The sequence below is a fragment of the Tepidanaerobacter sp. GT38 genome (assembly GCF_021991635.1).
In the GTDB taxonomy this organism is placed as follows: Bacteria; Bacillota; Thermosediminibacteria; order Thermosediminibacterales; family Tepidanaerobacteraceae; genus DTU063.
Genome location: NZ_JAFFJA010000015.1, coordinates 1 through 57671, shown reverse-complemented (window position 1 = coordinate 57671; position 57671 = coordinate 1). Strand labels below are relative to the sequence as shown.

56 protein-coding genes and 2 pseudogenes (1 of these 58 running past the window's edge) are annotated in these 57671 nt (G+C 40.3%); 45 read left to right on the top strand and 13 right to left on the bottom strand.

Going from position 1 to position 57671, the window contains the following annotated elements; all coding sequences use genetic code 11:
* Nucleotides 1-641, top strand: the 3' portion of a protein-coding gene (locus JT739_RS03475) for a sirohydrochlorin cobaltochelatase (protein ID WP_237659703.1). The gene continues 310 nt to the left of window position 1, outside the view; the window shows 641 of its 951 coding nt (coding positions 311-951); the start codon falls outside the window, past its left edge; it ends in the stop codon at nucleotides 639-641.
* Between the two features lie 73 nt (nucleotides 642-714).
* On the opposite strand, the gene JT739_RS03470 is transcribed toward JT739_RS03475, so the two are convergent.
* Nucleotides 715-1122: a hemerythrin domain-containing protein gene (locus JT739_RS03470; protein ID WP_237659702.1), complete on the bottom strand. Its 408-nt coding sequence runs from the start codon at nucleotides 1120-1122 to the stop codon at nucleotides 715-717.
* Nucleotides 1123-1254: 132 nt separating this feature from the next.
* On the opposite strand from JT739_RS03470, the gene JT739_RS03465 reads away from it, so the two are divergent.
* Nucleotides 1255-2130, top strand: a complete 876-nt coding sequence (locus JT739_RS03465; protein ID WP_237659701.1) for a polysaccharide deacetylase family protein — start codon at nucleotides 1255-1257, stop codon at nucleotides 2128-2130.
* A 65-nt stretch (nucleotides 2131-2195) separates the two neighbouring features.
* Here the strand turns inward: JT739_RS03465 and JT739_RS03460 are convergent, their stop codons facing one another.
* Nucleotides 2196-4313: a Tex family protein gene (locus JT739_RS03460; RefSeq protein ID WP_237659700.1), complete on the bottom strand. Its 2118-nt coding sequence runs from the start codon at nucleotides 4311-4313 to the stop codon at nucleotides 2196-2198.
* A gap of 257 nt (nucleotides 4314-4570) precedes the next feature.
* Between JT739_RS03460 and JT739_RS03455 the strand changes: the two genes are divergently transcribed.
* From JT739_RS03455 to JT739_RS03425, 8 genes and pseudogenes are all read left to right on the top strand, one after another.
* Nucleotides 4571-5257, top strand: a complete 687-nt coding sequence (locus tag JT739_RS03455) for a LysM peptidoglycan-binding domain-containing C40 family peptidase (RefSeq protein ID WP_237659699.1) — start codon at nucleotides 4571-4573, stop codon at nucleotides 5255-5257.
* Between the two features lie 138 nt (nucleotides 5258-5395).
* Nucleotides 5396-6721, top strand: coding sequence for a DUF4829 domain-containing protein (locus JT739_RS03450; protein ID WP_237659698.1), 1326 nt, complete (start codon nucleotides 5396-5398; stop codon nucleotides 6719-6721).
* 67 nt (nucleotides 6722-6788) lie between these two features.
* A complete protein-coding gene (locus JT739_RS03445; RefSeq protein WP_237659697.1) occupies nucleotides 6789-7445 on the top strand; it encodes an SOS response-associated peptidase in 657 nt (218 codons plus the stop codon).
* Nucleotides 7446-7690: 245 nt separating this feature from the next.
* Complete coding sequence (locus JT739_RS03440; protein ID WP_237659696.1) at nucleotides 7691-8731, top strand: sodium ion-translocating decarboxylase subunit beta; 1041 nt, start codon at nucleotides 7691-7693, stop codon at nucleotides 8729-8731.
* 94 nt (nucleotides 8732-8825) lie between these two features.
* Nucleotides 8826-9347, top strand: coding sequence for a VanZ family protein (locus JT739_RS03435; protein ID WP_237659695.1), 522 nt, complete (start codon nucleotides 8826-8828; stop codon nucleotides 9345-9347).
* 156 nt (nucleotides 9348-9503) lie between these two features.
* A pseudogene (locus tag JT739_RS12875) lies at nucleotides 9504-9708 on the top strand (DUF1989 domain-containing protein); the annotation flags it as partial.
* 84 nt (nucleotides 9709-9792) lie between these two features.
* The gene (locus JT739_RS03430) at nucleotides 9793-10917 is read left to right on the top strand and encodes a ComEC/Rec2 family competence protein (RefSeq protein WP_237659694.1); all 1125 of its coding nucleotides are present in this window, start codon (nucleotides 9793-9795) and stop codon (nucleotides 10915-10917) included.
* A gap of 12 nt (nucleotides 10918-10929) precedes the next feature.
* Nucleotides 10930-11127, top strand: a complete 198-nt coding sequence (locus JT739_RS03425) for a DUF3006 domain-containing protein (RefSeq protein ID WP_237659693.1) — start codon at nucleotides 10930-10932, stop codon at nucleotides 11125-11127.
* Between the two features lie 151 nt (nucleotides 11128-11278).
* On the opposite strand, the gene JT739_RS03420 is transcribed toward JT739_RS03425, so the two are convergent.
* The 4 genes from JT739_RS03420 to JT739_RS03405 form a co-directional block, all read right to left on the bottom strand.
* Nucleotides 11279-11671: a bacteriohemerythrin gene (locus JT739_RS03420; RefSeq protein ID WP_237659692.1), complete on the bottom strand. Its 393-nt coding sequence runs from the start codon at nucleotides 11669-11671 to the stop codon at nucleotides 11279-11281.
* Nucleotides 11672-11768: 97 nt separating this feature from the next.
* Nucleotides 11769-12419 (bottom strand): hypothetical protein, encoded by a 651-nt coding sequence (locus JT739_RS03415; protein WP_237659691.1) that lies wholly within the window; start codon nucleotides 12417-12419, stop codon nucleotides 11769-11771.
* On the bottom strand, nucleotides 12412-13254 hold the full coding sequence (locus tag JT739_RS03410) for a site-specific DNA-methyltransferase (protein WP_237659690.1): 843 nt from the start codon (nucleotides 13252-13254) through the stop codon (nucleotides 12412-12414). The genes JT739_RS03415 and JT739_RS03410 overlap by 8 nt, the downstream gene beginning before the upstream one ends.
* 234 nt (nucleotides 13255-13488) lie before the next feature.
* Nucleotides 13489-14139, bottom strand: a complete 651-nt coding sequence (locus JT739_RS03405; RefSeq protein ID WP_237659689.1) for an SGNH/GDSL hydrolase family protein — start codon at nucleotides 14137-14139, stop codon at nucleotides 13489-13491.
* Nucleotides 14140-14198: 59 nt separating this feature from the next.
* On the opposite strand from JT739_RS03405, the gene JT739_RS03400 reads away from it, so the two are divergent.
* A complete protein-coding gene (locus JT739_RS03400) occupies nucleotides 14199-15053 on the top strand; it encodes a metallophosphoesterase (protein ID WP_237659688.1) in 855 nt (284 codons plus the stop codon).
* A 17-nt stretch (nucleotides 15054-15070) separates the two neighbouring features.
* On the opposite strand, the gene JT739_RS03395 is transcribed toward JT739_RS03400, so the two are convergent.
* Nucleotides 15071-15805: an HAD-IB family hydrolase gene (locus JT739_RS03395; protein ID WP_237659687.1), complete on the bottom strand. Its 735-nt coding sequence runs from the start codon at nucleotides 15803-15805 to the stop codon at nucleotides 15071-15073.
* Nucleotides 15806-16067: 262 nt separating this feature from the next.
* Between JT739_RS03395 and JT739_RS03390 the strand changes: the two genes are divergently transcribed.
* From JT739_RS03390 to JT739_RS03340, 11 genes are all read left to right on the top strand, one after another.
* Complete coding sequence (locus JT739_RS03390) at nucleotides 16068-16547, top strand: DUF2975 domain-containing protein (RefSeq protein WP_237659686.1); 480 nt, start codon at nucleotides 16068-16070, stop codon at nucleotides 16545-16547.
* Nucleotides 16548-16557: 10 nt separating this feature from the next.
* Nucleotides 16558-16767: a helix-turn-helix transcriptional regulator gene (locus JT739_RS03385; protein WP_237659685.1), complete on the top strand. Its 210-nt coding sequence runs from the start codon at nucleotides 16558-16560 to the stop codon at nucleotides 16765-16767.
* Nucleotides 16768-16786: 19 nt separating this feature from the next.
* Entirely contained in the window at nucleotides 16787-17296 is a 510-nt protein-coding gene (locus JT739_RS03380; RefSeq protein ID WP_237659684.1) for a hypothetical protein, read from the top strand.
* Nucleotides 17297-17467: 171 nt separating this feature from the next.
* Nucleotides 17468-18043 carry a sigma-70 family RNA polymerase sigma factor gene (locus tag JT739_RS03375; protein ID WP_237659683.1) on the top strand — a complete coding sequence of 192 codons (576 nt, stop codon included), beginning with the start codon at nucleotides 17468-17470 and terminating at the stop codon, nucleotides 18041-18043.
* On the top strand, nucleotides 18033-19586 hold the full coding sequence (locus JT739_RS03370; RefSeq protein WP_237659682.1) for a sigma-E factor regulatory protein RseB domain-containing protein: 1554 nt from the start codon (nucleotides 18033-18035) through the stop codon (nucleotides 19584-19586). Before JT739_RS03375 ends, JT739_RS03370 begins: the two co-directional genes overlap by 11 nt.
* A gap of 98 nt (nucleotides 19587-19684) precedes the next feature.
* Nucleotides 19685-20185 (top strand): hypothetical protein, encoded by a 501-nt coding sequence (locus tag JT739_RS03365; RefSeq protein ID WP_237659681.1) that lies wholly within the window; start codon nucleotides 19685-19687, stop codon nucleotides 20183-20185.
* A 190-nt stretch (nucleotides 20186-20375) separates the two neighbouring features.
* The gene (locus JT739_RS03360) at nucleotides 20376-21272 is read left to right on the top strand and encodes an acetamidase/formamidase family protein (protein WP_237659680.1); all 897 of its coding nucleotides are present in this window, start codon (nucleotides 20376-20378) and stop codon (nucleotides 21270-21272) included.
* A gap of 88 nt (nucleotides 21273-21360) precedes the next feature.
* Nucleotides 21361-22062, top strand: coding sequence for a hypothetical protein (locus JT739_RS03355; protein ID WP_237659679.1), 702 nt, complete (start codon nucleotides 21361-21363; stop codon nucleotides 22060-22062).
* 25 nt (nucleotides 22063-22087) lie between these two features.
* Entirely contained in the window at nucleotides 22088-22309 is a 222-nt protein-coding gene (locus JT739_RS03350; RefSeq protein WP_237659678.1) for a hypothetical protein, read from the top strand.
* A 174-nt stretch (nucleotides 22310-22483) separates the two neighbouring features.
* A complete protein-coding gene (locus tag JT739_RS03345) occupies nucleotides 22484-23773 on the top strand; it encodes an SEC-C domain-containing protein (RefSeq protein WP_237659677.1) in 1290 nt (429 codons plus the stop codon).
* Nucleotides 23774-23991: 218 nt separating this feature from the next.
* Nucleotides 23992-24246 carry a hypothetical protein gene (locus tag JT739_RS03340; protein WP_237659676.1) on the top strand — a complete coding sequence of 85 codons (255 nt, stop codon included), beginning with the start codon at nucleotides 23992-23994 and terminating at the stop codon, nucleotides 24244-24246.
* A gap of 717 nt (nucleotides 24247-24963) precedes the next feature.
* Here JT739_RS03340 and JT739_RS03335 read toward each other — a convergent pair.
* Nucleotides 24964-25155 (bottom strand): annotated as a pseudogene (locus JT739_RS03335) (methyl-accepting chemotaxis protein); the annotation flags it as partial.
* Nucleotides 25156-25293: 138 nt separating this feature from the next.
* On the opposite strand from JT739_RS03335, the gene nifV reads away from it, so the two are divergent.
* From nifV to JT739_RS03315, 4 genes are all read left to right on the top strand, one after another.
* Entirely contained in the window at nucleotides 25294-26445 is a 1152-nt protein-coding gene (gene nifV, locus JT739_RS03330) for a homocitrate synthase (protein WP_237659675.1), read from the top strand.
* An 11-nt stretch (nucleotides 26446-26456) separates the two neighbouring features.
* Complete coding sequence (locus tag JT739_RS03325; protein ID WP_237659674.1) at nucleotides 26457-28394, top strand: aconitate hydratase; 1938 nt, start codon at nucleotides 26457-26459, stop codon at nucleotides 28392-28394.
* Nucleotides 28387-29385 carry an isocitrate/isopropylmalate dehydrogenase family protein gene (locus tag JT739_RS03320; protein ID WP_237659673.1) on the top strand — a complete coding sequence of 333 codons (999 nt, stop codon included), beginning with the start codon at nucleotides 28387-28389 and terminating at the stop codon, nucleotides 29383-29385. The genes JT739_RS03325 and JT739_RS03320 overlap by 8 nt, the downstream gene beginning before the upstream one ends.
* 291 nt (nucleotides 29386-29676) lie before the next feature.
* The gene (locus JT739_RS03315) at nucleotides 29677-30975 is read left to right on the top strand and encodes a DUF362 domain-containing protein (RefSeq protein ID WP_237659672.1); all 1299 of its coding nucleotides are present in this window, start codon (nucleotides 29677-29679) and stop codon (nucleotides 30973-30975) included.
* A 42-nt stretch (nucleotides 30976-31017) separates the two neighbouring features.
* On the opposite strand, the gene namA is transcribed toward JT739_RS03315, so the two are convergent.
* Nucleotides 31018-32040, bottom strand: coding sequence for an NADPH dehydrogenase NamA (gene namA, locus JT739_RS03310; RefSeq protein ID WP_237659671.1), 1023 nt, complete (start codon nucleotides 32038-32040; stop codon nucleotides 31018-31020).
* A gap of 189 nt (nucleotides 32041-32229) precedes the next feature.
* Here namA and JT739_RS03305 point away from each other — a divergent pair, with 189 nt between their 5' ends.
* Both JT739_RS03305 and JT739_RS03300 read left to right on the top strand, forming a co-directional pair.
* Nucleotides 32230-32994, top strand: a complete 765-nt coding sequence (locus tag JT739_RS03305; RefSeq protein WP_237659670.1) for an RNA-binding protein — start codon at nucleotides 32230-32232, stop codon at nucleotides 32992-32994.
* A gap of 57 nt (nucleotides 32995-33051) precedes the next feature.
* Nucleotides 33052-33558: a Gmad2 immunoglobulin-like domain-containing protein gene (locus tag JT739_RS03300; RefSeq protein ID WP_237659669.1), complete on the top strand. Its 507-nt coding sequence runs from the start codon at nucleotides 33052-33054 to the stop codon at nucleotides 33556-33558.
* A 126-nt stretch (nucleotides 33559-33684) separates the two neighbouring features.
* Here JT739_RS03300 and JT739_RS03295 read toward each other — a convergent pair whose 3' ends face one another.
* A complete protein-coding gene (locus tag JT739_RS03295; RefSeq protein WP_237659668.1) occupies nucleotides 33685-35304 on the bottom strand; it encodes a putative manganese-dependent inorganic diphosphatase in 1620 nt (539 codons plus the stop codon).
* Between the two features lie 312 nt (nucleotides 35305-35616).
* Between JT739_RS03295 and JT739_RS03290 the strand changes: the two genes are divergently transcribed.
* From JT739_RS03290 to JT739_RS03275, 4 genes are all read left to right on the top strand, one after another.
* Nucleotides 35617-36927 (top strand): amidohydrolase, encoded by a 1311-nt coding sequence (locus JT739_RS03290; RefSeq protein WP_237659667.1) that lies wholly within the window; start codon nucleotides 35617-35619, stop codon nucleotides 36925-36927.
* A gap of 23 nt (nucleotides 36928-36950) precedes the next feature.
* Nucleotides 36951-37748 (top strand): DUF3100 domain-containing protein, encoded by a 798-nt coding sequence (locus JT739_RS03285; RefSeq protein ID WP_237659666.1) that lies wholly within the window; start codon nucleotides 36951-36953, stop codon nucleotides 37746-37748.
* A 2-nt stretch (nucleotides 37749-37750) separates the two neighbouring features.
* Nucleotides 37751-38197 (top strand): DUF340 domain-containing protein, encoded by a 447-nt coding sequence (locus JT739_RS03280; protein ID WP_370642565.1) that lies wholly within the window; start codon nucleotides 37751-37753, stop codon nucleotides 38195-38197.
* Nucleotides 38198-38309: 112 nt separating this feature from the next.
* Complete coding sequence (locus JT739_RS03275) at nucleotides 38310-39137, top strand: Cof-type HAD-IIB family hydrolase (protein WP_237659664.1); 828 nt, start codon at nucleotides 38310-38312, stop codon at nucleotides 39135-39137.
* A 7-nt stretch (nucleotides 39138-39144) separates the two neighbouring features.
* Here JT739_RS03275 and JT739_RS03270 read toward each other — a convergent pair whose 3' ends face one another.
* Nucleotides 39145-39414 carry a DUF1294 domain-containing protein gene (locus tag JT739_RS03270; RefSeq protein ID WP_237659663.1) on the bottom strand — a complete coding sequence of 90 codons (270 nt, stop codon included), beginning with the start codon at nucleotides 39412-39414 and terminating at the stop codon, nucleotides 39145-39147.
* A 208-nt stretch (nucleotides 39415-39622) separates the two neighbouring features.
* Between JT739_RS03270 and JT739_RS03265 the strand changes: the two genes are divergently transcribed.
* Nucleotides 39623-40171 carry a hypothetical protein gene (locus JT739_RS03265; RefSeq protein WP_237659662.1) on the top strand — a complete coding sequence of 183 codons (549 nt, stop codon included), beginning with the start codon at nucleotides 39623-39625 and terminating at the stop codon, nucleotides 40169-40171.
* On the opposite strand, the gene dnaE is transcribed toward JT739_RS03265, so the two are convergent.
* Nucleotides 40079-43321: a DNA polymerase III subunit alpha gene (gene dnaE / locus JT739_RS03260; RefSeq protein WP_255688292.1), complete on the bottom strand. Its 3243-nt coding sequence runs from the start codon at nucleotides 43319-43321 to the stop codon at nucleotides 40079-40081. The genes JT739_RS03265 and dnaE overlap by 93 nt on opposite strands.
* Before the next feature lie 301 nt (nucleotides 43322-43622).
* On the opposite strand from dnaE, the gene JT739_RS03255 reads away from it, so the two are divergent.
* From JT739_RS03255 to spoVT, 4 genes are all read left to right on the top strand, one after another.
* Entirely contained in the window at nucleotides 43623-43928 is a 306-nt protein-coding gene (locus JT739_RS03255; RefSeq protein WP_237659660.1) for a hypothetical protein, read from the top strand.
* A gap of 131 nt (nucleotides 43929-44059) precedes the next feature.
* Nucleotides 44060-47593, top strand: a complete 3534-nt coding sequence (gene mfd, locus JT739_RS03250) for a transcription-repair coupling factor (protein WP_237659659.1) — start codon at nucleotides 44060-44062, stop codon at nucleotides 47591-47593.
* A gap of 47 nt (nucleotides 47594-47640) precedes the next feature.
* On the top strand, nucleotides 47641-48597 hold the full coding sequence (locus JT739_RS12870; protein ID WP_237659658.1) for a peptidylprolyl isomerase: 957 nt from the start codon (nucleotides 47641-47643) through the stop codon (nucleotides 48595-48597).
* A 91-nt stretch (nucleotides 48598-48688) separates the two neighbouring features.
* Nucleotides 48689-49249: a stage V sporulation protein T gene (gene spoVT / locus JT739_RS03240; RefSeq protein WP_237659657.1), complete on the top strand. Its 561-nt coding sequence runs from the start codon at nucleotides 48689-48691 to the stop codon at nucleotides 49247-49249.
* Between the two features lie 60 nt (nucleotides 49250-49309).
* On the opposite strand, the gene pckA is transcribed toward spoVT, so the two are convergent.
* Nucleotides 49310-50884, bottom strand: coding sequence for a phosphoenolpyruvate carboxykinase (ATP) (pckA, locus tag JT739_RS03235; RefSeq protein ID WP_237659656.1), 1575 nt, complete (start codon nucleotides 50882-50884; stop codon nucleotides 49310-49312).
* Nucleotides 50885-51140: 256 nt separating this feature from the next.
* Between pckA and JT739_RS03230 the strand changes: the two genes are divergently transcribed.
* The 8 genes from JT739_RS03230 to JT739_RS03195 all read left to right on the top strand — a co-directional run bounded on the left by JT739_RS03230 (nucleotide 51141) and on the right by JT739_RS03195 (nucleotide 57590).
* Complete coding sequence (locus tag JT739_RS03230) at nucleotides 51141-52745, top strand: polysaccharide biosynthesis protein (protein WP_237659655.1); 1605 nt, start codon at nucleotides 51141-51143, stop codon at nucleotides 52743-52745.
* Nucleotides 52746-52749: 4 nt separating this feature from the next.
* Complete coding sequence (mazG, locus tag JT739_RS03225; protein WP_237659654.1) at nucleotides 52750-53538, top strand: nucleoside triphosphate pyrophosphohydrolase; 789 nt, start codon at nucleotides 52750-52752, stop codon at nucleotides 53536-53538.
* An 82-nt stretch (nucleotides 53539-53620) separates the two neighbouring features.
* On the top strand, nucleotides 53621-53896 hold the full coding sequence (locus tag JT739_RS03220; RefSeq protein ID WP_370642564.1) for an HU family DNA-binding protein: 276 nt from the start codon (nucleotides 53621-53623) through the stop codon (nucleotides 53894-53896).
* A gap of 164 nt (nucleotides 53897-54060) precedes the next feature.
* The gene (locus JT739_RS03215; RefSeq protein ID WP_237659652.1) at nucleotides 54061-55032 is read left to right on the top strand and encodes a SpoIID/LytB domain-containing protein; all 972 of its coding nucleotides are present in this window, start codon (nucleotides 54061-54063) and stop codon (nucleotides 55030-55032) included.
* Nucleotides 55033-55092: 60 nt separating this feature from the next.
* Nucleotides 55093-55368 carry a sporulation protein YabP gene (yabP, locus tag JT739_RS03210; protein WP_237659651.1) on the top strand — a complete coding sequence of 92 codons (276 nt, stop codon included), beginning with the start codon at nucleotides 55093-55095 and terminating at the stop codon, nucleotides 55366-55368.
* 21 nt (nucleotides 55369-55389) lie between these two features.
* Nucleotides 55390-55824, top strand: coding sequence for a spore cortex biosynthesis protein YabQ (gene yabQ / locus JT739_RS03205; protein WP_237659650.1), 435 nt, complete (start codon nucleotides 55390-55392; stop codon nucleotides 55822-55824).
* Between the two features lie 65 nt (nucleotides 55825-55889).
* A complete protein-coding gene (locus JT739_RS03200; protein WP_237659649.1) occupies nucleotides 55890-56174 on the top strand; it encodes a septum formation initiator family protein in 285 nt (94 codons plus the stop codon).
* Nucleotides 56175-56687: 513 nt separating this feature from the next.
* Nucleotides 56688-57590, top strand: a complete 903-nt coding sequence (locus tag JT739_RS03195; RefSeq protein WP_237659648.1) for a PfkB family carbohydrate kinase — start codon at nucleotides 56688-56690, stop codon at nucleotides 57588-57590.
* Nucleotides 57591-57671 lie beyond the last annotated feature (81 nt).

Sequence of the window (57671 nt, the reverse complement as noted above, 5' to 3'; positions counted from 1 at the left end):
GAGACAATATTATAATTGACACACCTGAAGAAGCTTTAAGCAAAATGAAAGAAGAAGGATTTACTAAAGTCATCGTACAGCCTTTACATATTATTCCCGGTTACGAATATGAAGAAGTGCTGGCTGTTGTAAATAATTTCAAGGATTCTTTCGAACAATTGACTGTAGGTCGGCCTGTACTTTACGGCATAGAAGACTACAAACAAGCTGTAGAAGCCTTAAAGCAACAACTGCCAGCATTAGATAAAGACCATGCGGTAGTTTTAATGGGCCACGGCACGACTCACCCGGCTAATGCCTGTTATTCTTGCTTGCAAAGCATGTTAGATGATGAGGGATTAAAGGTCTTTGTAGGGGTCGTTGAAGGATATCCGGGAATCGATAATGTAATAGCCAAACTAAAACGAAACAATATTAAAGAAGTAACACTAATGCCTTATATGCTTGTGGCCGGGGACCATGCAGTTAATGATATGGCCGGTGATGAGGAAGATTCTTGGAAGAGCATACTTGAAAGAGAAGGCTTTGTGGTCAATATTTATTTACATGGTTTAGGCGAAAACATCGGTTACCAGGAAATATACGTGCAAAGGGTTCAGGACTGTATTGATGGCAATCCGTTAGGTATTAAAGAAGAATAATTGTCAATGGCAAGAGCTTATAGTTAAGGTCTGTAAGTAAGGGTTGTGGTCTAAAAATAGTACACAACCCCTATTATTTTCCTAGCAGCGGATAAAGCTCCATCTCTTCTCTTTGGATTCGATTTTTTAGCAGAGTAGCAATATCGCTTAAATCTTGCCTAAACTTTTCCGGGTTTGTCTTTATATTTTTGGGCTGCATGTATTTTGCTTTGAAAGCCGAAAACTTCTCGCCTAAATTCCCCATTTCATCTGTAAAAGCCTTGGCTGTGCTTCGAATGTGGCTGTTTTCGTGTTCCATCAAATTAGGATATAAAAACTTATCTTCAGATTGCAAGTGGAATAAAAGCACACCTGCAAGCTGCCCTATTTTCATAGAAATATCAAAGGCTTTTTCCTCTAACTTTTCTTGTGGAACATGCAGAAGTTCCTGTATGATTTCATGAATCTGCTCATGCTGTTTTTGAAGTAAAGCGATGGTCATCTATAACCCACCTTTCTTGTTTTTTTATATTACTAAAGATTTTCAAATATTGATATGATAAATATCACAAATATGACAATTACTGTATAAATCAGAGCGATAATGAGGAAATTATTGTTGAGGTGATATTTTTTGAAAATAAGGTATAGCCTTTTTGCCGTAATGATATTAGCTGTATTTTTCGCATTATTAACCGTTAAGGAAGACATATATCGCAAGCCTCAACAAAAATCTAAAATAAGTATTCCTCATAACATGTCTGAAAACTTAGATTTGGCCGGTGGTCCTGAAAGAGAGGTCAGAGGTTTTCCAAAAAGAGAAATAGTTGATTTAATAACCATGTATCCGGACCTTTTTATAGCCAGCGGTGACAGCAGCGAGAAAAAAGTTGCTTTAACTTTTGACGATGGCCCTGATGATGTATTCACACCTCAAATTCTCGATATTTTAAAAGATAAAAATGTGAAAGCTACATTTTTTGTCATAGGCAAAAGAGCAGATAGCTTTTCTGAAGTTATGCAGAGGATTGTAGATGAAGGCCACTTAGCTGGCAATCATACGTGGAGTCATCCTAATATAATGAAAATCTCTTTAGAAGACGCCAAAGAGGAAGTATTGAAAACTGAAAAACTGCTGAATTCCTATTATAAAGATTCGAAAGATAGAGTTAAAATTTTTAGGTCCCCTTATGGTTCAATAGACCCAAAAAGAGTAGAGTTTTTTGGTGATATAGGCTATAAGATAATATCATGGAATGTGGATTCACTGGATTGGAAAGGCCTTTCTGCAGAAGAAGTCAAAACCAATGTTTTAGAAAATGTGGTAAACGGCTCCATAATTTTGCAGCACTCCGCAGGGGGAGAGGGAGAGGATTTGAGCGGTTCAGTAGAGGCGCTGTCGGAAATCATAGAGGTTTTAAAAGCTGAAGGGTTTGAATTTGTGACAGTTGATGAAATACTAAAGGATAAGCAAGAAAAGGACAGGCAAGACAATGATAAACTGAAATAGGCGATTTGCTCATAAGATCAGCTCCCCTATGTAGGGGAGCTGATTAGATTTCTGATATATATACTTTATACTCCTTTCATGGAAAGGCTTATCCTGTTTCTTTCGGTATCTACCGAGAGCACTTTTACCTTTACAGTGTCACCTACACTTAACACATCAAAAGGTGAACGGACAAAGCTCTCGGAGAGCTCAGAAATGTGACAGAGACCATCCTGATGGACGCCTATGTCTATGAATGCCCCGAAGTCGGTCAAGTTGCGGACGGTGCCCATTAAAACCATGCCCGGTTTCAAATGGGAAATTTCCAGCACGTCAGTGCGGAAAATAGGCGGCGGCAGCTCTTCTCTGGGGTCGCGCCCGGGTTTTTTAAGTTCTGTCAAAATGTCCTTTAAGGTAGGTATACCTATGTCTAAAGATAAGGCCATTTCCCTTATTTCATTTTCAGTAAAGTTTTTAGTTTTAAGCTCTTCAAGAGTATAAAGTTTCATTACCTGTTCGGCTATTTCATAGCTTTCCGGGTGTACTGCAGTGTTATCGAGGATATTATCACTTTCCGGTACCCTTAGAAATCCGGCGCATTGTTCAAAAGTCTTTGGACCCAACTTGGGAACTTTTAAAAATTCTTGTCTTGATTTAAACAATCCCTTTTCTTCCCGGTATTTTACAATGTTATTAGCTATAGTGGGAGTAATGCCGCTGACATAGCTGAGCAGGGAAGGCGATGCCGTATTTACGTCTACGCCGACGCTGTTGACACAGTCTTCCACTACTCCCGAGAGTTTCTCGGAAAGCTTCTTTTGATTTACGTCATGCTGATATTGCCCTACACCTAAGGCTTTTGGGTCTATTTTTACCAGCTCTGCCAATGGGTCCTGGAGACGCCGGGCAATGGAAACGGCACCTCTATAGGAAACGTCAAGGTCTGGAAATTCTTGCGTGCCTAGCTTTGACGCAGAGTAGACGGAAGCTCCAGCTTCACTTACCACTACGTATGACACGGGTCTTTTAGCCTCTTTTAAAATCTCCCCCAGGAATTTTTCGCTCTCTCTGGAAGCTGTGCCGTTTCCCAGAGAAATGACATCCACATTGTACTTTTCTATCAGTGAGAGAATTATCTTTTTGGACTCCTCAAAGTTGTTCTGTGGAGGAGTTGGATAACAGACGGCAAAGTCCAGCAGCTTGCCCGAACTATCTATAACCGCCAGTTTGCACCCGGTCCGGTAAGCCGGGTCAAAGCCCATTATAACTTTGTCTTTTACCGGAGGCTGCAGGAGCAAGTGCTTTAGATTCTTTGAGAATGTCACCAGGGCTTGTTCCTCTGCTCTCTCTGTTAGCATATTTCGGATTTCCCTTTCGATAGACGGCCATATAAGGCGTTTGTATGCATCGTCTACTGCCTGTTCGAGAAGCTGGGCGGTAGGTGACGAGTCGTTTATATACTTGTCTTTGATAATAGCTAAGATATTTTCTGTAGGCACCTGAATTTTTACCTGCAGAAATTTTTCCCGTTCTCCTCTATTTATGGCAAGAATTCGGTGTGAGACAATTTTCGACACAGGTTCTTTAAAATCATAGTACATAGAGTAAGTTGACGTTTCTTCGGTAAGACCTGTTGATTGGACAATACCTGTCTTATAAGCCATATCCCGGATGACCTTTCGTATTTCGGCGTCATCGGAGATAATCTCGGCAATGATGTCAAGAGCACCGGCTAAAGCATCTTCCGGTGTATTGACGCCTTTTTCAGTATCCACAAAGGCTGCTGCATCTTCGAGGCCAATTGAAACTTCCTGGGCCAGAATTTTTTGAGCCAAGGGCTCAAGGCCTTGTTCCTTAGCAATAGTAGCTCTGGTCCTTCGCTTTGGCCTAAAGGGCCTATAAATATCTTCTACCTCCTGAAGGGTCGATGCTGCATCTAAGCTTTTCTTGATCTCAGGTGTCAGCTTCTCCATTTCTTCCAGGAGTTTTATCACTTCCGCTTTTCTGTCTTCCAGATTTCTAAGGTAGGCCAGCCTTTCGGAAAGAGTCCGGAGCTGTTCATCCGAAAGCCCACCGGTAACCTCTTTCCGGTAGCGAGCTATGAACGGAACGGTATTTCCTTCGTCAAGCAAGGTAATTGTGGCAGCAACCTGCTTTTTGTCTATATTTAATTCCTGAGCAAGTTTTGCTATGATTTTATCCATTTTTTCCTCCCGAGTGATAAACATTATGTTTAACCTTTTTACATATTTTATATTTGCTCCAGATTTTCCTGCCAAAGAAGTAATTTCTTTTGCATGTTTAGTTTTAAAAGTTAAAGTTTTCAAGAAAAAATGCGCAGATGTACATTTTTATGTGCCAAGCTCACGAGGCGGCTGCTGAGGGAATTTGACGGGGCTGTTGACAGCCTATATACTTTTATATAAGATGGCCAGTATACACAAAAGTGAAGTGGGATACTATGGTTTATAGAACTAAGCTGCTTTTGGCGTCTATAACAGTGACAATTTTATTTTGCATATTGCCCGGTATTTCCTATGCAGCTACCTATCACGTGGTGCAGCAAAAAGAAACGCTGTGGGGAATATCTCGAATTTATGGCTTGACGGTGGACGAGCTGTACCAGCTAAACGGTTTAAACAGCGACCTGATTTACCCGGGCCAAACCCTCATAGTCAGCAAAGATGACGCGGAAGAAGAGGTCGTAGAAAAGGATGCAGCAGGCGAAAGCTCTCTAACTGACAGTGAAGTTGACCAAGAGACAGCGGATGAAGCAACAAGTCTTGCCAGTCAAATCATAGATTTTGCCAGAACCTTTATAGGCACCCCTTATAGAAGTGCCGGTTCTTCACCGGGTGGATTTGATTGTTCAGGTTTTACCAGTTATGTGTACAAGCAGTTTAACATAGATTTGCCCAGAGTGGCCCAAGACCAGTACTATTTTGGTAAAATCGTAAGTTCAAGTGAAGCCAAACCCGGAGATTTGGTGGTCTTTGCCTATAAAAATGGCTACATACATCATGTGGGAATATACATGGGCAACGGAGAGTTTATACATAGCAGTTCCACAGAAGGTGTGGTCATTACAAAAACAAGTGATGCATATTGGGGACCGCGATTGCTTGGATTTAGCAGGGTTCTAGATTAAACCCATTTAAGTGCAGCAGTTTAGTTTACATATCGATACGGATACAACACCTCTCATTATGCAGAGGTGTTTATTTTTTCTGATATATTGTATCGACTTTGTTTACAAAAACATAGCCCATAGTGGGGCGGCAAGGAGATGATCAGGCTGAAAACAGGTTTTAGGAAAAACATGTGGAAATGGTGTGCCCTGGCGGTTATATTGATATTGGCGGGAGCTTTTGTGCTTTCTAAACAAAGCTTGCCTAAAAGGCAAAAGGCAATAGATGAAGATTCACAAAAGGAAGATAAAGGTGAGATAGTTGCCCTTCCAAAGATTGAGATTGTCTTTGATGAAAATGGACATTACTGGAATAATGGAAAACCTATAATAGTTGCCGATGATAAAATGATAGATGACATATTGCAAATGATAGACGAAAGCAAGCCTTTGACAGATGAATCCAAGGTAAGCAATATGAGCGGAATGGCAAGCAACAACAATAAGCTAATCGCCATCGCAGGTGACGGCAGCAAACGGGAATTTACTTTTGCATTTGATACTCTTTATGAAATAGGGTACATAGAGCAAGGCGGTAAAAAATTTGAGCCTGATTACAGCTTTTTTAGATACATTGCGGATTTAACCGAGTATCAAAATCCCGATACAAATGTTGAATCCCAGGTAGTGGAGTTGTTTGCTACGTACGACTGGACCGTTGACTATAAAATAAATACTTTAAAGGAAAAGCTGCCTGACAATCTGAAACACAAGGCAGGAGAGTATCCGGACAAGATATACTGGGCATATAATAACGAACTGTCCAGACAGGTGGGCCTTGACTTTACCGCTTATCTGGGAGAGGATGTAGTAGTGGAGATTTACAGGCTGAGGGAAACTCTTCCTGAATTTTTGGAACCCAGAAGAGATGCAAGAGGGATCCTGCTTAAACATGACGGTGAAATTGTCGGAGCATATATTGATGCCGGCAGGCATGATTCCTTTGCATGTTCCCTTGACAGAAAGAGTTTACAGGACATTACAGGTAAAGACTGGGATCAGTGGATCGCAGATTACATCGATTATGAAGATGAACTGGAAATGAAGCTGTCTCAAATGGAACCGGAGGAGATCATAAGAGAGTATTTCAAGGCCTTGGATAAGCATGATATAAAAACTGTGTGGGCATGCATGACCAGGAAGAATCTATCACGGCTTTTGTCTGCCAATATGGACAACAACGATCTCTTCAATAAGAACTCGGGTGAAATTGACTACAACGTAAAAAGGGCAAAGCTTTTGGATATAAAAGAATTAGAAGGATTAAATGATGAGCCGGGAGTGTTGGAATACCGGGTTGATGTTTATTTTGATTTTAAGAAAGCCATAACTTCAGGCGACGGCGTCTGGCCTAGATTTGTCATATTAAAGAAAGAAGCAGAAAAAAGCGGCTGGAGAATCGATGGCATCGGCACCGGTCCCTGAATATTTGGGGACGGGTCCAAATTATTCATTTTTTTGTTTATGTTAACGCAGACTAGGAGGTATTGTAATGTGTGGAAGCTTCCTGCTTATGGCTTTATACAGCGATTTATTGAAATACTATTCCATTGACGCAGATGACGTAGGAGCATATGAACCTGGTGATTTTTTCCCTAACAAAAGGGCTCCTATTATAATTGAAGCCGGCAAAAGAACGCTGGAATATGCAAAATGGGGTTTTCTGCACAGCCATAAAGGCAAATTGATTATCAACGCACGAGCCGAATCTGTCATGAGCAAGCCCATGTTTAAAGACTCCTTTTTATACAGAAGATGTGTTATTCCTGCAAATTTCTTCTATGAATGGAAGCAAGAAGAAGGAAGAAAAGTAAAACATAAGATAGGCCTGAGAAATGAACAACTTATCTCCCTAGGGGGGATATATAAAATGACGCTTGATGAAAATTCAAGAAAACAGGCGACCTTTGTAATCATAACTACTGAAGCAAATGAGCAATTAAAGACAATACACCACCGCATGCCTTTAATTATTAGAAATGATCAATTGGAATTGTGGTTAAATAACAGGACGCCGCAAAGGCAGATTATGAATATCCTTGCAAATGATGCTTATGAAGATAGCTTTTTTTCTGAAGAGATTACCGATTCTAAAAGGGATTCTAAAGACGACAAAGACGATAAATTAGGCCAAATGAGCCTATTTTAAGTTCAGCGGTTGATGACCTAATGTTAAAAAGAGCGAAAAGATATTAGTATAATTTAAACCATAGTAGAGAGCTTTAAAAAATGGGTGTGTCCCTATATAAATTACAAAAGGCAGCACCCGTTTTATTTTGCATACGAGCCAATTAAGTATCTTGGGGAATTCTTAGCGTCGCAGAACCTAAGCTATCTTTGCCTTGGATAAGATTAAAGGAATATGGGGGAAGGCACTTTTAAAGGAGGAGGCCAATGAGAGTATATTATAGTAACAGTATATGGACAAAAGGATGGAGCCTTTGGGGATGGCCTCAGAGGACAAACTGGCAGTTTGAGCATGCCGGGATAAAACGCTATATCCCTTACATATATCGCTTTTCAAAAGGCATAGTCTTTGATGTCATTACGATTTTAGATGAGGCAAAGCTCAAGGAATTTTTTGAGAAATATGAGACAGCCGATGAAGGAGAACTTACACCTTTACAAAGGTGTATCGCAGAGCATGAATATCCTTATCAGGATGTGGCAATAAGCAAGATATGGATAAACGGCAAACGAATAGATGAATACTCATCAAGCTGCGGCATAAGCATACCGTGGCTGGAAGAAGACAAAGACTTAAAGCCCATGCGAAGGGCATATTCCTTTGTAATAAAAAAAGGGGTCTCTTTTGCCTGTGAACGCTATTGCGTGCCGTATCCTGAAGCAGATACCAAACTGCAAAAGCTGCTTCGCTTTTTGCGCTTGGAAAGGGTAAATCAATTAAAGCTGGCTACCTTTCCGCTGCAGCAATTTCACCCTCTGGATATTCATTTTAAAATGTCTTTAGGTGAAATGGAAAAAGAGATTTGCTTTACAAACCCCGTTACCGGTGAAAAACACACGCTTTATTTTCAAAATGCCCAATCTATAAAAATCCCCTTTGGACCAGGCTTCAATCGGCAGCTTCATATAATGCAGTCAATGTATGAAATCGAGCCTGCCTTGCCGCAGGGGCATTCGCTGCAGTTTGACAGCAGCATGCAGTACAAAGAAGAGCCTGAAGTATCAGATGATAAGTATAAATTCAGCCCTGCTGCTACTTCTTCTATCGGAATTATTGGAGGAGCAGACGGTCCCACTTCAGTTTTTATTTCATCAAAGGGTAGTGGCAACTTAACCTGTGGCGCGCATGGATTGCCCCTTTACACCTGCTTTTCCGTGCCAAGTTTTCAAGAGGAAGACACATTTCACTTTCACCTTGAGGGCATTAATGAGGTGATTTGCGACAGTAAAGAGATTGTGTTGCAATAGCGTATTTTGCTTTTAATTATTTTGAATGGAGGCAATTCCTGCTTTAAGCTTTAATGACTATAAATGTTTAAGAAACTTATGGAGGACAAATTAAATGCCATATTTGATTGACTATGCTATTTTAGCTTTCATATACTTTTCATTCTTTTATAAAAAGTGGTATAAGGCACCTAAAAAGGTGTTCATAATCAATACACTCATGTATATATACATTGCCATGGTTTTAGGCGTAACATTGATGCCATTTCCAGTGCCCTTTTTAAGTGGGACTAACAATTTGTTTCTAAAAACCGTCAATCTCATTCCTTTCAGGGATTTAAGGTTAAACTATCATGGAAGTGTCAGAGAAGTAATCTTAAATATTATAATGATGATGCCTTTTGGATTTATGTATCCGTTCATAAAGAAATCAGGAATTTTAAAAACAGTTGCTGTAAGTTTTCTTTTTAGTCTTGCAATTGAAAGTGCTCAATTATTAAGTGCATATTGTGGAGTGTTGTCATCAAGAACTTTTGATGTTACTGACTTGATTACTAATACCTTTGGAGGATTTTTAGGATATTTATTTTTTATGTTTTTAGAGCCGACTATCCTTAGAATCTTGAACGAAGAATAACATAAATTCGTTATACAAAAGTTTGCTGATGTGACTTACAAAAGTAGAGATAACCTGTGAGAAGAGAATATTTTATAGAAGCATGCAGCGGCCAAGTAATCGAAGTAAAGAAAAGTGGGAAAATTACAGTTGTAGATGCTTAAATAGGCAATGCCGATCATTCATCCTGTTAATTTATTCATGCATACAAAAATAAATTACGATGGAAGCATTTCTGTTGAAGAGCCACTTTCTAAACCTGGTGATAAGGTGGTTTTAATAGCAGAAATTGATGTCTGCCTTGGAATTGCTGCTTGTAGTTTATCTGAAAGTAAGTGTAATGGTGGCAAATTCGCCCATAAAAGTTATAATTGAAGAATGATATAAATTTGGTATTACAGCATAAAATGCTGCGCAAAGAGCAAAAACAACAATAGTCTCTAGACTAAGGAAAGGTTGAAGCAACATGCACGCAAAAAAACTGTTAGCTTATTTGCTGATAATATTAACCGTATTTCTCACAGCCTGTGGCGGGCCCGCAACAGATTCCTGGCCTGAAACAGGCTCCGGTGAACATGCTATAGAAAGCGGAAGCTCTGCTGAGCAAAGCTCACAGATGCCTTCGGATGTGCAGAAATCTGGAGGCACACTAAAAGTCCACTTTATTGACGTGGGTCAGGCTGATTGTATCCTGATTCAGGCTCCCACAGGTGAAAATATGCTCATTGATGCAGGAAACAATGATGACAAGGACACCATAGTTTCATACCTCAACGCTCAAGGTGTGAAAAAGATTGATGTCTTAGTAGGCACCCATCCCCATGAGGACCATATAGGAAGTCTGGATACTGTCATTGACACCTTCGATATAGGCAAAATATACATGCCGAAAGCGACTACTACGACAAGGACTTTTGAAGACGTATTGACGGCCGTTGGAAACAAAGGTTTAAAAATAACAGCAGCAGTAGGCGGAACAAGCATTAACTTTTCACCAGATACAAAAGTGGAAGTTTTGGCTCCGAATAGTAATGAATACAAGGACCTTAACAACTATTCAGCGGTAATCAAGCTCATATACGGCAATGTGGCTTTTCTCTTCACGGGTGATGCAGAACATATTTCCGAAACTGAAATGCTGGCCCAAAATTATAACCTGAAAGCTGATATTTTAAAAGTAGGCCACCACGGTTCAAACTCATCTACCACCGAATCATTCCTTGCAGCCGTAAAGCCCTCTTATGCGGTAATAAGTGTCGGCAAGGGAAATGACTACGGCCATCCTCATAAAGAGGTTTTAAGCAGGCTTTTTGAGGCTGACATAGAAGTATATCGCACCGACGAATCGGGGACTGTAGTTTTTACAACTGATGGAGAAAAAATTGAAGTCAAAACAGATAAAGATAAAGTTGAAATGGGAGGAAATACACAACCAACTAAAGATGATATAACCGTATACATTTCAAAGACCGGCAAGAAGTATCATGTGGAGGAATGTAATTTGCTGGGCAAGAACAAGATGCCGGTAAAACTTTCCGAGGCCAAAGAAAAAGGTTATGAGCCTTGCAAAAACTGCAAGCCACCCCAGTAAGGAGGAAGTCTTATGAACCTTATAATTGATCGCTTTGAAGGTGAATATGCAGTAGTAGAACTTCCCGATAAGACTTTGGCGAATATACCCAAAAAAGCCCTTCCTGAAGAAGCTGCAGAAGGGGATATAATCACAATTACCGTCAACAAAAGGGAAACGGAAAAACAAAAAGAGAAAATAAGAAAGATGGCTGATGATTTATGGGAATAAAGCCATGAGAGGTGAGGCCAAATAGTATGTTTTGTATGCTTAAAGGAGTTTGGAATATAGGTAGAAAAAAAACATAAGGGGCAAGTTTTGCTTGCCCTACAATATTGTTTTATATAAAAATTTGGGGAGACCTGTAGTCTCCCATGCAAAATTATTGAGCAGGTATTTGCTTATCGCTTACTAAGATGTGTTTACTTATCCAATCAACCACGAAGTCCAGGATTTCCAGGATATATTGATCCTGGTTTTCATCAATATCATTTAAATCATAAGAATTAATTTTTTCTACAAAGTTATCATGTGCAACCTTTTGGGAGAAATATCCTTTGTATTTTATACTCAGCATGTAATCCTCTTCATACGAGAAGTGGAATTTTGCATAATTTTTGAGTTCCTCTAACAGTTCAATGATTCTATCATACTTGTCATAGCTAAACTCATCTTTTAAAAGTTCATATGCTTCATTGGCAATATCGAATATTTTTTTATGCTGTTCATCAATTTCAGCTATACCTATTTTATATTCGTCCTTCCACTTAATCATAATAACACCTCCAAAACTTTTCTCAAATTATCATACTTGAAGCATGTAGTCAATATATTGCGAATTTTATACTTTCAAATGATATCAAATAGGCTCTTTACGGATATAACCGCTCTACATGAGTGTCATAGTAATCATTAATGAAAGTTCGCATATTAAGTCCCGGTTTTCTGGGAGTAAATATGCGCTCATCGCCTTTTAAAATGTAAATCCCGTGAATCTCATTGTGCTCTGGAAATCCATTGTAAACTATAAAATAAGTAGAATCCAAGCCTACGTGGGATTGATTTATTGTCAGGCCAAAGCTTTTTGTCCTGCTGCCTTTTATTTCCCAGCGTGAACCATCCCGGACTCGCTTTAAATCGTTTGAACCGTCGCCATCGATAAAGTACCTGCCGTTTTTCAGGTATGCTTCCACACAGACGGAAGCGATATTTGATATGGTATGGCCTCTTAATTTGTTTTTCTGCATTTCAGCCAGCCAGGCACTGTTAAACTTCTTTTCAAATTCCTCATTGTTAAGAACTTCATATAAATCATCGGCACAACCGATATGGCTGAAATAATCCGGTAAAGTTTCTTTAAAGATGTAACTTATAACTTTTGAAGGGGGATTTGCTTTTAGATTAATTTGCAGCATGAAAGTATCTAAAAACCTTCCGATGAACTCTACATCTTTAAAGGCTCTCTTTATGCCATCGACAATTTCTAACTTTTCTTCTGATGTAAGCAGGTTTAAATCAGGCATAGTCTTCCTCCTCTAAAATTCTGACGGCTTCGTCAAAGTAAACTTTATCTATTTCAAATCCCACAAAATTTTTATCCAGTTCCTTGCATGCTATAGCAGTATTTCCTATGCCTAGAAAGGGATCCATCACCAGCTCTGTCTTTTCTATTCCGTGTAATTGTATACACATTTTGGCAAGTTCTGCGGGATAACTGGCAGGGTGAGGCCTGTCCTTTAGGCGGCTTTGAATGGTCTTATATGGTATATACCATGAATTCCCCCTGCATCTAAGCCCATATTTTCCACTGCTCCAACGAGCGATATTGGATTGATCTTTGTATGGAACTCCTATGGATAAGCGGTCAAGCTCTACGTTGCCGTGTTTTGTCAGATGAAAGACGTATTCGTGTGTATCGTTTATGTATCTTTTACTGTTTATGGGTTTGTAATGTCCCACATTTAGCTCTACCTTTTCCCCATAACTTTCGTGCTCAATATAAATTGACTTTATCCAGTGAATTACATTTTGGAGCACGAAGTGTTTTCTCATTTCAAGGGCAACTTCAAAGGGAACCCACGGGTCTGAAGGCTTTGAACCGATATTGAGGAAAATAGACCCGTCATCTTTAAGAACTTCCTTTGCGATCTTAGCCCAGTGGCCAAGCCAATTTAAGTATTGGTCCCTTGGTATTTTATCATCGTATTCATTGTAATTAACTCCGATATTATACGGAGGTGATGTGACTATAACATCAACCGAGTTTTTCTCAAGATATTTTTCCATTCCTACAAAACAATCTCCCAAAAAAAGCTTAATTGTAGAAGAACCTTTAGTTTTTATTTCCTTAGAATACATACTAAGCTCAATCCTTTCAAGTAGTTGCCGCAACAAAATATATGATTTAATTTCAATGAAATCAAAAAAAATCCTCTCTAGCTCACCCTATAATAATAAGGCGGAGGCTAGTTGTTTTATTTATCGTCTTGGATGGAAGATTTAATACTATGTCTAATAACTGCTAAAATTTTGATGCAATAAAATCATTACGAAGATTAGTTTAATTAAATTATAGTCATCTAGTGCTCTAAATTAAATATTATAAATATTTTTTAAAATATATTTTGCCAGCTCTTTTCCCAATATGGCGTGGCTTTCTGGAACTAAATGCATACCATCTATTTCACTGGTTTTTATATACTTTGATGAATCAAACAGATGGCATTGGCCATTTAACACACTTTTAAAAGCCTTGGGAAATTGTTTGCTTTTTTCTACTGCTTTTTCATATTCTGGAATCAAGTAATCCATATGCATTACTTCTTCAGGAATCAGTATGGGCGGGGGAATTATGACAAGCACTTCCGGTGAAGTCATATCAGGCCCTGTTTCGCTTTTCTTTATGATATTCACCAGACTTTCTACGCTCTCTGCGATTTCAATAGATGTCACATTATACCGGGGTTTTAAATCATTGCTGCCTAAAAATAATATTACTAAGTCAAGGGGCTTGTGAGTGTGCAGACAGGTCAATAAATATTTTTTTCCGTTTCTATACTCGCCTTTGACCGGGTCGTCCCAAACAGTAGTCCTGCCGTTTAGGCCTTCGGGAATCACATCAAAATTTTCCCCAAGTTCCTTTTGAAGTACGCTTGTCCAGCGTATGTGTTTTGGGTATCGCCCCGAACCGTCAGGGTTGTAGCCCCAAGTGTTAGAATCCCCGTAGCAAAGTATTGTTCTCATTTTAAGCACCTCACTCGTTTTATGTGATATGATTAAATTAAAAAAGGGTGTGGGAAATCATGGTAAAGAACAATATTGTCAAAAGACTATTTGTTTTACTTGGAATAATTTTTGCCATCTCTATATTTTGCATATGGCAGAATAATGCCATAACTACCACGCAAATTGATTACGTCAGTGCCAAAATACCTGAAGAATTTAACGGATATAGGATTGTTCACATTTCTGATTTGCATAACAAACAATTTGGCAGAAATCAGGAGCGTTTACTAAAGAAAATTTCTGCGGTGTCACCAGACATAATTGTCATTACTGGAGATTTGATTGACAGGAGAAAGTATGATTTAGAAACTGCCATGGTTTTTATAGATGGCGCTATGAAAATCGCTCCAGTCTACTATGTTTCCGGAAATCACGAAGCATGGTCCGGTGATTATGAAAATATCAGCGAAAACTTGAGAATCTCAGGTGTGCAAATCCTTGATGATACAAAAGCCACGTTGATTAAAGGCAATGGGAAAATAGAAATACTGGGTTTATCTGATCCGGATTTTTTGACAACCAGTTATTTAGAGGGGACCAATTCATCAAAACTGAGAGGGCATCTTGAACGTTTATCGGACGATTCTGCTTTTCAAATTCTGCTATGCCATAGGCCGGAACTTTTTGATATATATGTGAATCAGAATATCGACCTGATCTTTTCCGGCCATGCCCATGGAGGACAGGTCAGAATACCTTTTGTAGGGGGCCTTGTGGCGCCGGATCAAGGGTTGTTTCCAAAATATACTAGTGGAGCCTATACGCAAAATCAATCCACCATGATTGTAAGCAGAGGCCTTGGCAACAGCGTAATCCCCATTAGAATATTTAACAGGCCGGAAATAGTTGTGGTAACTTTGCGAAGTGAATAATTCGCACCTTTTTTAAATCATTCAAGCTGTATTAAATTTACTGCAGGGCTTAGCTCATATATCAAATCCTTTCGCTCTACGATTATAGTTGTTTTTTCATAAAGCTCCTTATCCTGTTTTATAGCCATCAAAAGTTTTCTGATGGGATTTACGGCTACAGGATTTCCCACTTTTTTTAACATGGAAAGATCGCCTGTGGTATCTCCGTAGGAGAAACTCGCTTTCAAATCAACTTTGTACTGATTTACCAATTGCTCTACGGCCTTTTGTTTGTTTTCTGAATCCCACATGCTGACAACTTCGCCGGTAAAGTTGTTATTTTCATCTACAATATACCGAGTTGCTTTGAATGCCGTAACTTGGTATTTTTCAGCCATTTTTTCTACTAGAAAGTCGGGTGCACCTGATATAAAAAATATCATATGGCCTTGTTCTTTGTGCCATTTGATTCTAGCTCTGGTATATCTATAGACTTTATCCCAATTCATGTTTATTACCTGACTTGCAATAAATTCTATATAAGATTTATTTATTCCTTTAAGCTCTTTAACGTAGATGGCCACAAGCTCATCCATGTAATCTTCAAAATCACCATATCGCTTTTCCCATTCCGAATAGGAATCCTTAAGACGACCGTACCACAGTGTAGGGTCTATTACTTCATATCTAATCATCTTTTTAAAGTGTTCGATCATTAGGGAGTTTCTAAAGAGAGTGCCGTCAATATCAAAAAAAGCGGCAATATTTTTCACAACTTTCACCTCCTGAAAATTTTATTAATTAAAGTAACAGAAGGCATTATTGTATATTATATCATTTTGAGCAAAAAAGATATCAATGAATAATTAAGGATGGGTACAAAAAATTCATCCCGATGAACTTTTTGTACCCGTCCCTAATTATTCATTTAAGCATCCATATTGAAAAACGATAAAAATTAATTAATTTATAATAAAAATATATTGCATTTCGGATAAAAAGCATTATAATGTTGATTAAGGAGGTATGATGAATATGGAACGAGAAGAATTAACCAAATGGCTTAAAATTGTTATTGTTTTTACTGGTCTAATAGGTCTGTTCTTATGCTTTATTGTTGCTCCCCTTTTAGGCCTAGAGATGAAGTCTATGTATCCAGAATATGGTTATATGTTTTGGCCTTGTCTGATTTTTATTTGGGCTACTGGAGTTCCTTTTTACATTGCCCTTTACAAGGGCTGGCTCATATGCGGGGAAATTGCAAATGACAATTCATTTTGTGAAGAAAATGTCCAGAGGTTAAAGGAGATAAGCAAGTTGGCTTTGCTGGAATGTATACTTTACTTGGCGGCCATGATAATTCTCCTGCTTTTAAACTTACTGCATCCTAGCATATTACTTATGATATTATTCATAATTTTCGTTGGAATTTCTATTGCCGTTGTGGCTGCAACCCTTTCACATCTGGTGGAAAAAGCAAGGGAACTAAAAGAAGAAAACGATTTGACAATATGAGGGTGATGTGATGCCTATAATAGTAAATTTAGACGTTATGTTAGCTAAACGGAAAATGAGTGTTACTGAGCTATCTGAGAAGGTGGGGATAACAATGTCAAATATATCTATATTGAAGAATGGAAAAGCAAAGGCCATACGATTTTCAACTCTAGAAAAAATATGTGAAGTATTAGATTGCCAGCCTGGTGATATCTTAGAATACTCCCCTCAGACCTAAAATGATTGGAGTGCGACCGATGAAAAAACAGCTAAAATACATATTTTTGCTTATGATTTTTATCTGTTTATTAACAGGTTGTTATTCACAAGCTTTATACAAAAAAATCTCAGCTACTTTGGGAATTAAAATACCTGCAAATGTAAAAATAGAATATGAAGACACTCATGGAGGATTTCACGGTGACGGAGAAACCTTTGCAAAAATCCAATTTGATGCATTTCAGGCTGAAGAAATTTTAAGGCAAATAACAAGTCTTGAAAGTTGGCATAAGCTACCCCTGAGCGAAAATCTTCATCTTATCATGTATGGCGGAGAAAGGGATAATGTGGAGTATGCATATAATTTTGCCAAAAGCTTTGGAATTTCTCATGTTAAAAACGGGTATTGGTTTTTTGTTGACCGACATGATAAGAGCACTTCCCCAGAAAAAGATGAAGATATTTTTGAGCGAAGTTCCTTTAACTTTACCCTTGCCATATACGATATTGATACAAATACACTATATTTTTTTGAACTTGATACATAATGATGCCGAATGAATAATTGGGGACAGGTACAAATAATTCGCAAGTGAATTTCTTTGTGCCTGTCCCCAATTATTCATTAATTTCCAAAAAGTGTATGTAACATTTTTGGTATCAGTATCGTTTTTATTTATGAAACACAAACAACCGGCCGGAAAGAAGGTGTAGAACTTGTGATAACTGCAGATGTGTATAAAAAGGCTGCAGAAGGTGATTTTGATGCAATAGAAAAGATATGCCTTGATACATGGGAACCTCTTTACCGCTTTATCTATTATAAAGTGCAAAATCGGGAGGAGGCAGAGGATATCACACAGGAGACATATGTGAAAACCTTAAAGTACTTTCATAAAGATAAATTTCCCCAAGAAAACTTTCTGGGTTTTTTAAAGACCGTATCTCTCAATGTAATACGGGACAGGTGGCGCCAAAAGCAACGCCGAGGAGTATCAGTCAATTTGCAAGAAATAAATCCACAAGAGGTTGCCTCTGATGACAAACAAAGTGATATTGCACAGCGTTTGGTGTTAAAAAATGCCTTAGCCAAGTTAAGTGAAGAGCAGCGAATAATTATTGATTTGCGGATAATCAGGGGCTATTCAGTGGCTGAAACTGCAAAACTGGTAGGGAAGACAGAAAGTGCGGTCCGCACAGCCCAATATAGGGCGCTGAAAACTTTGGCCCAGATTCTGGATGATAGCACAGAAAGACAAATAGGCCAAAAAAGGAGGGAGAATATTGAGCAATAAAAATATTGAAGAAAAACTTTCTGACTATATCGATGCATTAAATAATGAACATGAGCCGGAATTTGCAGTAACAGATAGTGATGAGGAATTAGAAAAACTGCAAGAGACAGTCCGGCTGGTCCGCACTTTGAAAGAACCTGTCTTGCCCGATGATGATTACCCCAAGAGGTTAGCTAAAACTGTAGCCAGTAAAATCCAAAGAGGAAAAGAAACTGGATTAGGCAAACCGACTAAAACACTATCTAAATCTATTAAACGTATTTTACTGCCTATGACGGCACTGGCAGCAAGTCTGCTGATAGTAGTATTGGTAAACTGGTTGGGGCTGTTTAACCAGGATGTGGTTTATGCTATGGAGAAAGCAGTTGCTCAATTGTCAAGCTACCATGGTGTCCTGGAGATGCGCACCAAGAATGCGGCTGGTGAAGAATGGCTGGTGCGCCGGGCAGAAATTTGGAGTGAAAGTGATAAATATGCAATAAAGCACGATGATGGCACTCTCACTGTAAATAACGGCCAGCGAAAGTGGCAGGTTAATCACGAAAACAAGGAAGTTGTCCTGCTTCCGATTTTGCCGGATCCCACTGGAAGCAGTTTTGACCTGAGGGATGAGGCTAAGCGGGCAAAGCAATATCCCCATACTGTTATCGGCACAGAACTAGTTGCCGGGCGTGAAGCAATAAAACTTGCCATTTCTCCACCGGGAGGAGAAGAATACTATTTATGGGTAGATACGGAAACCAATTTGCCCATTCAACTTGAAACAGCTATGCAAAAAGCACTGCAGACCACATATACCTTTGTAAGTTTTGAGCCAAATACCAAGATCCCCCCTGAAATATTTGCTTACCAGGTGCCTGAAGGATATGCGGTAGTAGAAAAAGATCCGGGGCAACAGGTGGCTACAATTGAAGAAGCAGCAGCCATCAGCGGCTTTATGCCTTTGCTTCCAGAACAGGCGCCGCTTCGCATTATCGCTTTTAAGGATAGAATTGTTTTAGATTACGGTGATACTACCGTCATGGAGATTATCCCCAAAGGAGAGTTTAAACCCGCACCCAATGCCTCTCTTGGCAGCGCTGCCGGTGGTCCCCTGGAAATTTGGTATGAACGCCTCAGGTGGCGGCAAGAGGGCCTGGAGATTCAGGTTGAGGGAGATAAAAGGATTGAGCTTGCCAGAGAGATTGCGGCAGGCCTGGCACTTCCCGATGCAAATCAGGATTTGGCAAGTAAGGCTAAAGTCAAGGTTCCGGTAAATATGGAAATTGTTGAGGCCAGTCAAAAGCAGGTGGACAGCGGCAGCAGCCCGTGGCAGCTTGATCCTTTGCAGGTATCACTAACCTTTGTTAATTTGAAGGTAACACCGGAAGGAATTCAAGGGGAGCCCCAAATACCCATGTCTTCCTTTAAACTGGTGACCAACAATTCTGTGGAAGCAGTTGTAGAGGTGGAAGACGGTCCCGTCGAGCGGGTGTATTTAAAGAGACTTGTGCGGCAGGATGAAACAGGTATTTGGACGGTAGTAGGATACGATCCCCGTTAAAAACTTGCTGTGATTTAGCAAACATGAACAAAGGGAAAGCACTTGAGTTATGTAGACAATATTTCCTAGTTTAAATCAAAATTTATGGAGGTAGCGTGATGAAAAAAGGGTTGGTATTAATACTTGTATTGCTATTGAGCATCTCTTTAGTTGCCTGTACAACAGCAGAAGCAAAGCTTGGAAAAGAGTCAAAACAGATCCAGGAAACCCAGAATAACGATGAGGAAGCAGTAAACAGTTTGGTTGAAGATTTTGGCAAGAGACTCCAGCTAGTTTCTCTTTTGGCACCTGAAGATGTATTAGAAGAGAGCATGCAGGAAAACTACGGTGAGTTTGTGGCCCCTTCATTGCTTAAAGAGTGGCTTAAGGATCCTGTAAATGCACCAGGCAGACTGACTTCAAGTCCTTGGCCTGATCGGATAGAAATTTTGGGCACCGAAAAAATATCAGAAGGAGCTTATGAGGTTAAAGGTGAAATCATCGAAGTAGCAAATGGAAGCGATGAAATAGTTGAAAGAAGGCAAATTACTCTGATGGTAGAGAAGATAGAAGGAAAATGGCTGATTAATGATGCACATATTGGTGAAAACTCCGTTTAATTAATGAGAGGGCTTTGCCTCGGAAAAGAGCAAGGCCCTTTTAACTTTTTTGCGGTTTTTTGAGACAGCGAGGTTCAGTTTCCTAATGCCCTGATTACAAACAAAATACTTTTACATTATTTCAAAAAAATCGAAAAAAAGGTATAATAGTAAAAACAATAACTGTGAAATTTAGGGGGTAAGATGCTCAATGACTTATAAAGTTTCAAGTGAAAACTATATGTTCAGTTTTTCAAAAGATATAAAACCCGTCCTTTGCGTTAAATCAGGTGATCGAGTAGAAATCGAAACAATGGACTGCTTTGCGAATCAAATCATGACAAATGAAGACAAACTGGAAACCCTTGACTGGAACAGGGTAAATCCAGCGACAGGCCCAATTTACGTTGAAGGCGCACAACCGGCAGATGCTCTGAAGGTAACCATAGAGAAAATACAAATTGGCAATAGAGGTGTCGTAGCTACGGGAAAAGATTTAGGGGTGCTGGGGCATCTAATGGAAGGCCTTTACTCCAGAGTCCTTGATATAAAAGATGGAGAAGTTATTTTTAACGAAGACATCTCCTTCCCCATAAATACAATGATTGGCGTAATAGGTGTCGCGCCTAAGGAGGGCAGCATTAACTGCGGCACACCCGGATCCCATGGCGGGAACATGGACACAAAACTTATTACAGAAGGATCTGTGCTGTACCTGCCCGTATTTGTGGAGGGTGCTTTGTTTGGCTTGGGCGATCTGCATGCAGCCATGGGAGATGGGGAAATAGGAGTATCAGGAGTAGAAGTGGCAGGCTCCGTAACCGTGAAACTGGAAGTAGTAAAAAACATGAGCATTGCAAATCCCATTGTAAAAACCAGCGACATTACCGCAACAATAGCATCGGCCCCAACCTTAGAGGAAGCTGTTACCACAGCTACTCAGGATATGGCAAATTTATTGAAGCAACATACTTCCATGTCCGTGGAAGAGATAGCCACTTTAATGAGCGCAGTAGGCAATTTGCAATTTTCCCAGGTGGTGGATCCTGAAAAAACCGTTCGTTTTGCCATGCCCAATAGAATCCTTGAACGCTATAACATATTATAGGCGTGTTTGCCGAAGCCTTTCTTTGAGAAAGGCTTTTTATGATGATATAATAACTATTGATCATAGAATATTAATGAGGTTTATTCGTATGGAATACAAGTACGGCAGAAATGACAATTACGAAGATTTTTCAAGTGGTCGTGTTTTATATCATGTAAGGGGCATGACAAATTTTCCTGTAAGATTGGCGCAGGAAATATACGGAAGGTGCTTAGAATATTCATCAAAAAAAAAGGACATCTGCCTGTATGATTGTTGCTGTGGCGGTGGATATTTGCTTACAGTTTTAGGTTTTTTAAATCAAGACACCATTGGGAAAATCATAGGGAGCGATATCGATATAGAATTACTTAGTGTTGCAAAAAAGAACTTATCATTGCTAAGTGAAGCAGGAATAAATAAGCGAATAGCAGAGATTGAGCAAATGATTGCCAGTTTTCAAAAGCAATCACATATTGAAGCCAAAAAAAGTGCTGTCAGACTAAAAAACTTAATCAAAACCAATATTCAATTTGAAGTTTTTCACGCCGATGCATTAAAGGAGATAAAACTTAATGAAAAACCGGATATTATTATAACTGATATTCCGTATGGCAATCTGGTGGACTGGAAATCTGATGAAGAAAATGTTATAGATAAGTTGTTAGATACACTCTATGGAATTTGTTCTTCAGACACTATTATAGGTCTTTGTATGAATAAGAAAACAAAAATTAGAAATAAGAAATATATAAGATTAGAAAGACAACAAATTGGGAAAAGAAAATTTGAGATTTTAAAAAAAAGATAAATGAATCTTAAAGAGAGGGTAGGTAATGAAAAATTTTCTTGAAACATTTTTAATAAGTCTTATATCGTGCTATATCTTTCTTCTCTTTGGTGGAATACTTATTTTTGAGAACTTCTGGGCAACCCTTGTTTTGGTTGCATTTATTATTGCTATTCTAATTACGGTGTTTATACATCAAGAGACAAAAATCGAAGAATTAGAAGCACGAATAAAAACACTTGAATCTAAAAGCGAACCCGAAGAGTAGGCTTTTTGGTTTTTGTCCAAGGGGAGAGGTTGTCCAAGCATGTCCACGGGGACTGTCCCCGTGGTAGACGTTGACGGAGAAAAAGAAGAAAATTAATTCATGTTTATGAGAGACTAAATAATTGATATGATAAAAAACGAAATGTGTTTAAATTTAAAATATGGAGGTTGACAAATGCCATCTGAGATTTTCGATGTTGAGCGAAACGATGAATGTGTGTGTGGAAGCGGCAAGAAATATAAGAAATGCTGTCTATCAAGGGTGGAAAAAATTCAGACAAGTATTTTGAAAGCCATTGATGAGGAAGTGAGCGTTACCACAGAAGGCAGGGAATTTTTGCGGATTGTCAGCATAATGTTCGGTATTAAGTTAAATGTGGATGAAGCCAAAGCAGATATTGAAAGACTGTCTCGCATAATTCTGCAGGCATGGGATGAGGAGGAACAGGGTCTTATAGGCAGTGATGAGGAACTTATGGAAACCGTTGAAAAAATTTTGAGTGACAAGCCTAAAATGAAAAGCGTAAGAATTCCAGGCTTTCTGCTTGGAGAAATTGATACTGCTGCAGATGATGAGATGGAAGAAGTAGTAACTGAAATTTTAGATAGCCTAAACGTCGAGGAGTTTCTGATCGATATTGCATACTCTTTACAGACGGATAATTATACCGACGAAGAAATCAAAATAATATTTCACTGGATTTCATTGGGGCTACTAGCCGGCTTTGCCCGCGGATTTATGCTTCCTATTCTGAATGTTAGTTTAAAGGAAATTGACGAAGCTAAGGAGAAACTGGAGAAAATATTTGATAGAAAAAAGGAATTGAATCAGGATGAAATGGATGAGTTTTTCAGAATAAATGCCGAATATCCAGTGTTTGAGGAATATTTGAGTGCCAGGGCGATTCGGGATGTGCAAGATGATTTGAATGATATAATGGACGGCAAAATCAGTTTTAAATTCCCATTCTATATCATATATGCATTTTATTTAAAGCTCTTTGCTGCAATTGTAAAGATGTTTGGAGATGTTATAAATGTTTTGGGCAATAGCGATAATTTTTCAAACTATTTTTTAGATACTGTAGATGAATTCCTGCAGGAAGAGGTTATTTTCGAAAAGGTTTATGACTGCATACATAATACACTGGCAGAAGCGAAGGAAAATACGGATGATGAAACCTTAAAGGCCAAACTATCCAAAGTCTTAGACTTTTTTTCCTTATTTAACTCCGAACAGTTTTTTGTGATGAAAAACATTTTTTTCAATTCTTTGCACGGGTATCTCAGCAAGCTGCCGCAGCCGCTGGATGACAGCGGGATTACAGTTAAAAGCATTGATGATATCGTTAAGCCAGAAATTTTTAAACAATACGTTTCATACTTGGAGTCCAAAGGGTTAAAAAAAGAGACCGATTATTTAAAGGGTATTTACAACGAAATAGAAAACGAGGCGATTCCATAGATGTCCACGGGGACAGTCCCCATGGTTCTGGTGAAAAATATTACATTCAAGTGCATCCAAAGTCTGGAGAAATTGACTGCTTGAAGGTTGGGAAAGGTAATTATAATTGATAATTATTTGAAATTGAAAAAGGTAAGGCAAATTCATCCAGAACTATATAATTAAATAAAAAGCAAGCTGGTATGTAACAAATATAAATTTGTAAAGGGGATTAGTAGATGACTTCAAAATTCAAACAGGGAATTATATTAACTTTTTTATTATTTTTAGGTGGTAGTCTAATGGTATATTTAGGTTTTTCTAAGGGGCATGATATAGCAGCTACCCTTTCAAGACCAATAGGAGCCAGTGGTTGGATAACATCCGGAGAAATGATTATAGCTTGTACTTATACACCGGTGATAATAGGGGTGTCTTTGATTGTATTGTCTTTAATTTTCTCAACAGTGTTATTTATGAAGTGGATTAATTAAAAACAGTTTTAGTTTAAGAGAGTAAGAGAGTAAAAATTTACAGCTTTTGCTGAATATAAAAAGGCTGTTCTCTTTCAATTTGCGAAAGAAGAACAGCCTTTATTTTTGGTGTGCCCGGCATGGGCGATAACTTGGCGGTGAAAGTCCGCTGTGGGCTTGGTAGTGGGAACCACTAGCCAAAGGCAAGGGTGTCCACTGTGACGTGGAATCTGAAGGAAGCCGGAGGCAAAATCTCGGTCTGGTGAACAAGAACCAGATAAGAGGCTGACTTGGGTCGGACGAGTTTGCCAATCAAAACAAAGTCCAACACTGCCCGAACCCCATACAGTAAATCTGGCAGATATATGAGATGAATGTTATCGCTCTTATCCGGGGAGGTCTGAATGGTATGCTCAAGTAGAGGATGGACTTCCTCCTTGAGTAACCTATATCGAAAGGTATAGTGAACATTCAGAAGTCAGTTCAAGTTATATTACCGATTGAACCTACCGAAAGGATAGGCTAGGGAAGGACTTGACGGTTAGTGAAAATGACGAGGTAAATCTAGAGACTCACGTAGAGCAGCCAATCCATATACATGGGTGTAGTTTTTGCTAATCGAGAGAACGCAGTCCGCGGGGACAGTCCCCTTGGTTCAGGCGCTTTAAGTTGTTGAAATCTATTCCTAATTCATGGACGGACGTGACGTCGGCGTGACCGCAGGGACAGTCCCCCTGGTTCACCTGGTTCACCCCTAGATGCCACTATGGCTGCATTTAAAGCTAGTAGATTAGTTTGAGTAGCTATTTGTTTTATAGTTTCAACTGCCAAAACTATTTTATTTGTATTATCACTGGTTTCATTAACCATTTTATCTATCTCTGCAATTGCATCCAATGTTGTTTCTGTTTGATTCCTCAATTCACTCATTAATTTTAGCCCCTGGTTTTTATTGTCTATTATTTTATCCATAAATACCGTTTCAAATTTAAAAAACCTCTTGACGAAATCCAAATCCACTTGTATAATTGTATACAATTATACATGAAATCAAGAGGAGGAAGTTTTATGAAAACGGGAAATCAAAAAATATACCTTGTCGATACAACATTAAGGGACGGGGAGCAGACTGCAGGCGTAGTTTTTGCCAATCGAGAGAAAATCCAGATAGCCCGGATGCTGGATGAGATAGGTGTAGATGAGATTGAGGCCGGGATTCCCGTTATGGGTGGAGACGAGAAAAAGACCATTGCTGCTATAGCAAAGCTTGGCTTAAGGGCTAGAGTAATGGCCTGGAACAGAGCGGTAATTTCAGACATACAAGAATCACTGCGGTGCGGAGTAGGCGCAGTGGCCATTTCTATAGCTACGTCTGATATGCATATTAGGGATAAACTGAACTCTACCAGGGAAGAAGTTTTGGAGCGGATGGTAAAAGCTGTAGAGTATGCCAAAAAAGAAGGCGTCTACGTATCTGCTAATGCGGAAGATGCCAGCCGCAGCGATGAGGAGTTTTTAATTCAGTTCATAAAAGCGGCAAAGGAAGCCGGTGCCGATAGGATACGGTACTGTGATACGGTAGGCATAATGACACCTATGGAAATTTCCAAGAGGATAGAGAGAATAAGAAAAGCCGTTGATATAGATATCGAAATGCATACCCACAATGATTTCGGTATGGCTACTGCCAATGCCATTGCTGGCGTATATGCCGGGGCTACCCATGTGGGAGTTACCGTAAATGGCCTTGGTGAGCGGGCAGGCAATGCAGCTTTAGAAGAAGTAATCATGGCTTTAAAATATCTGCTAAATTTCGACATGGAGCAAAAGACTCAAAAACTTCGGGAACTTTGCGAATATGTGTCGAAAGCTTCGAATCGGATTTTGCCATCTTGGAAAGCCATTGTTGGCACAAGTGTCTTTACCCACGAATCGGGAATCCATGCAGATGGCGCATTGAAAAATCCCAGGACTTATGAGGTGTTTGATCCTGAAGACGTTGGCTTGAAGCGGCGCTTTGTGGTAGGTAAACATTCTGGCACAGCAGGCATCAAAAAGAAGTTAGAAGAGCATAACATTTTTATTGATGATAATCTGGCAAGAGAAATACTTGAAAGTGTTCGCAAGACCGCTGTTGAACTTAAGCGGCCTTTAAATGATATAGAGCTTTTAAATCTGTACTATGAACATGTAAACAAAGATATGAAACATGTAGTTTAGGGGGCATTAAGTTGGGACTAAATTTAACGCAAAAAATCATTAAAGAACATCTTATATCAGGCTCTTTGGAAGCAGGAAAACAAATCGAGATAAGAGTTGATTCCACCTTGACTCAGGATTCCACAGGCACCATGGTCTATTTGCAACTTGAGGCCATGGAAATTGAAAAAGTAAAGACGAAGCTTTCTGTGGCTTATGTAGACCACAACATGCTTCAAACAGGTTTTGAAAACGCTGATGACCATTTATATATAAAGACTGTTGCGGGCAAATACGGTATACACTTTTCAAGGCCCGGCAACGGCATATGCCACCAGGTGCATTTAGAGCGTTTTGCTAAACCCGGTTGGACACTGCTTGGCTCTGACAGCCATACGCCTACTGCTGGAGGTATCGGCAGTCTAGCCATAGGTGCCGGGGGATTGGATGTGGCAGTAGCTATGGCCAATGGCACTTATTCCATGACCATGCCGAAGGTGTGCAATATAGTGCTCCAGGGGAAACTCAGGCCTCCGGCTACTGCCAAGGATGTAATCCTTTATATCTTGGGAAAACTTACGGTAAAAGGCGGAGTTGGGAAGGTCTTTGAATACACTGGTGACGGAGTAAAGCATCTGTCAGTGCCGGAGCGGGCGACCATTGCCAACATGGGAGCAGAGCTGGGAGCAACTACATCTATTTTTCCCTCAGATGAGAAGACGCTGGAGTTTTTAAAGCTTCAAGGGCGGGAAGAAGATTTTGTAGAGCTTTATCCTGATGAAGGTGCTGCATACGATGAGGTATTAACAGTTGATCTTTCAAAAATAGTTCCCATGGCAGCCTGCCCCCACAGTCCGGACAATGTCAAACCCGTAAGCGAATTAGAAGGCACCAGGATCACTCAGGTGGCTATCGGCAGCTGCACCAACTCTTCTTACAAGGATTTGGTGATGGCGGCCCGGATACTTAAGGGCAAAAAGGTCCACCCCGATGTAAGCTTAGTCATTTCACCGGGCTCCAAACAAGTACTCACCAAACTTTCCATGTCAGGTGCATTAAAGGACTTAATCGAATGCGGGGCAAGGATTCTAGAGTGCGGCTGTGGGCCCTGTATCGGAATGGGGCAGGCGCCAGAAACCGATGGGGTATCCCTGCGCACCTTTAACAGAAATTTTGAGGGAAGGTGCGGCACAAAATCGGCTAAAGTGTATCTTGTAAGTCCGGAAACTGCTGCCATATCTGCCATTTACGGAAAGATTACGGACCCATCCCAGCTTGAACCGGAGATATTTGCAGAAGTAGATGAGATTTCATATATAAATGACAATATGATTTTAAAACCTGAGGACAACAAAACGGAACGCGTTATAAAAGGGCCCAACATAAAGCCTTTCCCGGTAAATATGCCGCTTAAGGATAGTCTAACGCGGAAGGTAGTTTTAAAAGTAGGGGACAACATAACTACCGATCACATAATGCCTTCTGGTGCAAAACTGCTTCCCTACAGGTCTAATATACCCTATCTTTCGGAGTACTGCTTTTCCGGTGTGGATCCGGACTTTCCTAAAAACTGCAGGGAAAACGGCGGAGGGTTTATCGTAGCCGGTGAAAACTACGGGCAAGGTTCCAGCAGAGAACATGCAGCACTGGTGCCCCTTTATCTTGGGATAAAGGCAGTTATCGCAAAATCTTTTGCACGAATCCACAAGGCAAATCTCATAAACAGCGGTATTTTGCCATTGGTTTTTGCAAATCCGGAGGATTTTCTCAAAATAAACGTCCTTGATGAAATCCAAATCAAAGATATTAAAGAGCAGATAAAGTCCGGTAATAAAATCTCTGCAATAAATAAAAATAGCGGTGAAGGAATCCAATTGATTTTAGAGGTTACCGAAAGAGAAAAAGACATATTGCTCTGGGGTGGATATATAAACTATATGAAAAGCAGGAGGGAAAATTATAGTGCATAGAGTAACTTTGATTCCCGGCGATGGCATAGGTCCGGAAATTACTAATGCAGTTAAGACCGTAATTGACGCAGCAGGTGTTAAAATCTGCTGGGATGAGCATCAGGTAGGCCAAAATGCCCTTGAAAAGTACGGAAGTCCATTGCCGGAACATGTTATTGAGAGCATCAAAGCCAACAAGGTGGCCTTGAAAGGCCCCGTCACTACTCAGATCGGCAGAGGCTTTAAGAGTATCAATGTCACACTTAGGCAGACCTTTGACCTTTATGCCAACATCAGGCCTGTAAAAACCTTGCCCGGGGTTAACAGCCTTTTTAAAGACGTAGACATCGTCATTTTTAGAGAAAACACCGAAGACCTTTATGCGGGCATTGAAAATGTCATTGACAATGACAGAGTAGAAGCGGTAAAGGTGATTACCCGCAAGGCAAGCAGAAGGATTGCAGAGGCCGCCTTCGAATATGCTAAGTTAAACGGTCGGAAAAAGGTTACAGCCATTCACAAAGCAAATATCATGAAAAAGGCCGATGGGTTATTTTTGGAGGAAGCCCGCAAGGTGGCAGAAGAGCATAAAGAGGTGGAATACGACGAGCTCATAGTTGACAATGCCTGCATGCAGCTGGTGCAAAAGCCTTCAAAATTTGATGTTATTGTTACTGAAAACCTGTACGGTGACATTATCTCAGACCTGTGTGCGGGCTTAGTAGGTGGCCTTGGTATAGTCCCGGGAATCAATAAAGGGGAAGAATATACGATTTTTGAGGCAGTTCACGGCAGCGCTCCTGATATTGCGGGAAAAAACATAGCAAATCCCTTAGCTTTGACATTATCTGCTGTAGAAATGCTAAAACATTTAGGTGAGCTGGAAGCTGCAAAATCAATACAGAAGGCAGTAGAGAATCTTTTGCGGCAGGGAAGATGCCTTACTCCGGATCTTGGCGGCTGCAGCACTACCCATGAGATGACAAAGGAGCTTTGTAACTTAATATCATAATCTCCTTCCTCACCTTATATTGCCAGCATGTGCTGGCTTTTTCTATTTTGAGCTTCTCAAGATTTATCAGTTGAAGAATAAGAATAATAAGTATATAATAAAATAAAACAAAATTATAATAAGACACAAAATTATATCTAACATTAAAATAAACTGCAAATTTTTCTGTAACTTGTAGAAAAGCAAGACATAAATGCGGTTTAAGCTTTAATATAATATACAAGCAATGACAAAAATGCTTTTTGCTTTGTCCATTATAAAAAATAAATATAAAGAATGGAGTGATACATAGTGAGTAAGCCAAAAGTAGCCATTGTCAAATGCGCTCCCCCAGAGGGTAATGCGGAGTTTATGGCGGGTAAGTTTGTTCGGAAAGATTCGGATATCGCCAAAATCAAAGAAGCAGTGGCAAAAGCTGTAGAACTCGCTATAGGATCACCAGATGCCATTATAAAGCCCGGTCAAAAGGTTCTAATTAAGCCTAACTTGGCATTTCAGGCACCACCGGAGAGCTTTGCAGTAGTTGACCCGCGAGTTGTGGAGGCAGTAGTAGCGTACTTTAAAGAAAATTCCAAGGCCGGAGAGATATGGGTTGGAGACAATCCTTCACTTGGCCTTCACGTGGGTCGTGCGAAACCTGCATTTGCAGCATCCGGCATGGAAGAAGCAGCAAGAAGGGGAGGTGCTGACAAGGTAATATACTTTGATGAAACAGAAGTCGTGGAAGTTGACATTCCCGAGGCTAAAGTCTTTAAGAAAGCTGCCATATTCAAACCTGTGCTGGACGCGGACGTCATCATCAACCTGCCTAAGATGAAGGTGCATCTTGCTGGTACCGTGACATTAGCCCTTAAAAACTGGAACGGCATAATACCAAATGTTCACCCAAGCGGGCAGCAGCAAGGGGCCCATCGCATAGACTTAGGTCAAAAGTTCGCGGATTTGTACCGGGCAGTAAAGGCTGATTTGACTATAATTGACGGCATCATCGGCATGGAAGGACAAGGACCTCATGCGGGCACTCCAGTTGAGATGAATCTGATTATTGCAGGTAACGATATGGTGGCTACTGATGCGGTAACCTCCTATATCATGGGCTTTGACCCCATGGAAGTGCCGGCGGTGCGCTGTGCCGGTACAGAAGGTCTTGGTGAAATAGACCTCAACAACATAGAAATAGTAGGCGAGTCTCCTGATTCGGTCAGAAGGATATTCAAACGGCCCAATGATAACCCTGTAGGCATGTATAAGGGCTTTACAGTTTATGCACAGCAGACCTGCCCAGGCTGCTATGTCAACGTGAGAGGTGCCTTAGATTCCTTTGCGAACAGCGGCTTAAGCATGACCCAGTTCATAAAAGAACAAGGAGAAGTGGTGGTTGTAGCAGGTGGCGTGCCGGATTTTGATCCCGAATTTGCTAGGGATAAGCACCTGTTTGTGTGCGGAGATTGTTGGGAGTATTTCCCCTCAGCCGCAAATGTTAGAAAAGCCGCGGAACTGGCAAAGGATGTAACCTATTATCCCGGCTGTGCACCGGTATATATCTTTTCACAACTGAACACCGATTTACAAAAACTAGCTGGACGCTAGAAGATTTCTCGAATTTTAAGACGGTGATTTTATATCACCGTCTTAAATTTTAGCCCTTTCATACTGAGGTGGCCACATGATATTCGCATTTAATTTTTTCGCCGCATGCAAGGCCCAGTAAGGATTTCTCAAAAGTTCTCTGCCTATATACACCATATCCGCCCGCTGGTTTTGCAGTATTTCTTCCGCCATGACCGGTTCAGTAATCAGCCCTCCAGCTATGACAGGAAGATTCGTCAACCTTTTTATGGTTTCGGCATATGTGACTTGATACCCTGGATATACATTTATCTTTGCAGGAACTACTGCTCCTGAACTGACATCTATAATATCTATGCCTTCATCTTTTACAAGGTTAATGATGTGGGCTACATCACTTGCATGATTGCCGTCTGGTGCATACTCTTCAGCTGAAACCCTGAGCATTAGCGGTTTTTCATGAGGCCAAACCTGTCTTACTGCTGAAATTACCTCTTTTAAAAACCTTACTCGATTTTCAACACTGCCGCCGTATTCGTCATTTCGTTTATTGGTCAATGGAGATAAAAACTGATTGATAAGATAACCGTGAGCACCGTGCAGCTCAATTAAATCAAAGCCGGCCATATTGGCTCGCTTTGCAGCTTGTGCGAAAGCGTCTACGATTTTTTTTATGTCATCAAGAGTCATTTCATCAGGAACTTTGTAGGTTTCATCAAAAGGAATGGGGCTCGGAGCTATGATTTTTTCATTTTGGGCACCACATTTTCTACCGGCATGATTCAATTGAATGCCTATGCCACAGCCGTGCTTTTTTACTTCTTCTACCAAATGTGCCAAGCCTTCCACTAACGAATCATCCCATAATCCTAGGTCTTTGTCAGAAATTCTGCCTCGCTTTTCTATGGCAGTCGCCTCAATTATAATAAGACCTACCTGGCCGATGGCCCTGGTAGTGTAGTGAATATAGTGCCAGGGCTTAACATGACCTGTATCGTCACTGCTGTACATACACATTGGAGGCATCATGATTCTATTTTTTATTATCAAATCCTTGACTTTAAATGGGGTAAAAAGTTTTGTCATGGGTAACCCTCCTAACATATTGCGGTTCATCTGTAAATATTTTACTATACTAATAAATTTTTAACCAATGCTGGCGAGGGTTTCCCATAAAATACAATTGTTTGATTTAGAAATGCTGTATGTTATTATATAAGGTAAGGTGTGCGCAACATTTAGATACAAAAAACATTTTAATGGTGGTGAATCTTTTTGGGAGATTTTAATGAAAAACAAGTCGAAGCTCGGATAAGGGATATATTTACCATAGCTCAAAAAAACAGGGAAAAAAAGGCCTCTAATTTTTTAGACCCTGCCCAGCAGCAGATAGCACAGGATATAGCTAAGGACTTTCCTGGAATGAGCTTTTATTTTGACGGCGGTCATGAGGAAGCCGAGCGGAAGATATTAGTCGCTTATCCGGAAGACTTAAGTGATGAGCCTTTTAAGGCACCTTTAGGTGCACTGAGGATAACGCCCAAAGATCCTGACGAATATCTGGGCCATAGAGATTATTTGGGGGCTATTTTAGGCCTTGGAATCAGCAGAGAGAAGCTGGGAGACATTTTAGTGAGTAAGATGAGTGCTGATGTAATAGTTAAGCAGGAAATAATGGAATACATAGGGCTTAACTTAATAAAAGTGGGAAGCGTGCCTGTAAGTGTAGAGGAGATATCTTTAAAAGAACTGTTACAACCGGAAAGGTCATATAAAGAAATTACCAGCACTGTAGCTTCGCTTAGACTTGACGCCGTAGCAGGGCTTGCCTTTGGAATTTCCCGTTCGAAAATGGCGCCCTTTATTAAAGGTGAAAATGTCAGGTTAAATTTTAAAGTGGTAAAAGACCCTGCTGCACCGGTCAAGGAAGGAGATGTAATTTCGGCAAATCGCCTGGGTAGAGCAAAAGTAGTGGAGGTGGGCGGTCAAAGCAAAAAAGGCAGAACTTATGTAAAAGTGCATAAATATGTATCAAGATAGCTTCATGGAACCTTTCGGGATTTTTTCCGTCCATATAAGTGAATGGGAGGAGATAAAATGAAAAGATTATCCTTAATTATTTTTTGCCTGGTAATAATAGCCCTTTTGTCAGCAGGATGTTTTACAAAGGCGGCAGATGAAACTCCAGCAGAGATAGACCAAACCACCAGGGAAAATCTTAATGAGTCTGAGGCTAATCCTTCAAATAACGGCACCGATGAAAATCAAGAGCCCGTTGCTGAATACCCCGACACACCTGTTGCCTCTGACGTAAACTTTATTATTGATGAGCCCAGCGAAGGTCAATCGGTAAAATCTGGCAGCAAACTTACCATCAAGGGTAAGACCCGGGTGAAAGAGTTTAATATAGAAGTAGAGGACGGTCACGAAATCTTGGGAACTGCTCATGTAAGCGTATCTGTCAAATCTCAGGAACTGGAGGAATTTGAAGCTACAGTTGAACTGAGTGAGCACACGAGCCCTTCAGGCATGATTATTTTTGTAACAGAGGACGAGAACGGGCAAAGGCAGGAAGAACTGATGTTGCCCATAAATTTTGAATAAAATGTTGAGTAATGAAAGCATGTACCGGCACTCACTAAAAAGCTTCCAAGCAAAATTTTTCCTTGGAAGCTTTTCTATTTGTTTTTTAGCTATTAAGCTTGTTATGTGTCCGGTCCCATTATTGTTTTAGTGAGCAGATATTGCCGTTATAAGCTGCGGTATGACCTGTTTTTTTCGGGATACTACATTAGGCAGGTAGAAGCTGTCACCTGTAATTTCTATGCCAAAGGCCCGGGAGAGCAGTTCTTGGTGGCCTCCTACGTGCAGAATTTCCGAGCCTTCATTGATTATGTCCGTTAACATCAGGAGCAGCATGTCATAGCCCTTTTCCTTTTTCACCTTTTCCATAAACCTAAGAAGACCATCCTTTAAGTTCTCGAGATCTGTATTGTAAATATTGACTTGGCTTACTCCGATCTGGTAGTCTCCCACATTAAAATCTTTAAAGTCCATATAGAAAATTTCTTCTTCCGTCTTGCCTTTTAAAGATGTGCCTGCTTTAAACATAGCCTTGGCAAACTCATCCAAGTCGATACCGGCAAGATTTGCCAGCTCTTTGGCAGCATTGGTATCATGGGACGTGCAGGTAGGTGATTTAAAAATAAGGGTATCTGATAAAATTGCGGCGCACATTATACCGGCTATAGAAGCAGGCGGTACAATCGAGTGCTGTTTGTATAAGCTGTAAATTATGGTACAGGTTGAACCCACCGGTTTATTTATAAATGTTATTGGCAAAGCTGTTTCCATATTGCCTATTCTGTGGTGATCGATTACCTCCAGAATTTGGGCTTGTTCCAACCCTTCAACGGACTGGGTTTTTTCATTGTGATCTACGAGGATGACCTTTTTCCCTACAAAGTCCAAAATATGGCGCCTTGTGAGCATGCCTACAGGTTTTTTATCTTTTAAGACAGGGAAGTACCTGTATTTGTACTTGAGCATAGTGTCTTTTACGTCATCCATAAATTCGCGAATTCCAAAGGTAATCAGGTTTTGACTTTTCATAACATAGTAAATGGGCAGGCTCTGATTAATTAACTTAACAGTATTGAAGGTATCGTAGGGGACAACTATTAAACTCACATTATTTAATTTTGCTGAATTTAACACTGCTTCTGAGATGGAGTGATTCCCTGTTACAATTATGGTCCTAATCTTTTTTTCAATAGCTGCCAGCTGTATATCTTCTCGATTTCCCACAATAAGCAATGTGTCTTGTAAAAGGCGCTTTTTAACATCCTCTAAATTCATGGCCGCAACTGCCAATTTTCCGGAGAAAGTATCAGAAGCCAGATGCAAAGCTTTGCCGTCTAAAGTCTTAATAATATTTTCCATAGGAACTGCAAAATTGCTAAAATCGTCGGAGATTTCCAGATTGGCTCTGGCTATATCACCTAGTGATACTATTCCTATGAACCGTTCATTTTCATCTACCACTGTGACAGTCTTTATGTTTTGTTTAATCATGGTATTCCAGACCCGGGAAATCGGGGTATCTTTTGTAAAACATAAAGGCTTGTCAAAAGCTATATCAGACAATTGGGCATATACATTCTCTAATAAAAACGGCACGGGAATATTAAAGTAATCAAGCACAAACTTTGTTTCGTTATTAATTTCACCGAGCCTTGCAGGGATGAAATTTCCTTTGGAAATCTGTTTTTTAAATTCTGCATATGCTATAGCCGCACAAATAGAATCTGTATCGGGATTTTTGTGACCAAATATATACACATTGCTCATTGAAATTGATCCTTTCATTAATAAGCTGGTAAAAATGCTGGTTGGATATATCTTGTTATATGATAGCATCAGATTTTAAAAAAGTCTAATAATTTTCCCAAGTCCGGGCAGGATTATTGGATTTAATATGGAATTTCTTAAACACGAAGCAGGTTGCCCCTATAGTTTATCAGTAAATTAAAGCAATTTAATTTTCGGCATAATCAAATAAAAAATACTTCATATAATGAGTAAACAGTAGTATAATAGAAGGAAATATGTCTCCCTGTGATGGTCATTTTATTTTTTATATTTTATTGTGGAGGTGTTATAGTGGACAAAGAGCAACTGAAACAGCAGGTAGTCAGAGCCATAGATGAACACCGGAATGAGATTATTGAAATAGGTGAGCAAATTTTTAAAAACCCGGAACTTGGCTATAAAGAGTACAAAACCTCTGCTTTGGTTAAAGAGGTATTTCAAAAGTTAGGCTTACCTTATGAAGAAAACCTCGCTATAACTGGAGTTAAGGCTTTGGCTAAGGGGAAGAACCATGATATTAAAGTTGCTATTATGGGAGAGCTTGATGCAGTAGTAAGTCCTGCACATCCATGCGCCGATCCTGTTACGGGAGCAGCCCACGCGTGCGGCCACAATGCTCAAATAGCTTCAATGCTTGGGGCTGCCATGGGACTTATTTTTGGAAATGTTTTGGACAAGCTGGACGGTGACGTTGCCTTTATGGCAGTGCCCGCAGAGGAATATGTGGAATTGGAGTTCAGAGAGAGGCTCCGGGATGAAGGTAAAATCAAATTCTTTGGTGGCAAGCAGGAATTTATACGGATAGGGGCCTTTGATGATATCGATATGGCCATGATGGTACACTCTACCGGCGGCGTAGAAGAGAAAAAAGCTTTCGTATACGGCGGCGCTATTGGATTTATTGGTAAAACCATAAGGTACAAAGGTAAGGAAGCCCACGCAGGTGCAGAACCCGACAAGGGTATAAATGCCTTGAATGCTGCAATGCTTGGCCTTATGGCAATACATGTGCAGAGGGAAACTTTTAGAGACGAAGATCAAGTTCGAGTCCATCCCATAATCACAAAGGGTGGCGACCTGGTCAATATAGTGCCTGCCGATGTTCGCTTGGAGACATATGTTCGGGCAAAGACCATAGATGCGGTGGTTAATGCCAATGAAAAAGTCAATAGAGCTTTAAAGGCCGGAGCATATGCGGTAGGAGCTGAAGTTGAAATAAATGAAATTCCTGGTTATATGCCCTTAGAACAAGATCCAACTTTAAGTCATTTATTTGCTGAAAACATCCAAAGTTTTATAGGTAGGGAAAACATCATCGAGGGTGTTGACCTGACGGGTTCTACAGATGCAGGAGATGTAAGTCTTATCATGCCAACGCTTCATCCTACGGTTGGTGGTTTTTCCGGTAACGCTCACAGCAAGGATTTCAAGATAACCGATCCTGAGATGGTCTACATAATTCCTGCTAAAGCAATGGCCCTCACGGTAGTGGATTTACTTTTTGACGAAGCCAAATTGGCCAAAGAATTAAAAGCTAAGTTTAAACCTAAGTTTACTAAGGCAAGCTATCTCAAGTTTTGGGATGAGCTTATAAAACAATAAACATAATAAAGGGGGATAAAAAAATGTCGGATGAAAAGCGATACCTAAAGCTACACCTCATAGTTTTGGCGCTTGTGGTGATAGCGGAACTCATAGGGACCAAAAGTTATAAGCTAGGTCCAGGGACTATTGTATTACTTCCTATGTTGTATGCACTTTTGCTTGGGCTTTTGACAGGACCAAAGTTTCTTAAAATTATTGACAAGGAAGATATGAACGCTGCAGAGGGTTTAATTACGGTTTCAGTTATGCTGTTGATGGCAAAATACGGCACAAACATTGGCCCCACTTTGCCTCTTATTATCAAATCTGGGCCTGCACTCATACTACAGGAATTTGGCAATCTTGGAACAGTACTTTTGGGTATGCCTTTTGCCCTATTGCTTGGCTTAAGAAGGGAGGCCATTGGAGCAACCTTTTCCATTGCACGAGAGCCTAATCTTGCCATTATTTCGGATATGTATGGCCTTGATTCTCCTGAAGGAAGAGGGGTTATGGGAGTATATGTCGCCGGTACCGTCTTTGGTTCCATATTCTTCGGCCTTTTTGCGGGCTTTGCGGCTACAGCTTTACCATTACATCCTTATGCCCTTGCCATGGCAAGCGGTGTAGGCAGTGCCAGTATGATGAGTGCTGCAGTTGGAGCTCTAGTAGAGATATTCCCAAATATGGCTGAAGAAATTACGGCATTAGGTGCCGCCAGCAACCTGGCTACCGGTGCCGATGGCGTTTACATGTCAATTTTCATGGCTCTGCCCATGTGCGAATGGCTTTACAGGAAGTTAATTAGAGACCGTGCAGAGGAGGTCATAAAGGGATGAAACTGTCATTGAAAGATCCTGTTGTAATTACAGTTATAGTTGCTATATTGACTTTAGTTGGTAATTTTGTCGGTTACAAAATAGATCCCATAACTGCCTTTCCTGGAATGCTTATCCTATTCTTGATAGTAATTGTTGGTATGTGGATTACCAAGATAATGCCGGGAAATTTGCCTGCTGTAGTATATGTATCGCTTTTAGGCATTATTCTCACAATGCCTTGGTTCCCTTTAGGTGAAAAAGTAGCAGAACTGACATCGCAGGTTAACTTTTTGGCACTTACCACGCCTATTTTGGGCTATGCCGGTATTTCTTTAGGAAAAGACCTGGATTCTTTTAAGAAAAATGGTCTAAGGATAGTTGTAGTAGCTATTTTTGTCTTTGTGGGCACTTATTTAGGTTCTGCAGTAATAGCCCATACAGTGCTTAAACTAACCGGCCAGATTTAATTTTTATGGGCTAAAACAGTTTGAACAAATCCCTCTTTTCTGATAATATCAGAAAGAGGGATTTTTAAATGTAAAACAAACATTGCAATCATTTTTCTGAGGTGATAATTAGATGGCAATAAAATTAATCGCTCTTGATATTGATGGCACTATCGTAGATGGCGATAACAATATATCCCCTGCCAATGAAAAAGCCATAAGACAAGTTTTGTCTAAAGGTATACAAATTGCGCTGGTAACTGGAAGGCATCGAGACGGCACAAAAAAAGTCATGGGCACCGTTGGCCTTGATATGAAGAAAACCCCGTTAGTTTTGAACAATGGTGCCTTAGCATATATCGGAGAGGAAGTAGTATGGAAGGATTTATTAAGCGTAGATGAGGCTGATGAGGTTATAAAATTTACCACAAAAATACCCGGCGTTGCCACCACTATCTACCAGCCAAACCAAATACATCTTCACTGTAATTTGCCCATAAATCGAGACTGGCTGATAGATAGACTGAAGGCCTTTGAAATATATTGCAGCAAGGTGGCTGATACTCCCGATGACCTTACCCGAGAAGATGTAGTAAAGATAATGTTAATTACAGAAAGCAGTGAGAAAGCCCAAGAGATTTTACAGATGTGGCCGAAGAAACTTTCTCACTTAAGCTGTACCCGTTCATACCCGTATCTCTGTGAAATAAACAGCAGCACTTGTAACAAAGGCCGTGGCCTTAAAATGTTGTGCGAAAAACTGGGCATATTGCCTGAAGAAGTTTTAGCTGTGGGAGACGGGGAAAACGATTTGCCAATGCTGGCCTTTGCCAAGTATGCTGTATTCGTCAGGCACGATGACAACCTGCCTGACCTTCCGCCCCATGTAATAGTATCTCCTAAAGAATACCAAAATGAAGGTGCTGCCTGGGCCATATCCAAAATGCTGTTAAATACTTAAGATAATGTTACGTTAATATGTAATAAACTGCGGCTACTTGTAGAATTAAGATTATGGGAATACCCCATATGAAACTTATGTGCTTGGTCTTATGTCGAAAGAAATACATTCCGATTAGCACTCCCGCCGCACCGCCGAGGATAGATACTGTAAAAAGAGTTTTCTCGCTTATGCGCCAAAGGTTGTGTTTGGATTTATATTTATCTATGCCCATTAAAATGAAAGCAAAAGCATTAATTAAAGTAACTATACAGAGGAAGGGTTTGAATGAGTCCATTTAATTTGCTCCCGTTCAATTAAATTTCATTTTGCTTAAATAGATTATATAAGATATTTGCTTTTCAAGCTATAAAATTTGCAAAGTCGCTAAAAAGTTTTAAGAGTGTGGCAAAATAATGGAGGAAATTATCACTATTTGTCGAAATTGTTTTCAGTGTGATCTGGTAAAACCTACGCCAAATACAATATTTTTCGGAGGTAAACTTGTGACAAAAGATGTAAAAAATCAAACGGTGCTCTATAGCCTTATATTTCCACTTTGGATTACCCATTTTATGCCCAGGCTCATTCCGCAGATATTAATTATTAAATTTATAATTAATACCCTTATTGTGAACCTTTATCTTAAAAAGCACAAAAAATTTAACAGGTTAAAGATATATTGCTTTAGAGCTTTTGGAAGTGAAAAGACCACCCAGCCGGAAATAAACAGGGGGGTGGTTTTTGGTTATTCTTTAAAGGCAGCAGTCTTTGGTTATTTTGCAAATTTTTTAGGTGGCGTAGTGATGGTAGGTTTCCTGGAGATGGCTCCTTTTGACAAATATATGGATACATACCTGGTGTGGTCCAATTTTGTCAGCGGCTTTGTTCATATTTTGATTGTGTTGTTGGTGGGGATATTGATTTATCTGTATCATCGAAAAATGGCAAGGAGTTTAAATTTAGACAGTGCTGAGGCTCATGGTTTGGGCCTTATTATGGCTATTCTCACAGCTCCCTGGTTTTTCTTCATTCCTACCGCTTGGCTTTGTTAAAGGCCTGACCTTTTCTACAATTACAGTGCGGTGGCCGTCGTCGGACAGGTCAACCCAGCCGTCAACTAGCACAGCGGCTCCTGGGACAAGATAGGGCCTGTAAAATTTTAGCTCTCTGGGAAATACCACAAGTTCAATACTGCCCGTCAAGTCTTCCAACTGGACAAACATCATACGACTTTTATTTCGAGTGAGTCCAAAGCGCGTATCCAGCAATATGCCTGCAAGGCGCACCTTTTTTTTACAGCAGATTTCAGAGACTTCCTGAACAGTGTGAGAGCGAATGCCTTTTGCCCATTCTTCCTGAAGCTCCATAGGGTGAAAAGTCACATAGTGGCTTAAAGAGCAAAGCTCATGATAGGCTTTTTGTTCAAAAGAAAAGTCCGGCAGCAGTACATCTTCAGCAAGTTGCTTTATAGGGGATTCTTCGGCAAAAAGGCTCAGTTGGCCGGCTATTGCCCGCTTTTGTTTTGTGGCAGGTTTTAGGGCAAGCAAAAGAGCCGGCCTTGAAATGCCGAAGCTATCAAAAGCACCTGCCCAAATTAAAGATTCCAATGCTCTTATTCCCACAGCTCTGCGGTCAATTCGCTGGCAGAAGTCAAAAAAATCGGTAAAGGGCCTTTCCTGCCTTGCTTTTAAAATTTGCTTAACGCCTTGAGGGCCCAGGTTTTTAACCATGCAAAGGCCGGTCCGGATTGAGCCTATGGAATTATCTGCCTCTGTTATGCCGTATTCGGGTGTAAAACCCACTTCACTTTGATTTATATCCGGCCGAAGGAGTTTTATGCCCTTGCGGCGGGCTTCAGACAGATAAAGCTGAAGCCTTGAAGGGGTATCCGCATACAGGGACAGCAGTGCGGCAAAATACTCTAAAGTGAAGTGTTCTTTTAAAAAGACTGTTTTATAGGCCATGATTGCATAGCTTATGCTGTGGGACTTGTTAAAGCCGTAATCTCCAAAGGCCTCCAGTATGGAAAATATCTTTTCAGCGGTTTCTTTATCAATACCTCGATAAGTGGCCTGCTTAATAAATCTAGGTCTGTGATTTTCAATAGTTTTTTTATCTTTTTTGGCAATGGCTCGCCTAAGAAGGTCTGCTTCTCCCAAGGTATAACCTGCTACTGCCTGGGCTGCCTGCATCAGTTGTTCCTGATATACGAAGACACCATAGGTGTCGCGAAGCACCGGTTCAAGACAGGGATGAGGGAAACTGACTTCTTTTTTACCCAGGCGGCGGGCTATGAATTCTTCAGTCATGCCGCTGTTGAGAGGTCCGGGTCGGTAGAGGGCAAGTACCGCCGACAAATCTTCGATATTTTGCGGACGGATTTTCCTGAGCAAATTTCGCATGCCGCAGCTTTCCAGCTGAAAAGTGGAATTGGTATCACCGCGGCATAGGGCTGCATAAGTCTTAGGATCATCTAAAGGTATGTCTTTGGGAGAAAGTTTTATGCCGTGTCTTTTGTAAGCAAATTTTAAAGTATTACCTATTACCGTCAAAAAACGCAAACCTAAAAGGTCAATTTTAACAAGGCCCAAGTCCTCCAGCATATCCATATCCACTTGCGTTATGATTTCCTGGCCGCTGGCCTGTTGCAGGGGTGCGTATTTTGTCAAAGTTTCTTTAGCTATGACTACACCTGCCGAATGCTGAGTCATGTGGCGCGGGAGACCTTGCAGGTGCATGGCTATTTTAAAGGCAAGTCTTACATCAGGGTCCCGGCGCACTAAAGAGGAAAGGTGCGGGCTCTGGTGTAGAACTTCCTGGAGGGTCATATGGGAATAAGGCACAAGTGAACACATCTGATCTATCTTGCTGTAATCAAGTTTCAGAGCCCTGCCTGTATCTCTTAGCACCGCTCGGGCCTGCAGGGTGGAAAAGGCACCTGCATGGGCAATTTTGTCGTGGCCGAAGCGCTTTCTGATGTGATCCAGGACATGGCGCCGGCCAACGTGGCAAAGGTCTATATCTATATCCGGTGGGCTTACTCTTTCGGGATTTAAAAATCGTTCAAAGATTAAGCCGTACTTAATGGGATCCACATCAGTGATGCCCAGACAGTATGCTACAAGGCTTCCGGGGGCAGAGCCTCTGCCCACCCCTACCGGGATTTCTTGCTTTACAGCAAAGTCCACAATGTCTTTTACAATGAGGAAATAGCCGGCAAAGCCGGTCTTTTTTATAGTGGAAAGTTCGTAAGCAAGTCTTTCGAAAACCTGAGAGGGCAATGGACTGCCGTAGTGCTTTTTGGCTCCTTCAAAAGCAAGTTTTTCTAAGAAACTATTAGTGTCATAGCCGGAAGGCACTTGAGCTTCCGGCAGGGAAAGATGGCCCAGCTCCAGTTTCACATTGCACCTTGAAGCAATAACGGCGCTGTTTTGTATAGCCTCAGGCACATCGGAAAACAGCTCCTTCATAGCCCTTTCGCTTTTTAGATAGTACTGGTTGCCCGGGAGAGAAAGGGCCTCTTCCACTACCGACATAGTCTGTACCGATAAAAGCACATTATGTATGCGGCTATCCTCCGGCTCCAAATAGTGGACATCATTGGTAGCCACTAACCTCAAGGAAAACTCTTTGGCAAAGTTTTTCAGCCAGAAGTTAATTTTCTTTTGCTCCATGAGACCGTGGTCTTGCAGTTCCAGGTAGAAGTTGTGTTTTCCAAAGATTTCAGTATAATCTGTGACAGCTTGTTTTGCTTTTGCCATGTCGCCCTTCAGTATATAATCTGCCACTTCACCCTTTAAGCATCCGCTAAGGGCGATTAGACCCTTGCTGTAAGCGGCCAGCTGCTCTTTGTCGAGCCTAGGACGATAATAAAAGCCTTCTAGGTGGGAAATGGTTATAAGTTTAATCAGGTTTTGATACCCCTCTTGGTTTTCCGCAAGGAGTACCAAATGATGGGGGTTTTCTTTGCCTTCTTTTTTTCGCAGGTTTTCTACTACGTATACTTCACAGCCCAAAATAGGCTTTATTTTGGCTTCAAGGCACAGCTTGTAAAAAGGCACAACTCCCCATAAGCCTCCGTGGTCCGTTAGAGATAAAGCTGGCATGCCCAGCTCTGCCGCTTTGCGCACAAGTTCTGGCAGGCGGCACAAGCCATCCAACATGCTGTATTCCGAGTGGACGTGTAAGTGGCAAAAGGACATATGATTCACCCTTAACCGAACAAATGTTTAGTAAATAAAATAATACCACCAAAACAAATGTTTGTAAAGTGGTATTAAATACTGCAGGCTTAAGACGCTTAAACTTACTTATATTTTGCAAAACTAGTTTATATAATAATATAGAAATGAGCAATGCTCTCAGTTTATTTACAGCAAGGAGTTGGTATTAATATTTACACTTTTTAATAATACAATTCTTGCTTCCATAATATCAGGAGGCGCGGCTGCTTTAGTTTCTTATTGCATTAACAGCAGAGCTTTAAAAAGCAAAGGTGAGAAAGTGATAATTTATTGGGCGCCTATTTTGGAAGAATTGTTAAAGACAGGTTTTGCCCTTGTGCTGAGAAGTAATGTGTTCTTGTCCCATGTAACTTTTGGAGCGGTGGAAGCTGTTTACGATATATGGGCCCAAGACAGCATTACAGCTTACTTGGCAGGATTGGCAAGTTTCATAAGTCATGGTGTCTTTGGCGCAATAACCCAGCACTTTATTTATCAAGGGCATACCTTTCTTGGTATAGCAACAGCAGTTTTAATCCATATAGCGTGGAATTATGTAGTTATTAAAATGAAAAATCAACATTGAAATTGTAAGTCAACTTTTATTGATATACTTTAACACTTGGGTTATAATAGATAATACTAGCCCTGTTTATCATAGATAGGGCTTTTTGGTATTTATCTGAAAATTATATTTATTTTAACAGGAGTATATGCATGAAACAGCTATTAAAAACTACTGAAGAAATATTGGAGTATAGAAAATTACTGGAAGACCTTAAACGTGGCGGCTCTCACCTATTTGCCTATGGGATATCGGATTCTCAAAGGGCATATATAATAGCTGCCTTGAAACAGCAAGGGACGCCTCAAATTTTAGTGGTCACCGCTGATTCACTAGATGCCAAAAAACTTGCCGATGACCTTTCATTTTTCTTAAGTCCCGAGGAAGTTGCTGTTTTTCCAACAAGCACTGTATTGCCTTATGAAACTGCTGCACGAAGCTTAGAGTTTACTGCACAGAGACTAAAAGTGATGGAGAGCCTACTCCTAAAAAAACCCATTGTGGTAGTAGCACCCATACAGGCGCTGTTTTCTAAAATAGTGGCACCAGAGATTGTGAAAAAATTCACTATCCAATTTGAAGTAGGCAAATCAGTGCCAATGAATGATGTTGTGTCAAAATTGTCTGCAATGGGCTATGAACGGGTAGAAATGATTCAGGGTCAAGGGCAGTTTGCCATTCGTGGCGGAATTCTCGACGTGTATCCCCTCACCAGTGAGTATCCCTATAGATTGGAGTTCTTTGACGAAGAGGTAGATTCTATTAGGAGATTTCACATTGAGGACCAGCGTTCTATTGACAAGCTGGATAAGATTTTTGTAGGCCCCGCTCGAGAGGTAGTTTACGATGAAGAAACTGCCAAAGCTGCCGCCGTGGCTATAGCTGATGAGTTAAAACAGCGGCAAGCCGTGTTAAAATCCCTGGGGAAACAAGAACTGGCACAGCACCTGTCGGAAAAAGTGGAAGCACATATTGAGAAACTCTCAAACGGCCTTTTTTTTGAAGCTGCAGAGCTATATGTATCACATTTGTATCCCGATCTATGCAGTATAGCGGATTATTTTGAAAATAGATTTGTATCTGTTTTAGTGGAGCCAGGGAGAATAAAAGAAGCACAGAAAAATGCTGCTTTTGAAGTTGAAGAAACTTACAAAGGTCTTTTAGAGACCGGGGAAATACTGCCGTCCCAAGCCAGTATCTATTACAGCCCTTTTGAAATATTGGATAATTTAAAAAGACATAAAATTATATATTTCGCTGCACTGCCAAAAATATATCCTGAATTCGAACCACATGGCCTGTACTCCTTTCAATTTCGCTCTACGACTCCCCTTTATGGAAAACTGGATTTGCTTGTTGAAGAAATTTCAAGGTTAAAGCGCAGAGGATATAGAATAGCACTTCTTTCCGGCACCGAGGAACGAGGCCAGCACCTAATCAGAAACTTAAGTGACAGAGGAATTGAGGCAAGTTTTCTAAACGAGGCCGGTGCCATAGAGCCCGGTCAAGTAGTTGTCATTCCTAACTCAATTGAGCAGGGATTTGAAAATCCGGAAATAAAATTCGTTATTTTTTCGGATACGGAGATTTTCGGAAGGGCCAAGAAAAAGCAAACTCAGCCAAAACCCAAGGCAAAAAGTAAAAAAATTACGGATTATCAGGAACTTCGCGTAGGTGATTATGTAGTCCATGTATCTCACGGTATCGGCAAATACTTGGGTGTGGAATCCCTGGAAGTGGGAGGGCATATAAAGGATTATTTTGCCCTGATGTATGCTGGAGGGGATAAACTTTACGTTCCCACAAACCAGGTAGATTTAATACAAAAGTATGTAAGCCCTGATGATACTCCGGTAAAACTTCACAAACTGGGCGGTAGCGAGTGGAATAAAACTAAAAGCAAGGCTAAAGCATCGGCTAAGCAAATGGCAGAGGAATTACTTAAACTTTATGCTGCTCGGCAGACCATAAAGGGCTTTGCTTTTTCGCCCGATACCCCGTGGCAGGAAGAATTTCAGGACATGTTTCCATATGAAGAGACTCCGGACCAGCTTGCAGCCATCGAGGAAGTTAAAAAGGATATGGAAAGCCCGCGGCCTATGGATCGGCTCCTTTGCGGAGATGTGGGCTACGGCAAGACCGAAGTTGCCATGAGGGCAGCTTTTAAAGCCGTCATGGACAACAAGCAGGTGGCAGTGCTGGTTCCCACAACTGTTTTAGCCCAGCAGCACTATCACACTTTTTCCGAAAGGTTTAAACCTTTTCCTGTGAATGTGGATTTTATTAGCCGATTTAAGTCTGCTGCACAGCAGAAGGAAATAATGGCTAAACTTAAAACAGGTGAAATTGACATAATCATCGGCACTCACAGGCTATTGCAGAAAGACGTAAAATTTAAGGATTTAGGTCTGCTCATTGTGGACGAGGAACAGCGTTTTGGAGTATCGCACAAAGAAAAAATTAAGCAGCTCAAGAAAAATGTGGATGTATTGACTCTTACTGCCACTCCCATACCCAGGACTTTGCACATGGCCATGAGTGGAATAAGGGATATGAGTATTATAGAAACGCCGCCGGAAAACCGGTTTCCCATTCAAACTTATGTGGTAGAACATAATGAGTCTCTGATACGGGATGCCATTATACGGGAACTGTCCCGGGGCGGCCAGGTCTACTATGTTTACAACCGGGTTCAGACTATTCATGAGGAAGCCCAAAAACTCAAACAGCTTGTACCAGAAGCTCGCTTTGCTGTAGCCCACGGGCAGATGAACGAAAATGAGTTAGAAGAGGTGATGCTGGGATTTTACAATCACGAATATGACGTTTTGGTATGCACCACCATTATAGAAACAGGTCTTGATATACCCAATGTAAACACCTTAATTGTCACATCAGCAGATAAAATGGGACTTGCACAGCTTTATCAGCTGAGAGGTCGTGTGGGCAGGTCCAATAAGCAGGCCTTTGCATATTTAACATACAAGAAGGACAAGGTGCTGAGCGAAGCGGCTGAAAAGCGCTTATCCGCTATCCGGGAGTTTACGGAATTTGGGTCGGGCATTAAAATTGCCTTAAAGGATCTGGAAATCCGCGGCGCAGGCAATATTTTAGGTGCGGAGCAGCACGGCCATATGATGGCAGTTGGCTATGACCTATATACCAAATTGCTGGCTGACGCAGTGAAAGAACTAAAAGGTGAAAAACAAGAAGAAGAATTGCGGCCTGTCCTTGAGCTTGATGTAAGTGCATATATATCTAATGAATATATAAGCAATGAGGCTTTAAAAATGGAAATTTATCGCCGCATTGCAGCAGTAGACAGTGTGGAAGAAGCTGATGATTTGGAAGATGAAGTAGAGGATCGCTTCGGAGATATCCCAGAGCCTACCAGAAACCTCATCATGATTTCCCGCATAAGGGCTCAAGCTGCAAAACTGGGCATCGAAAGCATTATACAAAAGGGAGATATGATTAATATTAAGTTTCATGAAAAAAGCCAGCTGACACCACAGCTGCTAGTTGGCATTAAGGCGGTGCTGGATAGACAAGTTAAAATCATAGGCACAAATTCTCCAATCATTGCTGTAAAAACCAGGGGTAACGAGGGTATAAAATTACTGATGAGACTTCAGAAGATATTGGACGAAATAAAGGCTATGCAGGAGAAAGGCGGTATAGTATAATAATATAAAGCTAGACCAGTTTTACTTACCTATATGAGGAGGAAATCATGAGAAAGCTATGTGTTTGGGCCCTTTTGCTTGTATTAATCATGGCAATGACGGGGTGTAAAAATACAGAAAAAGTTGAAGGCAAAATTGTTGATGGCAAAGAGGTAATAGCCAAAGTCAATGATGAATATATTTTAAAGTCTGATTATGATCGTCAAGTTGCGCTGATTAAAAGTGCTTTAGAAGCTAATGGGCAAGACTTTTCTACTGCTGAAGGAAAGAAAGTATTGCAGGCTATTAAAGAGACCGTTTTAGAATCTATGATAGACGATCAGGTGATACTTTGGCAGGCGGGGAAAAACAATATTACTTTAGATGATGAAGAATTCAATGAAGCTATAAGTCAATTGGAGCAGTACCACGGCGGCAAAGATGCTTTGGAGACATATTTGAAACAGCAGGGTCTTGATAGAGAGTCTTTTGAAGCACAGGTCAAAGACCAGCTGATAATAAACAAGTTTAGAGAAAAACTTACACAGGATGTAAAAGTTACAGAGGATGAAGTCAAAAAATACTATGAAGAAAACAAGAAAATGTTTGAGCTGCCATCCAAAGAAATCCGGGCAAGCCACATATTAGTAGATACTGAAGAGGAAGCTAAAGAGCTCTTGGCCCAAATAAAGGCTGGAGCCGATTTTGCGGAGCTTGCTAAAAAATACTCTAAAGATCCAGGCTCTAAAGACCAAGGAGGAGATTTGGGATATTTTTCTAAAGGCAAGATGGTGCCGGAATTTGAAAAAGCAGCCTTTGCCTTAAAGCCAGGAAGCGTAAGTGATGTTGTCAAAAGTGAATATGGATATCACATAATCAAAGTTACCGGTGAACGAACCTCATTAAGTTTTGACGATGCTAAAGACTATATAAAGTCAAACTTGGAAAATGCCAAAAAAGATGAAGAGTTTGCTAAACACGTGGAGAAGTGGAAAAAAGAATCCCGGATAGAAAAATATATATAAAATTTCTCAAATTGCCTTCAATGAATAGAACCTCCATTTGCGTTATATACTATAAGTGGAATCCAAACCAGATTATGAGGAGGGAAATTTATTGAAGGCAACAGGAATTGTTCGGCGTATAGATGACCTAGGACGTGTTGTAATACCTAAGGAGATTCGTCGGACTCTCAGAATTCGCGAAGGCGACCCTCTTGAGATATTCACAGATCGGGAAGGAGAAGTAATACTTAAAAAGTATTCACCGATTGGAGAGCTAGGGGACTTCGCCAAAGAATATGCTGATTCACTTCATGATTCTGTAAACCATATTACATGCATTGCTGACAGAGATACGATTATAGCCGCTGCAGGAGCACCCAAAAAGGAATATATAGATAAGTCTATTAGTTCTGTCCTTGAAAGGATCATGAATGAACGTAAGCCTGTTCTCATACCTAAGACCAGTGAAAAAGATTATGTGCCTATAACCAAGGATGAAGAAGAAGGCAAAATCAAATATTCAAGTCAGGTTATCTGCCCTATTATTGCCGAAGGAGATCCCATAGGTGCTGTCATTCTTCTTTCTAAAGATGCTGATGTAAGTATGGGAGATATGGAGCTTAAAGTAGCAGAAACCGCAGCTGGCTTTTTGGCAAGGCAGATGGAAGAATAGAAAGGCAAAAAACCACCCATAATAACGGGTGGTTTTTTGATGCCATTTCAAAGCTTGAGTTTATTTGCTAGTGCCTCTTGGACCAGCTGCAAGAACTTCAGGTGCGATGCCGGAAAACTTGGCAATGTTCTTGGCAAAGCTTTCGGCAAGATTGATTGCTGCCTTATCATAGGCCTCTTTATCGCTCCAGGTATTCTTGGGATTTAATATATCCGAAGGCACATCAGGGCAAGATTTGGGGATCATTAATCCGAAAATCGGGTCTTTTTCGTATTCTACAGAGTCAAGTATGCCTTCGAGAGCTGCTCTAATCATAGCTCTTGTATAGCCTAAATCCATGCGCTTGCCAACACCGTAGGGGCCTCCTGTCCAACCGGTGTTTACCAGAAATACGTTAGCATCATGTTTTTCTATTTTCTCACCTAGAAGTTTGGCGTATACCATTGGTGAAAGTGGCAGGAACGGAGCGCCAAAGCAGGAAGAGAAAGTGGCCTGAGGTTCTGTAATTCCCCTTTCGGTGCCCGCCAGTTTGCTGGTATACCCGGAGATGAAATAGTACATGGCTTGTTCTCTACTGAGCTTAGCTATAGGAGGCAGCACTCCAAAAGCGTCGGCAGTTAAGAATACTACAGTTTTGGGATGGCCTCCTACACCGGGGATGACAGCGCCGGGAATATATTCTACGGGGTAAGCAGCGCGAGTATTTTCCGTGACTTTATCACTGCTGTAGTCCGGAATTCTTGTGTCTTCATCTACAATGACATTTTCCAAAACCGTTCCGAATTTTATGGCATCGTAAATCTGAGGTTCTTTTTCCCTGGTAAGGTTGATACATTTTGCGTAGCAGCCGCCCTCAAAATTAAAGATGCCGTCATCAGACCAACCATGTTCATCGTCACCGATGAGGAATCGATGAGGATCGGCGGAAAGTGTGGTCTTTCCAGTGCCAGAGAGGCCAAAGAATAGCGCCGTAGAGCCGTCTTCGCCCACATTTGCGGAACAGTGCATAGAAAGCACTCCTGCCTCAGGCATTAAATAATTTAATACCGAAAATACGGATTTTTTCATTTCGCCTGCATATTGTGTGCCACCAATTATGATAAGTTTCCTTTCAAAACTAATGATGATAAATGCTTCCGAATTGACTTTATCGGTTTCTGGATCTGCCTTAAAACCGGGAGCACAAATAACTGTAAAACCTGGTTCATGATTTTTCAATTCCTCTTCTGAGGGCACGATAAACAGCTGGCGGCAGAAGAGGTTTTGATAAGCGTATTCATTGATAACTCGAATTGGCAAGCGGTATTTTGGATCTGCACCTGCAAAACCGTCAAATACAAATATATCGCGGTTTTGCAGATATGCTAAAAGCCGTTTAAGAATGTTCTCAAAATTTTCCCTCTGAATGGGTTTGTTGTTGCCCCACCATATTTTGTCGTGGATAGAAGGTTCGTCCACAATGAATTTGTCGTGGGGTGAACGGCCGGTGTACTTGCCTGTAAAGACATTTAAGGCTCCGCTTTCCGTCAAAAATCCCTCTCCTCTTCTCAGCGCTTCTTCCACAAGGCGAGGAACGGAAAGATTTTTATAAACATTTTTGGTGTTGTAAAGACCTATGGAAGCTAATTTTTCCATTACTTCTACCTCCGCTTCTATAAATTCAATTAAAATCTATTATATAACATTTTTTTTACAAGCACTAGGTATAATTTGTTCATATTCGTTAAAAAATTAATGATAACTTTGCTAAATGCCTATTTATTAACAATATTACATACAAAAACGCCGTACCATATCATGGTACGGCGAGGAATCTATTCATAAATATTGCTGCTGAATATAGAATAGAATATAATAGATAAAGAGTTTCAAAAGAAAGGCGGATAAATTATTGTCTGATAGAAAAGATTCCTTTTTAAAAGGTGCTCTGATATTAACAATAGCAGGTTTTATTGTAAAGATTTTAGGGGCAGCTTATCGCATTCCATTGGCACTGCTCATAAAAGATGAGGGTATGGGCCTGTATCAAATGGCATACCCGATTTATTTGATACTTCTTTCCATATCTACGGCTGGCCTTCCCACAGCTATTTCCAAGATGGTATCTGAAGATGCTGCTTTGGGGAAATATAAAAATGCCTATCGCATATTTGTTGTTTCCCTGGTAGTGCTTGCTCTAGTTGGGCTTGTGCTGACAGTTGTTTTAATTGCAGGAGCAGAGCTGCTATCAATAAGAGTTTATCAAAATCCCAAGGCCTACTACTCCATTGTCAGTATAGCACCTGCAATATTTTTTGTTTCTGTAATGTCATGCTTTAGAGGATTTTTCCAGGGCTTGCAGGATATGACCCCTTCGGCTATATCCCAAATAGTGGAGCAAATAGGTCGAGTAGTGGCAGTTTTTATTCTGGCCAACATACTTTTGCCTTATGGTGTGGAGTTTGCCGCTGCCGGGGCAGCCTTTGGCCCGGTGGCAGGGGCTGTGGCAGGGCTGATTGTGCTTATTTTGGTATATTATAACAGAAGAGGTTATTTACTTACCAAGATGAGCCTAGACACCAGCCGAGCCTTTGAAGATTACGTACATATTATATATCGCTTATTTTCCTTTGCCATTCCTATAACCTTGGGAGGCCTCGTTAGCCCTTTTATGAACATGGCTGATGCAGCCATAGTAAGCAGCAGACTGCAGTATGCAGGATTTTCCGTAAAGCGGGCAACAGAGCTTTTTGGACAGCTCACCGGCATGGCTGCTCCCCTTGTGAATTTACCGGTTGTGGCAACTACGGCCCTTTCCGCAAGCCTGGTGCCGGCGATTTCCGAAGCTGTGGCCTTAAACAACAGGCAGATGATCGCTTCTAGAGCTGAAACGGGAATGTGCTTTAGTATAATATTTGGCTTGCCTGCGGCTGTGGGCATGTACGTGTTGGCTGAGCCTATAACCGTTTTGCTTTATAAAAATGCCGAAGCTGGAATATCTCTTGAAGTTCTTTCATGGGGAGTAGTGTTTTTAGCCCTTACTCAAACTACCACAGGAATCCTTCAAGGCATTGGTCAAACTATGATTCCTGTAAAAAATATGTTTATTGGTGCCGCAATAAAAGTTGTCATAAATTACGTTCTGACTGGTATAACCTACATTAATATTAAAGGGGCGGCTCTCGGAACGGTTATAGGTTATCTGATTCCTTCCCTTTTTAATGCTCTGCAGGTGATCAAGTGGACAGATCTTAAAGTTGATTTAAATTACATGGTAATAAAACCCGCCTTTGCTGCTGCTATCATGGGAATAAGCGTAAAGCTTGCCCATGGAAAGCTTATGCTTTTAGGCCTTTCGCAAAACAAAGCCACAGTTTTTGCTATAGCCTTAGGTGTTCTTGTATATGTTCTGGCTTTGCTTTTAAGCGGAGGTTTAAAGCAAAATGACTTGGAGCTTTTACCCGGTGGCCGGCACATCATTAGATTTATAAAAAAATTTGGAGCCTTCAGGAGGTAATTTAATGTCAAAGCGCACTTTAGATGATTTGGTGGAAATAATGGCAAAACTAAGAGGGAATCCTGGCTGTCCTTGGGACAAGTCCCAGACCCATGAGACCTTAAAACCTTTTATCATAGAAGAAGCCTATGAAGTTGTAGATGCCATTTCGAGAAAAAGCAGAGAGGATCTTATTGAAGAGCTTGGGGACCTTTTGCTGCAAATAGTCTTTCACAGCCGTATCGGTGAGGAGCGGGGTGAATTTGATATAGGCGATGTTATCGAAGGAATATGTGAGAAAATGATAAGGCGCCACCCTCATATTTTTGGTGATGTGGCTGTAGAAGGCACTGATGAAGTTCTAAAAAATTGGGAAGAAATAAAGCGTGAAGAAAAGGATATGAAATCAGAAGCTGAGAGCATGATGAACATACCAAAGGCTCTGCCGGCTCTGATGAAGGCTTTTAAAGTTCAGGAAAAGGCAGCCCGGGTAGGTTTTGATTGGGATGATATAAGTGGCGCAATAGATAAGGTTTATGAAGAGTTGGACGAGCTTAAAGAAGTATATAATGCAGGAAACAGTGACAAAATAAGAGAAGAAATGGGAGATTTGTTATTTGCCTGTGTAAATGTTGCTCGTTTTTTAGAAGTCGAACCTGAGCTTGCTTTAAACGATGCTGTAAAAAAATTTATTAACAGATTCAATTTTGTAGAAGCAACGGCGGCGGAATTCGACAAGAATTTACGAGATATGAGTTTACAGGAAATGGAAGAATTGTGGCAACAAAGTAAAAAACAAGAAAAAAAGTTTTAAATTTCCTTTGTAGAGGAAGGATTTTGTCAATAAGTGGAGAATAGACTATATGAATTTAATTAACATTCAGGGAGGGAATCTTGTGAACAAAGCCGAACTTATTTCAGTAATGGCTGAAAAGAGTGGATTGACAAAGAAGGATACGGAAAAAGCGCTAAATTCATTCATCGAAGCAGTTGAAGAAGCTCTCGTAAATGGGGACAAGGTTCAATTGGTTGGTTTTGGAACATTTGAAGTGAGAGAGAGAAGTGCCCGCAAAGGTCGCAATCCACAAACTGGCGAAGAAATTGACATACCCGCAGCCAGTGTACCGGCTTTTAAGGCAGGAAAAGCCTTAAAGGACAGCATTAACAAGTAAATGATTAGACACTATTAAAAAGGCAGGTTGTTAGACCTGCTTTTTTGTTTTTATATGCGAGAATTATTTATTATTTAAAGCCAATACTATAAGTATGAAAAAGCCAGCAGCAAACTTCCTTTTTATAGTGTTACTTAATTTAACTTAAAACTAGGAGGCTTGATATGAACAGAAAGTTAGCAGCTCTAATAATTTTTGTTGCCATTATAACCGCTTTAGTTGCAGCATGTGCCAGAAGACCCAGTCCAGAAAAAAAACCAGCTCTGCCCAAGGTACCCGATAAAATCAGCCGTGGAACCGGCAAAGAGCCGGTGCTCAGTGTATATGAAGTCCAAACTGGTGCTGTCAAAGAAATGAAACTGGAAGATTATGTGGCAGGTGTAGTGGCAGGAGAAATGGAAAATAACTGGCCAGTGGAAGCTCTGGCAGCCCAGGCTATCTTGGCGAGGACTTATGTCCTTGAGTTTATAACTGATAAGGGCGGTTCAAAATATACAGATGCAGACATATCCACGGATTTTGAAGAAGCCCAGGCATGGAATCCGGACAACATCAATGACAGGATAAAAAAGGCCGTTGAAATGACCCGCGGTGAAGTAGTCACGTATAAAGGCAAGTATATTAAGGCTTGGTTTCACTCCCATGCCGGAGGCATGACTGCAACTGCTAAAGAGGGTTTAAATTTTAAGGAAGCAGAACCCCCTTATATAAAAGTTACGAAATCGCCGGATGCCGATGCAGGGCCTGAAGGCAAAAGGACATGGACTGCATCTTTTTCAAAAGACCAAATAAGCGCTGTAATAAGAGACAAAATGGGCATGGAAACGGGCCCCATAGACACTGTCAGCATAGTTGAAAGAGGGCCTTCAGGTCGAGCTACAAAGCTTAAGATAGGAAATGCCACGGTCTCGGCGCCAGAGCTTCGAATAGCCCTGGGGAGCATGGAAATGAGATCAACCCTTCTTACCAGCTTTAAGGTGGAAGGTGACAAAGTTATTATGGCTGGGAAAGGATTTGGCCACGGGGTGGGCCTTTCCCAATGGGGAGCCAATGTCATGGCCAAACAAAAAAAGAGCCCCGAAGATATAATAAACTATTATTTTAAAGACGTAGACATCGTAAAATTGTGGGAATAACATATTTCAAAACCCTCCCGAATAAAATTAAAACAAAGATAAGTAAGGGAGGGTTTTGTAGTGGAAGAAAAAACTCGTCACAAATTAACACTTACCAATCGGGAACTCCTAGAAGTAAACGGTGTAATAAATGTAGAAAAGTTCACCGATGAAGATATATTACTTGAAACAGACGAAGGGATGCTTAACATCAAAGGCGAAAATATGCACATGAAGCAATTAAATCTAGACGCCGGTATGATTGTAATTGAGGGTATCGTAAAGGCAATGGCCTATCATGAAGGCTTATCTTCTAGTTCAAAAAGGAAGGGCTTACTGGGGCGCCTGCTAAAGTGAGTTTTCTAGGAGGAGATATAGGTGGATCTTTGGCAGATACAACCGCAAATTATGCTTTTAATTACATCTTTAATCATAGGATTGGTTACCGGATTATTGTTTGACATATATCGGCGTATGAGAAACTTGGTTTCCCCGGGGCCTTATCTTACAGCTCTCGGGGATTTGTGTTTTTGGTCTATCATAGCTGTAATTACTTTTACATCACTTCTTTCCATAAGCTCAGGCCAGATTCGCGGATATGTTTTTTTGGGAATAGCAGCGGGCTTGGGTTTTTATCTTCACTTTATAAGTCCATATGTGATTTGGTTTTTTGTTGTAATGGATACTTATATTGGAATCTGTTTTTTAAAAATATCTAAGCTTGTAGGCAAAGTAAAGAGTCTGACAGCTGTAAGGCTAGTGCACAGGATTTGGCAAGACGCAAGGCGAATCTTTTCTAAAATGAAGCGTTGATAATGAAGGATTTTCAAATAATGTACCGAACTGTAAATATAAGTACAGTTGGAGGTTTTGGTAAAATGGCAAAAAGGAAAATTAAAATTCGCCACCTGTTGTGCTTGCTTTTTTTAATTTATGTGCTGTCGACTTTCATATATCAACAATTTAGAATTATGGATTTAACTAAACAGGAGGCAGAGCTTAATGCCAAAAAAAAGGCGGCCATTGAGCAAAGAGAAGAGCTCAAAAAAGAAATAAGCCTGCTTCACACTGATGAATATATTGAAGTCATTGCCCGGGATGAGCTGGGGCTTGTAAAGCCTGGGGAATACATAATAAAAAGTGCAAGAAGTTTTAAAGAATAACCAAACAACATGGGGAAAATTCAGTAAAAAAAATGAAAGAAAGGCCCAGATGACATTGTTCATCTGGGCAAGTTTTTCTATAACAATAAAGTTTAGGTTATAAAAATTAAATAAATGTAACACTAAGCTTATAGATGAAATAAAAGTGTAGCATTAACGTAAAAATGCTTACAATATGTAAATTTACAAGTTAACATTAGCTATATTAAGATTATTCACTATTAAATCCTTTTTTTCAACTGTAATTAGCATTTACATTTTGTACATCTTTATGGTAATATAACATTGTAATACATAATATACATAATCTCCGCATGTTTTTATAAATTGCTTTATGTATTGTTAAAAAAGACCAGATAAGTGCAATTGCCGTTTTCTGAAAATAATAAAGTATCGTAATAAAGCATGTTCGTCCAAGATTATATATTATTTGCAATATCAAAAGTCGCAGTCAAATCATATTAAAACGAAAAATGTAATCTTACATAAAAATAAAAAATCAAGGGTGATAACATGTTAAGAGTCATAGGAGTTGGAGACAATGTGGTGGACAGGTACCTACATAAAGGTATCATGTATCCTGGAGGCAATGCTTTAAATTTTAGCGTCTACGCAAAATTAACCGGCAATGATTCTGGTTATCTGGGGGTTTTTGGAAATGATAACGCCGGAAAACACGTATCTGCAGTTTTGCAAAAATTAGGTATAGATATTTCTCATTGCAGATTTGAAGATGGCGAAAATGGGAGTTCTTCTATTAATATTATCAACGGGGACAGAATAATATCTGAAGATAATGATGGAGGCGTTTCAAAAGAATTTCCTATTAAACTCAATGGAGAAGATTTAGAGTACATAAAGACATTTGATGTTGTTCATACAAGTATATATAGTTATATGGAGGAAGAGATTGGAAAGATAAAAGAAATAGGAATTCCCGTGAGCTTTGACTTTTCTAGTTTGTGGGATGATGCATATCTTGAAAGAGTATGTCCAAATACAGATTTTAACTTGCTATCTTGCGGCCATCTAGATGATGGGGAAATACAACATTTACTTAAGAAAATACATAATTTAGGCTCCAAAATTATTATTGCTACAATGGGTAAAAGAGGTGTAATTGTATACAATGGTAGGAAATTCTATAAAAAAGAGCCCTATAATTTAGGTGCCAAGATAGTCGATACTCTTGGTGCAGGTGATTCGTTTTTGACAGGTTTTCTACTGACATATATAGATGGCATAAAATACTATCATAGGGTTACTAAATCAGACGTAGACTTAGAACTCCCACAAAGATATAAAATTGATTTTGAGGATTTACTAATTGAATATAGTATGGCAAGAGGCAATCTTTTGGCTGCAAAAACATGTACGGTGGATGGAGCTTTTGGGTATGGCATTAAAATAGATTAATAATTCCAAATGTTTTTGAAAGACCAACTATTAAAAGTCAAGCAGATTTAAAAAAATCACAAATGAGATCCAACTAAAAAC

What these genes read in the sequence shown, in the direction of transcription:
- JT739_RS03470 (WP_237659702.1), bottom strand. Translation starts at nt 1,122, where the DNA reads ATGACCATCGCTTTACTTCAAAAACAGCATGAGCAGATTCATGAAATC.
- JT739_RS03460 (WP_237659700.1), bottom strand. Translation starts at nt 4,313, where the DNA reads ATGGATAAAATCATAGCAAAACTTGCTCAGGAATTAAATATAGACAAA.
- JT739_RS03455 (WP_237659699.1), top strand. Translation starts at nt 4,571, where the DNA reads ATGGTTTATAGAACTAAGCTGCTTTTGGCGTCTATAACAGTGACAATT.
- JT739_RS03450 (WP_237659698.1), top strand. Translation starts at nt 5,396, where the DNA reads ATGATCAGGCTGAAAACAGGTTTTAGGAAAAACATGTGGAAATGGTGT.
- JT739_RS03445 (WP_237659697.1), top strand. Translation starts at nt 6,789, where the DNA reads ATGTGTGGAAGCTTCCTGCTTATGGCTTTATACAGCGATTTATTGAAA.
- JT739_RS03440 (WP_237659696.1), top strand. Translation starts at nt 7,691, where the DNA reads ATGAGAGTATATTATAGTAACAGTATATGGACAAAAGGATGGAGCCTT.
- JT739_RS03435 (WP_237659695.1), top strand. Translation starts at nt 8,826, where the DNA reads ATGCCATATTTGATTGACTATGCTATTTTAGCTTTCATATACTTTTCA.
- JT739_RS03430 (WP_237659694.1), top strand. Translation starts at nt 9,793, where the DNA reads ATGCACGCAAAAAAACTGTTAGCTTATTTGCTGATAATATTAACCGTA.
- JT739_RS03425 (WP_237659693.1), top strand. Translation starts at nt 10,930, where the DNA reads ATGAACCTTATAATTGATCGCTTTGAAGGTGAATATGCAGTAGTAGAA.
- JT739_RS03420 (WP_237659692.1), bottom strand. Translation starts at nt 11,671, where the DNA reads ATGATTAAGTGGAAGGACGAATATAAAATAGGTATAGCTGAAATTGAT.
- JT739_RS03415 (WP_237659691.1), bottom strand. Translation starts at nt 12,419, where the DNA reads ATGCCTGATTTAAACCTGCTTACATCAGAAGAAAAGTTAGAAATTGTC.
- JT739_RS03410 (WP_237659690.1), bottom strand. Translation starts at nt 13,254, where the DNA reads ATGTATTCTAAGGAAATAAAAACTAAAGGTTCTTCTACAATTAAGCTT.
- JT739_RS03405 (WP_237659689.1), bottom strand. Translation starts at nt 14,139, where the DNA reads ATGAGAACAATACTTTGCTACGGGGATTCTAACACTTGGGGCTACAAC.
- JT739_RS03400 (WP_237659688.1), top strand. Translation starts at nt 14,199, where the DNA reads ATGGTAAAGAACAATATTGTCAAAAGACTATTTGTTTTACTTGGAATA.
- JT739_RS03390 (WP_237659686.1), top strand. Translation starts at nt 16,068, where the DNA reads ATGGAACGAGAAGAATTAACCAAATGGCTTAAAATTGTTATTGTTTTT.
- JT739_RS03385 (WP_237659685.1), top strand. Translation starts at nt 16,558, where the DNA reads ATGCCTATAATAGTAAATTTAGACGTTATGTTAGCTAAACGGAAAATG.
- JT739_RS03380 (WP_237659684.1), top strand. Translation starts at nt 16,787, where the DNA reads ATGAAAAAACAGCTAAAATACATATTTTTGCTTATGATTTTTATCTGT.
- JT739_RS03365 (WP_237659681.1), top strand. Translation starts at nt 19,685, where the DNA reads ATGAAAAAAGGGTTGGTATTAATACTTGTATTGCTATTGAGCATCTCT.
- JT739_RS03360 (WP_237659680.1), top strand. Translation starts at nt 20,376, where the DNA reads ATGACTTATAAAGTTTCAAGTGAAAACTATATGTTCAGTTTTTCAAAA.
- JT739_RS03355 (WP_237659679.1), top strand. Translation starts at nt 21,361, where the DNA reads ATGGAATACAAGTACGGCAGAAATGACAATTACGAAGATTTTTCAAGT.
- JT739_RS03350 (WP_237659678.1), top strand. Translation starts at nt 22,088, where the DNA reads ATGAAAAATTTTCTTGAAACATTTTTAATAAGTCTTATATCGTGCTAT.
- JT739_RS03345 (WP_237659677.1), top strand. Translation starts at nt 22,484, where the DNA reads ATGCCATCTGAGATTTTCGATGTTGAGCGAAACGATGAATGTGTGTGT.
- JT739_RS03340 (WP_237659676.1), top strand. Translation starts at nt 23,992, where the DNA reads ATGACTTCAAAATTCAAACAGGGAATTATATTAACTTTTTTATTATTT.
- nifV (WP_237659675.1), top strand. Translation starts at nt 25,294, where the DNA reads ATGAAAACGGGAAATCAAAAAATATACCTTGTCGATACAACATTAAGG.
- namA (WP_237659671.1), bottom strand. Translation starts at nt 32,040, where the DNA reads ATGACAAAACTTTTTACCCCATTTAAAGTCAAGGATTTGATAATAAAA.
- JT739_RS03300 (WP_237659669.1), top strand. Translation starts at nt 33,052, where the DNA reads ATGAAAAGATTATCCTTAATTATTTTTTGCCTGGTAATAATAGCCCTT.
- JT739_RS03295 (WP_237659668.1), bottom strand. Translation starts at nt 35,304, where the DNA reads ATGAGCAATGTGTATATATTTGGTCACAAAAATCCCGATACAGATTCT.
- JT739_RS03285 (WP_237659666.1), top strand. Translation starts at nt 36,951, where the DNA reads ATGTCGGATGAAAAGCGATACCTAAAGCTACACCTCATAGTTTTGGCG.
- JT739_RS03275 (WP_237659664.1), top strand. Translation starts at nt 38,310, where the DNA reads ATGGCAATAAAATTAATCGCTCTTGATATTGATGGCACTATCGTAGAT.
- JT739_RS03270 (WP_237659663.1), bottom strand. Translation starts at nt 39,414, where the DNA reads ATGGACTCATTCAAACCCTTCCTCTGTATAGTTACTTTAATTAATGCT.
- dnaE (WP_255688292.1), bottom strand. Translation starts at nt 43,321, where the DNA reads ATGTCCTTTTGCCACTTACACGTCCACTCGGAATACAGCATGTTGGAT.
- mfd (WP_237659659.1), top strand. Translation starts at nt 44,060, where the DNA reads ATGAAACAGCTATTAAAAACTACTGAAGAAATATTGGAGTATAGAAAA.
- JT739_RS12870 (WP_237659658.1), top strand. Translation starts at nt 47,641, where the DNA reads ATGAGAAAGCTATGTGTTTGGGCCCTTTTGCTTGTATTAATCATGGCA.
- pckA (WP_237659656.1), bottom strand. Translation starts at nt 50,884, where the DNA reads ATGGAAAAATTAGCTTCCATAGGTCTTTACAACACCAAAAATGTTTAT.
- mazG (WP_237659654.1), top strand. Translation starts at nt 52,750, where the DNA reads ATGTCAAAGCGCACTTTAGATGATTTGGTGGAAATAATGGCAAAACTA.
- JT739_RS03215 (WP_237659652.1), top strand. Translation starts at nt 54,061, where the DNA reads ATGAACAGAAAGTTAGCAGCTCTAATAATTTTTGTTGCCATTATAACC.
- JT739_RS03200 (WP_237659649.1), top strand. Translation starts at nt 55,890, where the DNA reads ATGGCAAAAAGGAAAATTAAAATTCGCCACCTGTTGTGCTTGCTTTTT.
- JT739_RS03195 (WP_237659648.1), top strand. Translation starts at nt 56,688, where the DNA reads ATGTTAAGAGTCATAGGAGTTGGAGACAATGTGGTGGACAGGTACCTA.